50 protein-coding genes, 1 tRNA gene, 1 other RNA gene and 1 riboswitch are annotated in these 57,671 nt (G+C 37.6%); of the genes, 21 read left to right on the top strand and 31 right to left on the bottom strand.

Going from position 1 to position 57,671, the window contains the following annotated elements; translation table 11 throughout:
* Nucleotides 1-463: 463 nt before the first annotated feature.
* From moeB to rnr, 6 genes are read right to left on the bottom strand one after another with little or no spacing between them, the layout of a single operon-like run.
* Nucleotides 464-1,246, bottom strand: a complete 783-nt coding sequence (gene moeB / locus HXY53_05110; protein NWF75939.1) for a molybdopterin-synthase adenylyltransferase MoeB — start codon at nt 1,244-1,246, stop codon at nt 464-466.
* A gap of 13 nt (nt 1,247-1,259) precedes the next feature.
* On the bottom strand, nt 1,260-2,570 hold the full coding sequence (locus tag HXY53_05105) for a homoserine dehydrogenase (GenBank protein NWF75938.1): 1,311 nt from the start codon (nt 2,568-2,570) through the stop codon (nt 1,260-1,262).
* A 31-nt stretch (nt 2,571-2,601) separates the two neighbouring features.
* Nucleotides 2,602-3,783: an alanine transaminase gene (alaC, locus tag HXY53_05100; GenBank protein NWF75937.1), complete on the bottom strand. Its 1,182-nt coding sequence runs from the start codon at nt 3,781-3,783 to the stop codon at nt 2,602-2,604.
* Nucleotides 3,784-3,799: 16 nt separating this feature from the next.
* Nucleotides 3,800-4,678 (bottom strand): lipoyl synthase, encoded by an 879-nt coding sequence (lipA, locus tag HXY53_05095; protein ID NWF75936.1) that lies wholly within the window; start codon nt 4,676-4,678, stop codon nt 3,800-3,802.
* Between the two features lie 33 nt (nt 4,679-4,711).
* Nucleotides 4,712-5,479 (bottom strand): nucleoside triphosphate pyrophosphohydrolase, encoded by a 768-nt coding sequence (gene mazG, locus HXY53_05090; protein NWF75935.1) that lies wholly within the window; start codon nt 5,477-5,479, stop codon nt 4,712-4,714.
* 11 nt (nt 5,480-5,490) lie between these two features.
* The gene (gene rnr, locus HXY53_05085; GenBank protein ID NWF75934.1) at nt 5,491-7,599 is read right to left on the bottom strand and encodes a ribonuclease R; all 2,109 of its coding nucleotides are present in this window, start codon (nt 7,597-7,599) and stop codon (nt 5,491-5,493) included.
* A gap of 163 nt (nt 7,600-7,762) precedes the next feature.
* Here rnr and HXY53_05080 point away from each other — a divergent pair, with 163 nt between their 5' ends.
* Entirely contained in the window at nt 7,763-10,069 is a 2,307-nt protein-coding gene (locus tag HXY53_05080; protein ID NWF75933.1) for a tetratricopeptide repeat protein, read from the top strand.
* The gene (locus HXY53_05075) at nt 10,070-10,894 is read left to right on the top strand and encodes an AAA family ATPase (GenBank protein ID NWF75932.1); all 825 of its coding nucleotides are present in this window, start codon (nt 10,070-10,072) and stop codon (nt 10,892-10,894) included.
* Here HXY53_05075 and HXY53_05070 read toward each other — a convergent pair.
* The 14 genes from HXY53_05070 to ffs all read right to left on the bottom strand — a co-directional run bounded on the left by HXY53_05070 (nt 10,880) and on the right by ffs (nt 24,525).
* Nucleotides 10,880-11,503, bottom strand: a complete 624-nt coding sequence (locus tag HXY53_05070; GenBank protein NWF75931.1) for a hypothetical protein — start codon at nt 11,501-11,503, stop codon at nt 10,880-10,882. The two genes, HXY53_05075 and HXY53_05070, sit on opposite strands and share 15 nt — an antisense overlap.
* On the bottom strand, nt 11,469-12,833 hold the full coding sequence (radA, locus tag HXY53_05065; protein ID NWF75930.1) for a DNA repair protein RadA: 1,365 nt from the start codon (nt 12,831-12,833) through the stop codon (nt 11,469-11,471). Before radA ends, HXY53_05070 begins: the two co-directional genes overlap by 35 nt.
* Before the next feature lie 96 nt (nt 12,834-12,929).
* Entirely contained in the window at nt 12,930-13,691 is a 762-nt protein-coding gene (gene thiD / locus HXY53_05060; GenBank protein ID NWF75929.1) for a bifunctional hydroxymethylpyrimidine kinase/phosphomethylpyrimidine kinase, read from the bottom strand.
* Nucleotides 13,691-14,986 carry a phosphomethylpyrimidine synthase ThiC gene (thiC, locus tag HXY53_05055; protein NWF75928.1) on the bottom strand — a complete coding sequence of 432 codons (1,296 nt, stop codon included), beginning with the start codon at nt 14,984-14,986 and terminating at the stop codon, nt 13,691-13,693. Before thiC ends, thiD begins: the two co-directional genes overlap by 1 nt.
* On the bottom strand, nt 14,983-15,609 hold the full coding sequence (thiE, locus tag HXY53_05050; GenBank protein NWF75927.1) for a thiamine phosphate synthase: 627 nt from the start codon (nt 15,607-15,609) through the stop codon (nt 14,983-14,985). Before thiE ends, thiC begins: the two co-directional genes overlap by 4 nt.
* Nucleotides 15,610-15,650: 41 nt before the next feature.
* Nucleotides 15,651-15,761: riboswitch (TPP riboswitch) on the bottom strand.
* Nucleotides 15,762-15,789: 28 nt separating this feature from the next.
* A complete protein-coding gene (gene larB / locus HXY53_05045) occupies nt 15,790-16,527 on the bottom strand; it encodes a nickel pincer cofactor biosynthesis protein LarB (GenBank protein NWF75926.1) in 738 nt (245 codons plus the stop codon).
* Nucleotides 16,528-17,523 carry an NAD(P)-dependent glycerol-3-phosphate dehydrogenase gene (locus tag HXY53_05040; GenBank protein NWF75925.1) on the bottom strand — a complete coding sequence of 332 codons (996 nt, stop codon included), beginning with the start codon at nt 17,521-17,523 and terminating at the stop codon, nt 16,528-16,530. It abuts the gene before it with no gap.
* On the bottom strand, nt 17,520-19,220 hold the full coding sequence (locus tag HXY53_05035; GenBank protein ID NWF75924.1) for a glutamine--tRNA ligase/YqeY domain fusion protein: 1,701 nt from the start codon (nt 19,218-19,220) through the stop codon (nt 17,520-17,522). Before HXY53_05035 ends, HXY53_05040 begins: the two co-directional genes overlap by 4 nt.
* Entirely contained in the window at nt 19,213-20,649 is a 1,437-nt protein-coding gene (gltX, locus tag HXY53_05030; GenBank protein ID NWF75923.1) for a glutamate--tRNA ligase, read from the bottom strand. The genes HXY53_05035 and gltX overlap by 8 nt, the downstream gene beginning before the upstream one ends.
* A 55-nt stretch (nt 20,650-20,704) precedes the next feature.
* Entirely contained in the window at nt 20,705-22,087 is a 1,383-nt protein-coding gene (gene tilS / locus HXY53_05025) for a tRNA lysidine(34) synthetase TilS (protein NWF75922.1), read from the bottom strand.
* A 6-nt stretch (nt 22,088-22,093) separates the two neighbouring features.
* Nucleotides 22,094-22,399: an HNH endonuclease gene (locus HXY53_05020; protein ID NWF75921.1), complete on the bottom strand. Its 306-nt coding sequence runs from the start codon at nt 22,397-22,399 to the stop codon at nt 22,094-22,096.
* 6 nt (nt 22,400-22,405) lie between these two features.
* On the bottom strand, nt 22,406-22,741 hold the full coding sequence (locus HXY53_05015; protein ID NWF75920.1) for a YbaB/EbfC family nucleoid-associated protein: 336 nt from the start codon (nt 22,739-22,741) through the stop codon (nt 22,406-22,408).
* Nucleotides 22,742-22,799: 58 nt separating this feature from the next.
* Nucleotides 22,800-24,416: a DNA polymerase III subunit gamma/tau gene (dnaX, locus tag HXY53_05010; protein ID NWF75919.1), complete on the bottom strand. Its 1,617-nt coding sequence runs from the start codon at nt 24,414-24,416 to the stop codon at nt 22,800-22,802.
* Between the two features lie 11 nt (nt 24,417-24,427).
* Nucleotides 24,428-24,525, bottom strand: an RNA gene (ffs, locus tag HXY53_05005) — signal recognition particle sRNA small type.
* Nucleotides 24,526-24,871: 346 nt separating this feature from the next.
* Between ffs and HXY53_05000 the strand changes: the two genes are divergently transcribed.
* Complete coding sequence (locus HXY53_05000) at nt 24,872-26,215, top strand: MFS transporter (protein ID NWF75918.1); 1,344 nt, start codon at nt 24,872-24,874, stop codon at nt 26,213-26,215.
* Nucleotides 26,216-26,283: 68 nt separating this feature from the next.
* Here the strand turns inward: HXY53_05000 and HXY53_04995 are convergent, their stop codons facing one another.
* The 10 genes from HXY53_04995 to gatA all read right to left on the bottom strand — a co-directional run bounded on the left by HXY53_04995 (nt 26,284) and on the right by gatA (nt 33,830).
* On the bottom strand, nt 26,284-26,724 hold the full coding sequence (locus HXY53_04995; GenBank protein ID NWF75917.1) for a hypothetical protein: 441 nt from the start codon (nt 26,722-26,724) through the stop codon (nt 26,284-26,286).
* Nucleotides 26,725-26,739: 15 nt separating this feature from the next.
* Entirely contained in the window at nt 26,740-27,645 is a 906-nt protein-coding gene (locus tag HXY53_04990; GenBank protein NWF75916.1) for a TIGR01777 family protein, read from the bottom strand.
* Nucleotides 27,646-27,709: 64 nt separating this feature from the next.
* Complete coding sequence (locus HXY53_04985; GenBank protein ID NWF75915.1) at nt 27,710-27,901, bottom strand: hypothetical protein; 192 nt, start codon at nt 27,899-27,901, stop codon at nt 27,710-27,712.
* Complete coding sequence (locus HXY53_04980; GenBank protein NWF75914.1) at nt 27,889-28,305, bottom strand: DUF3617 domain-containing protein; 417 nt, start codon at nt 28,303-28,305, stop codon at nt 27,889-27,891. The genes HXY53_04985 and HXY53_04980 overlap by 13 nt, the downstream gene beginning before the upstream one ends.
* A 122-nt stretch (nt 28,306-28,427) precedes the next feature.
* On the bottom strand, nt 28,428-28,763 hold the full coding sequence (locus HXY53_04975) for a hypothetical protein (protein NWF75913.1): 336 nt from the start codon (nt 28,761-28,763) through the stop codon (nt 28,428-28,430).
* Nucleotides 28,764-28,999: 236 nt separating this feature from the next.
* A complete protein-coding gene (locus tag HXY53_04970; protein ID NWF75912.1) occupies nt 29,000-29,848 on the bottom strand; it encodes an OmpA family protein in 849 nt (282 codons plus the stop codon).
* Between the two features lie 147 nt (nt 29,849-29,995).
* Nucleotides 29,996-30,334: a hypothetical protein gene (locus HXY53_04965; GenBank protein ID NWF75911.1), complete on the bottom strand. Its 339-nt coding sequence runs from the start codon at nt 30,332-30,334 to the stop codon at nt 29,996-29,998.
* 445 nt (nt 30,335-30,779) lie between these two features.
* A tRNA-Ser gene (locus HXY53_04960) sits at nt 30,780-30,873 on the bottom strand.
* Between the two features lie 81 nt (nt 30,874-30,954).
* Nucleotides 30,955-32,379 (bottom strand): Asp-tRNA(Asn)/Glu-tRNA(Gln) amidotransferase subunit GatB, encoded by a 1,425-nt coding sequence (gene gatB / locus HXY53_04955; GenBank protein NWF75910.1) that lies wholly within the window; start codon nt 32,377-32,379, stop codon nt 30,955-30,957.
* Nucleotides 32,376-33,830, bottom strand: a complete 1,455-nt coding sequence (gatA, locus tag HXY53_04950) for an Asp-tRNA(Asn)/Glu-tRNA(Gln) amidotransferase subunit GatA (GenBank protein ID NWF75909.1) — start codon at nt 33,828-33,830, stop codon at nt 32,376-32,378. Before gatA ends, gatB begins: the two co-directional genes overlap by 4 nt.
* Before the next feature lie 199 nt (nt 33,831-34,029).
* Between gatA and HXY53_04945 the strand changes: the two genes are divergently transcribed.
* From HXY53_04945 to HXY53_04920, 6 genes are all read left to right on the top strand, one after another.
* Nucleotides 34,030-36,210, top strand: a complete 2,181-nt coding sequence (locus HXY53_04945; GenBank protein NWF75908.1) for a hypothetical protein — start codon at nt 34,030-34,032, stop codon at nt 36,208-36,210.
* Nucleotides 36,211-36,337: 127 nt separating this feature from the next.
* Entirely contained in the window at nt 36,338-37,108 is a 771-nt protein-coding gene (locus HXY53_04940; protein ID NWF75907.1) for an ABC transporter permease, read from the top strand.
* Complete coding sequence (locus HXY53_04935; GenBank protein ID NWF75906.1) at nt 37,109-38,713, top strand: ABC transporter ATP-binding protein; 1,605 nt, start codon at nt 37,109-37,111, stop codon at nt 38,711-38,713. It begins immediately after the preceding gene.
* Nucleotides 38,714-41,611, top strand: coding sequence for a glycosyltransferase (locus HXY53_04930; protein NWF75905.1), 2,898 nt, complete (start codon nt 38,714-38,716; stop codon nt 41,609-41,611).
* Nucleotides 41,592-42,875, top strand: a complete 1,284-nt coding sequence (locus HXY53_04925) for a glycosyltransferase family 4 protein (GenBank protein NWF75904.1) — start codon at nt 41,592-41,594, stop codon at nt 42,873-42,875. The genes HXY53_04930 and HXY53_04925 overlap by 20 nt, the downstream gene beginning before the upstream one ends.
* Before the next feature lie 141 nt (nt 42,876-43,016).
* Nucleotides 43,017-43,253: a hypothetical protein gene (locus HXY53_04920; GenBank protein ID NWF75903.1), complete on the top strand. Its 237-nt coding sequence runs from the start codon at nt 43,017-43,019 to the stop codon at nt 43,251-43,253.
* Here the strand turns inward: HXY53_04920 and HXY53_04915 are convergent.
* Nucleotides 43,250-44,374: a sulfotransferase domain-containing protein gene (locus HXY53_04915; GenBank protein NWF75902.1), complete on the bottom strand. Its 1,125-nt coding sequence runs from the start codon at nt 44,372-44,374 to the stop codon at nt 43,250-43,252. The two genes, HXY53_04920 and HXY53_04915, sit on opposite strands and share 4 nt — an antisense overlap.
* 71 nt (nt 44,375-44,445) lie before the next feature.
* Here HXY53_04915 and HXY53_04910 point away from each other — a divergent pair, with 71 nt between their 5' ends.
* The 12 genes from HXY53_04910 (at nt 44,446) to HXY53_04855 (ending at nt 57,282) form a co-directional block, all read left to right on the top strand.
* Nucleotides 44,446-46,980: a sulfatase-like hydrolase/transferase gene (locus HXY53_04910; GenBank protein NWF75901.1), complete on the top strand. Its 2,535-nt coding sequence runs from the start codon at nt 44,446-44,448 to the stop codon at nt 46,978-46,980.
* A gap of 71 nt (nt 46,981-47,051) precedes the next feature.
* Nucleotides 47,052-47,843: a glycosyltransferase family 2 protein gene (locus tag HXY53_04905; GenBank protein NWF75900.1), complete on the top strand. Its 792-nt coding sequence runs from the start codon at nt 47,052-47,054 to the stop codon at nt 47,841-47,843.
* Between the two features lie 95 nt (nt 47,844-47,938).
* Nucleotides 47,939-48,289 carry a nucleotidyltransferase domain-containing protein gene (locus HXY53_04900; protein ID NWF75899.1) on the top strand — a complete coding sequence of 117 codons (351 nt, stop codon included), beginning with the start codon at nt 47,939-47,941 and terminating at the stop codon, nt 48,287-48,289.
* Entirely contained in the window at nt 48,274-48,672 is a 399-nt protein-coding gene (locus HXY53_04895; protein ID NWF75898.1) for a HEPN domain-containing protein, read from the top strand. The genes HXY53_04900 and HXY53_04895 overlap by 16 nt, the downstream gene beginning before the upstream one ends.
* Nucleotides 48,673-48,776: 104 nt before the next feature.
* Nucleotides 48,777-49,100: a hypothetical protein gene (locus HXY53_04890; GenBank protein NWF75897.1), complete on the top strand. Its 324-nt coding sequence runs from the start codon at nt 48,777-48,779 to the stop codon at nt 49,098-49,100.
* Nucleotides 49,101-49,139: 39 nt separating this feature from the next.
* Nucleotides 49,140-49,532, top strand: a complete 393-nt coding sequence (locus HXY53_04885; protein NWF75896.1) for a hypothetical protein — start codon at nt 49,140-49,142, stop codon at nt 49,530-49,532.
* Between the two features lie 76 nt (nt 49,533-49,608).
* On the top strand, nt 49,609-51,177 hold the full coding sequence (locus tag HXY53_04880; protein ID NWF75895.1) for an NAD(P)/FAD-dependent oxidoreductase: 1,569 nt from the start codon (nt 49,609-49,611) through the stop codon (nt 51,175-51,177).
* The gene (locus HXY53_04875) at nt 51,164-52,837 is read left to right on the top strand and encodes a DUF2142 domain-containing protein (GenBank protein NWF75894.1); all 1,674 of its coding nucleotides are present in this window, start codon (nt 51,164-51,166) and stop codon (nt 52,835-52,837) included. The genes HXY53_04880 and HXY53_04875 overlap by 14 nt, the downstream gene beginning before the upstream one ends.
* Before the next feature lie 64 nt (nt 52,838-52,901).
* A complete protein-coding gene (locus HXY53_04870) occupies nt 52,902-53,693 on the top strand; it encodes a methyltransferase domain-containing protein (GenBank protein ID NWF75893.1) in 792 nt (263 codons plus the stop codon).
* Nucleotides 53,694-53,827: 134 nt separating this feature from the next.
* A complete protein-coding gene (locus HXY53_04865; protein ID NWF75892.1) occupies nt 53,828-54,652 on the top strand; it encodes a hypothetical protein in 825 nt (274 codons plus the stop codon).
* 266 nt (nt 54,653-54,918) lie between these two features.
* Complete coding sequence (locus tag HXY53_04860; protein ID NWF75891.1) at nt 54,919-55,587, top strand: hypothetical protein; 669 nt, start codon at nt 54,919-54,921, stop codon at nt 55,585-55,587.
* 21 nt (nt 55,588-55,608) lie between these two features.
* Entirely contained in the window at nt 55,609-57,282 is a 1,674-nt protein-coding gene (locus tag HXY53_04855; protein ID NWF75890.1) for a hypothetical protein, read from the top strand.
* The last annotated feature ends 389 nt before the right edge of the window (nt 57,283-57,671 follow it).

Below are 57,671 nucleotides of genomic sequence, written 5' to 3'. Positions count from 1 at the left end.
TGCCTGAGGCGGATTTACCCTCCTCAGGCGGGTCAACTCAATAATTTTATGAAAATAGCATATCTGGCAATAACTCAATTTATAAAACAAAATAAACTACCTTAGTATAAAAACATGGCTTTATTTTTATATTTTGGTGTAGTTGCATATTTTATCTCTGAGGCTTACGCTTCGACTTCAGCCCCCAAAAATTCTTCAGGGTATAAACCAGAGTTACACAATGTATTACAACAGAAGATACAGGACTGTTAGGCATTTATTACAGATAGGGAATTTGGGTATAAGAGTAAAGAAATAGCATTCTATCTTCAAAAAGACCCATCGGTAATCACCAGATATTTGAAAGAAGGAGAAACCTTTAAAGCGGATATGGAAAATGTTTTAAATATGCTAAATGAAAAGACAAATTGCAATAAACAAGTCCGACCCCATTCCACATTCCACAACATATGCATTTTTCGGGTTAGCTGTACTCAATCAACTTAGTTATTGTTGGTTTATCGCTGCAGACAGGGCAATTAGGGTTTTTCGGGATTTTTACTTTCCTGAATGAAGGTTTGAGTGCATTATATATGAGAAGCTCACCTTTGAGTAAAGTGCCAATTTGCAGGATTAGTTTAAGGACCTCTGCTGCCTGCAATGTCCCGATAACGCCCGGGATTGCTCCAAAAAGCCCGACTTCTGAGGGTGCGGGAAGGACACCGGGCGGAGGTGGTTCTTCGAAAAGACACCGGTAGCAAGGACCATCCCCCGGGACTACAACCGTCAACTGGCCTTCGAACTTGAAAATAGCTCCTGTAACCAGAGGTTTCTTAGACATAACGCAAGCGTCGTTTACAAGAAAACGGGTAGAAAAGTTATCACTGCAATCTACTACAATATCGTAATTTTTTATGTGCTCAAGGACATTCAGTTTTGTTAATCTGTCCCTGATTGCAACGATATGGACATCGGGATTGAGAGATTCGAATGTCTTTTTTGCAGAATCAACTTTTGGTTTGCCGAGTGTCTTTGTGCTGTGAGCTATCTGTCGCTGGAGATTGCTTAAATCAACGTTGTCATTATCAATGAATGCTATGGTTCCAACCCCTGCTGCTGAGAGGTAATAACCAACTGGTGAGCCGAGTCCCCCAGCACCAACTACGAAGACCTTTGCATTAGAAATCTTAATCTGCCCTTCTATCCCGACTTCGGGGAGCATTATATGTCGCAGGTAACGGAGGTGCTGTTCCTCACTAAATTTCATGAGCGCTTTTTTATTAGCCTGTTTCTTTGTCCTCAACCCTGATAAGTACTGTTTTACCCATAACAACAGGCAGGCGGTCTATTTCTTTTAGAGCCTTTCTGACATTTTTCTCTTTTGCTTCGTGAGTTAGTACAACGAGTGGAACGGCCTTACCAACTCTTCTGCCTTTCTGTATAACAGAAGCAATACTGATATTATTGTTTCCGAGAATTCCTGATATTTTTGAAAGCACACCGGGTTTATCAAGTGCAGTAAACCTGAAGTAATACATTGATGTTACTTCATCCATTTTTTTGATTCTTATTTTCCTTTTTGGCTTGGCTAATAAAGGTAATCTTTCTGTAACATTTTTCCTTATATCCTTTGCAATCCCAACTATATCACTTACAACTGCACCTCCTGTTGGGAGGTCTCCTGCACCTCTTCCATAATATAAAGTAGAACCTGTGGCATCTCCTTCTATGTATATTGCATTAAAAGAGCCATCCACTTTTGATATGAGATAATTTTCGGGGATCATCGTTGGATGAACCCTTAGTTCTATCAAGTTATCCTTGTCTTTTGCAATAGCGAGAAGTTTTATTTTATAACCAAGTTCTGAAGCAAATTTTATATCCTCCTGTGTAATTCTGGAAATTCCCTCGGCATATATATCTTTAAAATGAAAGGGTAACCCATAAGCAAGAAATGCGAGTATGGCAAGTTTATGTGCAGAATCGATTCCCTCTATGTCCAATGTTGGATCAGCTTCAGCATAACCGAGTTCCTGAGCCTCTTTGAGTGCATCTTCAAACTCGACGTTTTCATCTGTCATTTTTGTGAGTATGTAATTAGAAGTTCCATTTATGATGCCGTATATAGCCTTAAATCTATTTGCAACAAGACCTTCACGTATGACTTTTATAATTGGAATACCGCCAGCCACTGATGCTTCAAACCCGATCTCAATCCCGGCTTTTTGCGCAGCATTGAATATTTCATTGCCCTCTGTTGCCAGAAGCGCTTTGTTTGCAGTCACTATATGTTTGCCATTTCTTATTGCTGTAAGGATAAAGTCCTTTGCCGGTGATATCCCACCTATAAGTTCTGCAACAATGTCTATCTCTGGATCATTGAGCACAGAATGCACATTTTTTGTGATCATACCTTTTGGTAGTTTTATGCCTCTGTCTTTTTTTATATCACGCACAGCAACTCTTTTAACCTGTATATCAAAACCGAGTCTTTCCCTTAGAATATCCCTGTTCTCAAGGAGAATACGGACCGTGCCTTTACCTACTGTTCCAAACCCGATAATTCCAACAGAGATTATATTTTTTTTCAACGTTATCAACACTCCAATCTATTAAAAGTTGTCATAAATATTTCTTCAGGGTATGTTTAATACCTTTTGTTGCCTGCCTTATCCTGTGTTCATTTTCAACAAGCGCAAATCTCACAAAATTGTCACCTCCTTCTCCAAATCCGATTCCAGGGGAGACGGCAACTTTTGCTTCTCTAATAAGTAGCTTTGTAAATTCGAGAGATCCCATTTTCTTCAAAGGTTCGGGAATCTCTGCCCATACAAACATTGTTGCCTTTGGAGGAACAACATTCCACCCAGCTTTGTGCAAACCTTTTATAAGTTCATTTCGTCTTGATTCATATGTTTTTCGTATATTCTCAACGCAATCCTGTGGCCCACGCAATGCAATAATACTCGCAATCTGAATAGGCTGGAACATTCCATAATCGAGATAACTCTTTATCTTTGTGAGAGCTCCTACAATCTCCTGATTACCGACACAAAAGCCTACTCTCCAACCTGCCATAGAATAACTCTTTGTCATTGAAAAAAATTCAACTCCAATTTCCTTAGCGCCAGGAACTTGCAAAAAACTTGGTGCCTTATAACCGTCGAATACAAGATCTGCATATGCAAGGTCATGTATTACGATAAGATTATTTTCTTTTGCAAAATCAACTACTTTTTTAAAGAAACCAAGACCCTCCACAACCTGTGTCGTTGGATTATGAGGAAAATTTATAATAAGCATTTTTGGCCTTGGCCATGAAGACTTGTATGCCTTTTCCAACTCTTCGAAGAAATCAATTCCTTCCCCGATGGGTATGCTTCTCACTTCACCACCAGCTATGATTACACTGTAAGGATGTATTGGATATGCAGGAGCCGGTGTCAGAACTACATCTCCTGGACTTACAGTGGCAAGAACAAGATGTGAAAGTCCTTCTTTTGATCCAATTGTTACAACAGCCTCGAGTTCCGGGTCGAGAATAACATTATAACGTCTGGCATACCATTCGCAGATTGCATTCCTTAATTGTGTAATTCCCTTTGATGCAGAATACCTGTGATTTTTGGGATTTTGTGCAGCTTCGCAAAGTTTATCAATTATATGTTTAGGGGTTGCACCGTCAGGATTTCCCATCCCGAGGTCGATAATATCTTCACCACGGTGTCTCGCTTCAATTTTCAGCGCATTTACAATGCTGAAGACATAAGGTGGAAGTCTCTTGATTCTGTTAAAGTCGAACATATTTATTTACTCCATTTCAATTATTATACATCTCCTCTGCATTCATTGAACTCCTGACGAGAGGTGCAGAAGCAGCATATTTAAAACCGATTGAAATAGCTTCGAGCCGAAGCTTTTCGAAAACCTCAGGCTTTATATACTCAACAACAGGAATGTTTGCTTTTGAAGGTCTCATGTACTGACCTATTGTAATAAAATCACACCCAGAATATCTAAGATCCTTAAGCACATTTTTAACCTCAAGCAATGTTTCCCCCAGGCCGAGCATAATACCTGACTTTGTAAGTATGTGTGGTTTCTGTTTTTTTGCTTCTTTAAGTATATCAAGAGAACGTCTGTAATCCGCAGCAGGCCTGATTGAAGGATAAAGTCGAGGCACGGTTTCGATATTATGATTAAAAACATCAGGGTTTGAATCGAGCACTGTTTTGAGATGATTAATATTGCCCTGAAAATCAGGAGTGAGAACCTCAACCTTTACGCCGGGAAGATAATTTTTTACAGATGATACTGTTTTAGCAAAATGTCCTGCCCCCCCGTCAGGAAGGTCATCTCTTGTTACAGAGGTAATCACCACATATCTGAGCTTTATCTCCTGAGCAGCCTTCCCAATGTTTTCCGGTTCATCAGCATCCGGGGGCTCAGGAGGCGAAGATTTTATAGAGCAGAAACTACAGTTCCGGGTGCACTTAGAGCCGAGTATCATAAATGTCGCTGCAGGTTTGGTGAAGCATTCAGTAATATTAGGGCACCTCGCCTCTTCACAGACTGTATTAATACCATACTTTCGTAAAATCTTTTTTGTGTCATGAATTTGCCCGAGACGAATTTTTGATTTTATCCAGTATGGAGAGCATCTTCTATTTCTTTGTAAAACCTTTGTTTCATCAAACATAATGATTAAAAATAAAAGAAAACAATAACTTTGTCAAATTTCTTTTTCTTTTGCCTCGTCCCATAATTTATCCATTTCCTCAAGTGTCATATCTGAGATTTTCCTACCCTGTTCCGCTGCTTTCATCTCTATATAACGAAACCGGTGGATGAATTTGGTGATAGTTTTACGATGAGCATCTTCAGGATTCACTCCAATGAATCTTGATAAATTAACAAGCATAAAAATTATGTCACCAAGCTCATCTTCTATTTCTTGTTGTTTGCCAGATTTTATAGCATTTTTGAGTTCGTTTATTTCCTCATCAACTTTCTTTAAGACATCCTCAACCCTTTCCCAATCGAAACCTACCTTTGCAGCCCTTTTCTGAAGACGATATGCCCTCAGAAGAGAAGACATTGCCTTTGGAACTCCCTCAAGGATTGAATCCCGGAGTTTGCCCTCCTGTTTTTTTAAAACCTCCCATTGTTTTATAACCTCTTCGGGAGTTTTGCATTCAGTATCTCCGAAGACATGCGGATGCCTTATAACCATTTTTTTCACTATCTTTTCTAATACATCAGACATCTCAAACTCTTTATTCTCTTTTGCTAACTGACACTGGAACACGATTTGAAACAAAAGGTCGCCAAGTTCCTCTTTTATTTTTTCAGGGTCATCCTCTTCGATCGCTTCAATAAGTTCATAAGCTTCTTCTATTATGTAAGGTTTCAGGGATTCACGCGTCTGTTTCTTATCCCATGGACATCCTTTATCACTTCTGAGTTTTTCCATTATTGCTATGAGTTCTTTAAAATCCATATGTCTTTTTTTTATGAAGAGCAGATATCCAGTATTATCTCCCTTTCATCCATGTCTACCCTGTCAATCCTTACCCTTAATTCTTTTCCGATAGAAAATGAATGCTTTGTGTGTCTGCCTACGAGACTCATTGATTGCTCATTGTATTGATAGAAATCATCACTCATATATGATACATGAAGGAATCCTTCAACAAAAAATTTTTTTAATCTTACTTTCAATCCATAGGGAGTGACACTCACAACCTTTGCATCAAATTCTTCTCCAACCTTATCCTTCATAAGCCATACTCTCATTGCCTCTATAACCTCTCTCTCTGCTTTATCTGCAAGGCGTTCCATACGGGAAGACTGGAAAGAAATATCAGGTAAAAGTTTATTTAAATCCTGAATGCGTTTTTTCGAAAGATGTTTTTTATCTAACACCTCCCGTAAAATTCGATGAACAATAAGATCAGGATAACGCCTTATTGGTGAAGTAAAGTGTGTATAGCATTTTGATGCAAGACCAAAATGTCCAATGTTAATGTGTGAATACCTTGCCTGTTTAAGACTTCTTAAGATTAAATAATGTATTACTTCTTCCTCGGGTTTTCCTTTTATCCCTCTAAGTATATCAGGAAAATCTTTTGGTTTTAGAGGATGCTTTGATTTCCATATTGATCTAATAAACTTGAAGATATCCTTAAATTTTAGCGGATCTGGCTCTTCATGAATCCTGTATATCATTGGAATCTCAAGGCTTTTAAGATATTCTGATACAGCCTCGTTTGCAGCGATCATAAATTCTTCTATCATGATATGTGCAAAGTTTCGTTCAGCTCTTAAGATAGCCTCTGGCATACCCTGTATATCGAGAAGAACCTCTGGTTCAGGCAGGTCAAAATCAAGACTTCCCCTTTGAAGCCTGTTGTTTCTGAGCAAGCCACAGAGTTCTGCCATCAAATCAAAAGTGTGAAGAAGATAATCGTATTTCCTCCGTTCAGCAGGATCGTTATCAATAAGTATTTTTCTGACAGATGTATAAGTCATTCGTTCATTGCTGACTATAATACTTGGATAAAATTTTGAATCGAGTCTGTTCCCATTCCTGTCAAAATCCATTTCAATTGTGAAGGTTAATCGTTCTACTTTCGGTTTTAGACTGCAAATATCTTCAGATAATTCTTTTGGTAGCATTGGTAAAACCCTATCAGGAAAATATATGCTTGTTCCTCTTTCCCTTGCTTCTAAATCTAATGCAGAATTCCAGACTACATAGAAACTAACGTCAGCAATATGGACGTAAAGTTTGTATCCATGCATGGTGAGTTCGATAGAAACAGCATCGTCAAAGTCACGTGCGCGTTCGCCATCAATAGTCATAGTGGGAAGCAGTCTCAGGTCTTTTCTTTTTAATTCTGCTCCATATTTAAATCTTCGATTATTTTTAATGAGGAGTTCCGCTTCTTCAAGCACATTTTTAGGAAATCTTCTTGGTAGATTGAACTCATCAATAATAGCCTCTACATCTGCTTTTGGATTTTCAGGTTTTTCCAGAATTTTCACAATCCTGCCAGAGAGCGGTTTTCTATCTGTTGGATAATTGATTATTTCAGCAATTACCATATCGCCATTTTTGGCATTCCCTTTTTCTTTGTCGGGTATATGTATATCAAAATGAATAGATTTATCTTTGGGTTTAACATAAAAACCTGTTTTTGTAACCTCAAATTTTCCAGCAATTCTTGTATAAGCCCTTTCGAGTATTCTGATTATCTGACCCTCTCTTTTTTTCCAGTTTTCAATGCGAACAAGCACTCTGTCGTTACTCAATGCCCCGAGTTTTGACCTGGCTGGGATAAAAATATCCCTCTCTCCCGGTTTTTCAAGAATTACAAAACCATATCCATCTTTATGAGATTCAAAATAACCAGTTACAAGGTTCATTCCCTCAGATAGACCGTAAAGCCCTTTTCTTGTTCGAACAATATCTCCTTCGCGGACCAAAATATTCAAAATTCTTCTAAGGGCTCGTATTTCTGATCTGCTGAGTTTTAGAATAAAAGCAATCTCTCTAAAACTGAGAGGTTTTGTTATTGTCTCCTTGAAAAAATTGATTACAGATTCTTGAGTTACCATATCTTTTATTTTACGGTATTTCTATTCAAAAGTTTTTTAGTATAAGGGAATCCTATAATAAGCTAACAGAGAATTATCAAATTGTCAGCACCCATCACTCACAATGACGTTTTCTACCGGCAGATTTTAAAGATAACCAAATTATTGACAGGTTTTGTTAATTGTGATACTTTCAATAGTAAAGAAAATGTCTGAAAAAGCAGCCATAATTAAAGAAGCTCAAAAGTATCTTGCCCGTGGCCAGATAGATAAAGCTATTGCTGAATGGGAGAAACTTGTAAAAGAATTTCCTGATGGAAATACATATAATACCATCGGTGATCTTTATCTGAAAAAAAACGATAAAGATAACGCAATAGATTCTTATCATAAGGCTGCAAATTTTTTCAGACAAGAAGGATTTTCTTTAAAGGCATTAGCACTTTACAAAAAGATATTGAATATAAACCCATCGGATGCAATATCTCTTATTGCACTTGGAGAGTTAAATGAAGGCAAAGGACTTGTTACTGATGCTATAAAGTTTTATCTTGCAGCGGCTGATACACTTTCCAAAAAGGGACAAAAAGAAAAGCTGATTGAAATATACGAAAAGATACTTTCCCTATCTTCATCCAATATACCACTCAGGAGCAAGATTGCAGAAGTTTATATGAAAGAAAATCTTATAGCCGATGCTGCAAGACAGTATCTGACTATTGCGAGAATCTATTCTGAAAAGGGAGATACAGAAAATTCTTTAAATTATTATCAGAAGACACTTGATATTCAGCCTGTTAATAAAGATGCAATACTCGGTATAATTCAGATCTATGAAAAGATTGGTGAAAATGCCAAGGCTATTGAACAGATTAAGGAAGCTGTTAGTTTATTCCCACAGGATACAGAGATTCTTTTCAAGTCTGCTGAATTACATAGGGCTGCTGACCGTTTTGAAGAAGCCCGTGAATATTTAATAAACCTCCTTGAAGTAGAACCGGCAAATATTAAAGCCAAAAGACTAATTGCTGATACATATATTAGTGAAGGTAATAAAGAAAAGGCGTGGGAAGAATTTCTTCCAATACTTGACGAAATCCTTCTTGAAGAAAAATATGAAGATGCTATAAAAATTTTAGAGTATTTTAAAGATATAGATCCAATTGAGACAGGGAAACGGCTTGTTTCGCTCTATATCCAACTTGGTGATTATTTACAGATAGTACGTGAACTTACTTTTCTTGGAGATAAATATGATGAAATAGGAAAGCCGAGGGAAGCTCTTAATTGTTATAAAGAAGCATTAAAAATGGCACCTGATGATGAAGTGCTTAATTCTAAAATCATTGAGCTTGAAGGTGAAGTTATAAAACAGGAACAAATTACGATAGAAGCTGAAAAAACGCTTGATGAGGCGATAATAGAGGCTGATATATTTTTAAGATACGGACTTTATGAAAATGCAAAAGCGCTTCTCGAAGTATTTAAATTCAAAGAACCAGAAAATATAGAATTGCATTTAAAGTTAAAGTCTCTTTATATTGACACGCAAGATAAAGAACAGGCAATTGCAGAATGTCTTATCTTGTATGAACTCTATAAGAAAAGTGGAGAATTTGAAAAGAGCCAGCAGGTTATAAAAGAGGCTTTTGAAATAAATCCAGAAGACCCCCGACTTTCAGGTTTGACATTGCCAACACCAGCTGAGGAAGAAGTGGATGTTACAAAACCATCGGAAAAGCCTTCAATTGATGATTACAGCGAGGAAATCTCAGAAGCAGAATTTTATTCACGACAGGGGTTGCTCGATGAAGCGAGGGAAATTCTGGAAAGACTGCAGACAATTTTCCCAGATAATGAAGAAATAGCTCAGAAGCTTAATGCAATTGGACATGTAACAGAGGTCGAAAAAGTATCTGCTGAAACTGAGATGATTACAAAAGAGCAAATGTTTGCAGGAGAAGAAATTCTTGAAGCAGAAGAAATCGCGGAGCCAACTCTTGATAGTGATGTTATGGACATTTTTAACGAATTTAAAAAAGGACTTGAAAAAGAGCTCGAAGCAGAAGATTATGAGACCCATTACAATCTTGGTATTGCATATAAGGAGATGGGATTAATAGACGATGCTATCAGGGAATTCCAGATTTCCCGTAATGATCCGAAAAAGTTTGTCTCATCTTCAAATATGCTTGGCCTATGTTATATGGAGAAAGGACTATATTCGCTCGCAGTTGAGGTTCTCAAGAATGCTGTTGAGAAGATGGAAGATCGTGGAGAATCTTATTGGGCAATGAAATACGATCTTGCAGAAGCTTATGATAAAAATGGTAATATAAAAGAAGCCCTTGAAACTTTTACAGAAGTTTATGGATGGAATTCTAAATTCAGAGATGTTTCTGATAAGATAAGTCAGCTAAGTTCCAAACATGTAGAGGGGGATGAACACAAGAAGATTAAGGACAGGAAGGACAGGGTTTCTTATATATAAATGGATTACCTTGAATACTATGGTCTGAAAGAGCATCCGTTCTCAAATGTAGTTGACAGCAGGTTTTACTTTAATAGCCGTCAACATACAGATGCCCTCATAAAACTTAAATATGCAATAGATACAAGAAAAGGTCTTGCTGTTGTTATTGGTGGAATTGGGACTGGGAAGACAACTCTGGCAAGAAGATTACTTGAGGAACTGGATGAGAATATATATGAAGCAGCCTTACTTGTAGTTGTGCATTCCAGTGTAAGTTCAGAGTGGCTCTTTAGAAAATTTGCAGTACAACTTGGAGTTAAGGAGGTTGTTAACGATAAGATAGAACTGCTCAGCCAGATTTATAAAAGACTTACAGAGATTAACGAAGAAGGTAAGAAATCAATAGTAATGATAGATGAGGTGCAAATGTTGAATTCGAAGGAGATTATGGAAGAATTCAGGGGTCTTTTAAATATGGAATCACCTGATGGAAAGATGCTGAATTTTATATTTTTTGGTCTATCCGAACTTGAAGATGTCCTTGCTCTCGACGAGCCATTAAAACAGAGGGTGGCTGTAAAGATAAGACTGAAAGAGTTTTCAGAAGCTGATGCAAAAGATTACATCAGACATAGATTAAAGATTGCCGGATGTGATAATAATGTTTTTTCTGATGATGCAATAAAGCAGATTTACAAATATACGCATGGGGTTCCTCGTCTTATAAACACTGTTTGTGATAATGCACTTCTTGAAGGATATCTTGCGAAGCTGAACATTGTTGATGGATCTGTTATAAGAACAGTTGCAGTTGACCTTGGTTTAAACTCAGAGAAAAAATAAAATCTCCTCGATATCTAAAGTTACAACATATTGAATAAATTCTATTCGGATCTTTGAAGGATACCAAACTTCTTTGATTCTTTCAGGTTTTTCATAAAAGATACGGAGTTCCCTTCCGTCCATGAGGGTAATGGTCTGTTTTAAGGGTAATTTTGTTCCCTTATCCAGCCATACCTTTCTGAAAGTGTTTTTTAGCAGATAGGAATCACTTTGTTCAGTCATCTCGAAATCTGTCATATCCCACCAGAAAAGACAATCTCTGAACCCCTCGGTTAGTATTGTAGACTTATTCCTGTCAATCACGGGATTGCTTTTTACTTCATTGTTCATGGAGGTCATCTCGAATCTGAGGAAGCCTAAGTAATAAATGCGCAAAGTCATATCCCCATTCTTTGATATAGTCAGAAAACCATCTCCCTTATACTTTAATCCATCATTCTCAAAGGTGATGGAGAATATCGTTTCAATAGACGAAATATTTCTCTTTGAAGAAATAAGATCCTCCACATTTATAACCGTATATGCAGGTGATTCTACACGGTGAGGTGTGCAGGAGAAGAATACAAGAAAAATGCTAATTGAAAATAGCTTCAAGAGATTCTTCAACATTTCTGACTCCTCTGATTTCAAGCCCGAATCTGTCTTTTATTTTTTCCGCATTTCCTGATGGAATGACAGCCTTCTGAAAACCGATCTTTGATGCTTCTTTCATTCTTGCCTCTGCCTGGGAAACTGCTCTTATTTCTCCTGAAAGACCGACCTCACCGAAAAGGAAAAGTTTTGGATCTATCGGGGCATCTCTCAATGATGAGACAACCGTAGCAATAATGCCGAGATCAACAGCAGGTTCGACAATTTTTAATCCTCCCACAACATTTACGAATACATCCATGCCCCCGAGATGTATTCCTGCTCTTTTCTCAAGGACTGCAACGAGTAGATTTACCCTGTTGAAGTCAACTCCCATAGAGGTTCTTCTGGGCATTCCGAAATTTGTAAGAGATACGAGTGCCTGAATCTCGACCATAAGCGGTCTAGTACCTTCAATGCTTGCTACTACTGTTGAACCGGAGACGTGCAAAGGTCTTTCGAGGAGAAAAAGCTCTGAAGGGTTTTCGATTTCGAGGAGTCCGGCATCTGTCATCTCAAAAATTCCTATCTCGTTTACAGAACCAAAACGATTTTTTACCGCACGGAGTATCCTGTATGAATGGCTACTGTCTCCTTCAAAATAAAGGACTGTATCAACAATATGTTCGAGCACACGTGGTCCTGCAATAGCACCTTCTTTTGTTACATGACCAACAATGAATACCGGGATATTTGTCTTTTTTGAAAAGAACATCAGCTTTGATGCACATTCTCTTACCTGGCTTACAGAACCGGGTGCCGAGATGATCTCTTCTGTATATACAGTCTGTATAGAATCAATAACCAAAGCCTTCGGTTCAATTTTCAAAGATGTATGCAAAACAGCCTCAATAGAGGTTTCAGCAAGCAGGATGATATCATCTGAGTTAATTGACATTCTGTCAGCTCGGATCTTTATTTGATCTGGAGATTCTTCAGATGAGACATAAAGAACTTTGTCGCCTTTTTCTGATAAACCAGAGAGAGTTTGTAGTAAAAGGGTTGATTTTCCTATACCTGGATCGCCTCCAATTAGAATTACAGAACCTCCAACCACACCGCCTCCGAGAACTCTATCAAGTTCTCTTATACCAGTTGATGCCCTCTGGCCTTGTTGACTCCTGATTGAACTTAAAGATTGAGGGGCAGATTTCCCGAGATTAGGACTAATATCAGCATGCCGGGAACGTATCTCTTTTTTTTCTTCAGCAAAGCTGTTCCATTCTCCGCAATCCGGGCATTTGCCGAGCCATTTCGGGCTTGTATAACCACAAGACTGACACTGAAAAAAGGTTTTGGTTTTTGCCATTTGAACTATTGGTATTATACCAGATACAGGAGCACATGGACTTGCCCTGTCTTGCTTTCCGTCTGTCGAAATTTTATTTGGACAAGTTTGGTTACATTATATATTAAGAATCTCCATCCCTTTGCCGAGATGGTATGCCTTTTTTATTGCGTTGCAAACGAACTCTTTTGCTTTTTTTGCTGCTTCAAGTGAAGTGTAATCAAGGGCAAGGAGGGCAGTTATTGCAGCAGAAAATGCACATCCGGTGCCGTGGTATTCACCTTTCAGCTTTCTACTTTCTACAATGTGGAAAGCTCCATCATAATAAAGGTCAACCGCTGTCTCTTTAAAGTGACCACCCGTAATGATAATAACATCAGCCCCCATATCTTTAAGAACCCTCACAGCTTCTTCCATCCCTTTCCTATCTTCAATCATTATTCCGGTAAGAACGGATGCCTCATATATGTTAGGGGTTATAACCTTTGACAGAGGGAAGAGGGTTTTCTTAATTGCATCTATAGTTCCATTCTCAACAAGTGAAGTGCCGGATGAAGAGATAATTACCGGATCGATTACAAGGTTTTTAAGTGAATATTTATTTATCAAATCAGCTATAATCTTAACAGCATCAACGCTGTAAACCATTCCTATCTTGAGTGCATCTGGTTTTATATCAGACAGGAGTGTTACAAACTGTTTTTTAATCGCATTTTTATCAGCAGAAAAGATGGCTTCAATACCTTGTGTGTTTTGAGCGGTGATGGCAGCCACAACAGATAAACCGTGTATGCCAAATGCTCTGAATACTTTCAGGTCTGCCTGAATGCCTGCACCGCCTGTCGGGTCAGAGCCTGCTATGGTGAGTGCTGTTTTCATTACTTTTTTTCTTTCCCTTTCTTTAATGCTCTCTCCACTGTCCTAATTGCACAGAACTCGCCGCACATACTACATACATCCTGCTCCGAAGGCGGTGCCTCTGAACGCCATTTTCTTACCCTTTCAGGATCAAAGCTTAAAGAAGCCTGGCCTTCCCAGTCGAGATTCTTCCTGTATTCAGCCATTTTTTTGTCACGTTCGACTGCTGAAGGGATTCCTTTTGCAATGTCAGCAGCATGTGCAGCAATTTTCGAAGCTATAAGTCCTTCTTTGACATCTTCGATGTTCGGCAACCTTATGTGTTCAGCTGGTGTTACATAGCATAGGAAGTCAGCACCTGCAGCACCTGCAATCGCACCTCCTATGGCTGCAGCAATATGATCGTATCCCATTGCAACGTCTGTAACCAGAGGGCCGAGCACATAGAATGGTGCACCTTTGCAAATCTCTTTCTGGATTTTTATGTTCAATTCTACTTGATTCAGAGGTACATGCCCAGGCCCTTCTATAATTGTCTGAACTCCTACATCGAGTGCTCTATCCCGTAACTCACCAATGGTCAGAAGTTCTTCAATCTGACTTCTGTCTGTTGCATCTCCAAGGCAACCAGGACGTAACCCATCGCCAAGGCTTAACGTCAAATCATATTCTTTCGCAATATCGAGAAGTCTGTCGTAGTACTCATAGAGTGGATTTTCTTTATCGTTGTAGATAATCCATTCGAGAAGAAATGAACCACCACGGCTTACAACATCTAAAATCCGGCCTTCATTTTGTAATCTTTCTATAGCCTTTTTTGTTACTCCACAGTGAACAGTAATAAAGTCTACGCCTTCTTCAGCGTGTGCTTTGATAACAGTGAAAATATCATCAGCAGTCATTTTAGCTATTCTGCCGTATTTCTCCACAGCGATTATTGCTGCTTCATATATAGGAACTGTTCCGACAGTTAGGGGAGATTTTTTGAGGATCAGCCTTCTTATTTCTTTCATAGATCCTCCGGTTGAGAGATCCATTACAGCATCTGCCCCATATCTGACAAGAAGATCAAGTTTCTTTTCTTCATCTTCAAAGGAAACCCTATCTTTTGATGTTCCTATGTTTGCATTGACCTTTGTTTTCAATCCCCTACCAATTCCAATAGGTTTTATCTTGCGAATTGTGTTTACAGGTATGACAGTAAGTCCCGATGCAATATCAGAAGCAAGTTTTTCAGGCGAGATGGATTCAGAAGTTGATACTTCTTTCATCTCATCGGTGATAACTCCTTTTTTTGCTAATTCAATCCTTGTCATTTCAGCAACCTCATAAATTCTTGAGTTGTTTCGTGAATATTTTTAGATGCGAGGATTGCAGAGATTAATGCAATACCATCAGCACCTGCATCTATTACTTCTTTGACCTTATCAGGTTTTATACCGCCAATAGCTAATATCTTTATGGAAATGTGCATTTTCAAATCACGGATAATATCAACTCCAGTCGTATTTTTATATTCCGGTTTCGAAGTAGTTTGATAAATTGGGCCGAAGGTGATGAAATCAGCACCTGCTTTTTCTGCATTAATAGCTTCTTCAATATTATGAGTGGATACTCCAATTAAGAGATTATTTTTAGTAATCTTTTTAACTGCATCCACAGGAATACTGTTTTGACTGAGATGAATTCCATCAGCATTAACAGCAAGGGCAACATCTGCTCTGTCATTGATAAACAGTTTTGCTTCATATTCTCTTGTCAGATTTCTCAGCCATAGTGCCATTTCGAAGACTTCCTTTACTGTTAAATCTTTTTCCCTTAATTGAATCGCTTTCACGCCGGCTTTAAGAGCATCTTCGAGTGCTAAATATAATGAACACTGCGTCGAAAATAATTTTCTGTCAGTGATGAGATATAAATTGAAATCAATATTAGACATTTCAAAATCATCATAAAACAAAAAACCGTATCCCTGAAGGATACGGTAATTTTTCCCATTCCCTACGCCGGCATTATCCGTATCAGGTTCATGGGGTCTTTTTCGCCAATGACGAAAAACTCTCAGGCTTTGAGCCTCCCCCAGGGTTTATTTTTAATATAAATAAATTTTATAAAGTTGTCAACTTAATACATTTATTTTGTGTGCGTGACATCCAGCCCCGAAGCCGTTATCAATATTCATAACAGCAATCCCAGGAACACATGAGTTGAGCATAGCGAAGAGTGGAGTGAGTCCGCTGAAATTCGTTCCATATCCTACAGATGTTGGAACTGCTATAATTGGTTTATCAACAAGACCACCTACAACAGATGGCAAGGCTCCCTCCATGCCGGCAACAACAATAATTACACGTGCAGTGGTAAGTGTTTTTTTGATATCCATAAGTCTGTGGATTCCTGCTACACCGACATCATAAATAGTCTCTGTTTTACTACCAAGAAAAGAGGCAGTAACAGCAGCCTCTTCAGCAACAGGGATATCAGATGTCCCGGCAGAAATAACAAGCACATGACCCTTTTTCTTTTTATAACTGTTTGCTTCAATAACACCTGATAGAGGATGAAATATAGCATTCCTGATATTTAGTTTTGCATATATCTCTTTAGATGCTTTAGTAATTAACAATCTATTATTCTTTTTATAGATGGATCTGGCAATTTTGACTACGTCATCAACATGTTTTCCTTTTGCGAATACCACCTCAGGTATACCCTGCCTGAGCTGTCTGTGATGGTCAACCCGTGCAAAAGATATATCCTCAAATGGAAGGTGCTTTAATTTTTTGATTGCGGTATCAATGCTCATACTTCTGCTTTGTACCGATTTAAGTAATTTCTTTATTGTTATGATGTCCATTTATCCATAAAACTCAGATTTCAGTGAACGTTCCATTAAATCTTTTACAGCAAGAGAAGGTTCTTTATTTTGATAAAGAACTTTATATATCTGTTCAACGATTGGCATCTCAATGTTATACTTTTTTGAAAGTTCATATGCAGATTCTGCTGTTGTAACTCCTTCAGCAACACTTCTTGTCTGATTCAGAATTTCACCGAGTTTCATACCCTGCCCGAGTTTTAAACCAACTGTGTAATTCCTTGATAGAGGGCTTGTGCAAGTGAGTACAAGATCCCCTATGCCGCTTAATCCTGAGAATGTTTTTTCTTTTGCTCCCATTGCAATGCCAAGCCTTGTCATCTCAACAAGCCCTCTGGTTATAAGTGATGCCCTTGCATTGTTCCCGAGCCCGAGACTGTCAGCAATGCCTGCTGCTATTGCAAAAACATTTTTCAAAGCACCGCCGAGTTCAACGCCAAGTATATCATCGTGGGTATAGACTCTGAAATTGTTAATATTGAATATTTCTTGCAGAATGATTCCATCATTTTTATTTTCTGTAGCAATAGTTACAGCAGTGGGAAGTTTTTTAATTACCTCTTTTGCAAAACTAGGTCCTGAGAGAACAGCAATAGATTGATTTGTCATTTCTTTCAATATTAAAGAAACTGTCAGAAGAGTGCCTCTTTCTATTCCCTTAGATGCACTTATAATCAGTTTCTTTTCTGTAATATAAGGAACTGCTTCTTTAAATACTGAACGCGTATATTGTGCAGGCACGGCATTTAATAAATAGCGGGCGTTCTTCACAGCATCACTAATTTCATTTGTTATCTTTAACATATCGGGAATGGTTATCTCAGGTAAATATAAGCTGTTGACTCTTGTTCTATCGATAATTTCTGCAAGCTTTTTTTCATGAACCCATAGAGTTACATCGTATCCCTTTTGTGATAGTAAACATGCAAGGGTTGTCCCCCAACTTCCAGCTCCGATTACACTAATGTAACTCATGGTCTTTGATTATGAGCTTTCTCAATTTTTGCCCATGTATCACGCAATTTTACTGTCCTGTTGAAAACCAATTTACCTTTATCTGAATCCAGATCAACACAGAAATAGCCCTGTCTTTCGAATTGATAATAATATCCAGGCAGTGAGCTGGTAAGACTTGGTTCAACACGGCAGTTTTTGAGTATTGTGAGAGAGTTCGGATTTATGTATGATTTAAAATCCTGACCTTCTTCAACATAACTTGGATTTTCCTTTATAAAAAGGTGATCGTATAATCGAACTTCTGCTTCGATACTATGCGATGCTGAAACCCAGTGTAAGGTTGATTTTACCTTACGGCCGTCTGGCGCATTTCCTCCCCTTGTTTCAGCATCATAAGTGCAATGAAGTTCAATAATCTCTCCGGTCTTTTCATTTTTTATAACATTGATACATCGTATAAAATATGCATATCTTAATCTTACTTCACGGCCAGGAGCAAGCCGGTAGAATTGTTTTGGTGGGTCTTCACGAAAATCATCTTTTTCTATATATAGAATACGTGAAAAAGGTACCTTCCGGGTTCCCATTGTGAGGTCTTCTGGATTGTTAATAGCATCCAGTTCTTCGACAAGGTCTTCAGGATAGTTGACTATGACTATTTTCAGTGGGTTTAATACTGCCATAACACGCGGAGCACGTTTGTTAAGATCTTCACGCAAACAGTGTTCAAGCAGTGCAATATCTACTATGCTCTCTCTTTTGGCGACCCCTATGCGTTCACAGAATTCTCTGATTGATTCTGGTGTATAACCCCTTCTACGTAGGCCTGATATTGTGGGCATTCTCGGATCATCCCACCCGTTAACATATCCACCTTCAACTAACTCGATAAGTTTTCGCTTGCTTAGAACTGTGTAACTCAGGTTAAGACGGGCGAATTCTATCTGCTGGGGATGATATATCCCTAATTCATCAAGAAACCAGTCGTAGAGGGGCCGATGATCTTCAAATTCCAGGGTGCATATTGAATGAGTGATACCTTCAATCGAGTCTGAAATACAATGTGCAAAATCATACATAGGATAAATACACCATTTATCTCCTGTGCGATGATGTTCTGTTTTAAGTATTCGGTATATAACAGGATCTCGCATATTTATATTTCCAGATTTCATATCAATTTTTGCCCGCAGTGTACGTGAACCATCAGGGAATTCACCTTTTTTCATGCGTTCAAATAAATTAAGATTCTCCTCTACTGACCGATTACGATAGGGACTGTCTTTCCCGGGTTCAGTAAGTGTTCCACGATACTCTTTTATTTCCTCCACACTTAAATCACAGACATATGCCTTGCCTTTTTTTATCAATTGCACTGCATACTGATAAAATTGCTCGAAGTAATCCGATGCATAATAGAGTCTATCTTCCCAATCAAAACCAAGCCACTTGACATCTTTCTTAATCGACTCAACATATTCTAATTCTTCTTTTGTCGGGTTAGTATCGTCAAAACGTAGATTACAGAGGCCTTTGAATTCTTTTGCAAGTCCGAAATTAAGGCATATGGATTTTGCATGACCTATGTGTAGATAACCATTAGGCTCAGGCGGAAATCTTGTATGTAGTCGTCCACCATATTTGTTGTTCTTCAAGTCTTCTTTGATAATTTCGCTTATGAAGTTCGAAGAAAAAGTTTTATCATTATCATCCATGTGTCATGACCTCATTCTGAATTGTCTTTATTGCCTTCTCTAATCTTTTCAGTGTCTTTTCTTTTCCTACAATCTCAAGTACCTCAAATATTCCAGGACTTTCTGTTTTCCCTGTTATTGCAACTCTCACAGGCTGTGCTATATTCCCGAGTTTCACATTCTGCTTTTCAGTAATGGATATAAATATTTTTTCTATTTCATTAGCGTTAAAATGATCGAGTAACTTGAGAGCTTCATTAACTTCAATCAAATGAGAAAGGTATTTTTCATTTAGAAACTTCTTTTTTGCCTTTTCGTTATATTCAATATCTTCAAGAATATAAAATTTGAGTGATTGAGCGAGTTCTAATAGAGTCTTTGAACGTTCTTTTAGTGTTGCTATTGCTTTGAATAACTGGATTCTGTCAATATCATTTTCCTGCCCAATAATTTGTTCTTTAAGAAGAAAGGGAATTACTAATTCTGCCAGTTCTTCATTTGTTGTGTTAATCATATATTGACTGTTCAGCCATAGAAGTTTTTCTGGATTGAATACTGCTGATGATTTACCTACATTTTCGAAAGAAAAATATTTTATTAATTCTTCCCGCATGAAAATTTCTTGATCCCCGTGAGACCAGCCAAGACGGACAAGATAGTTAACCAGCGCATCAGGCAGATATCCCATTTCACGGTAAGAAAGGACAGATGTTGCACCATGTCTTTTACTCAGTCTGGTTTTATCAGCTCCAAGAATCATCGGAAGATGTGCAAATTGTGGCAGGGTATATCCGAGTGATTTATATATATGAATCTGTTTTGGGGTGTTGTTAACGTGATCATCCCCTCTAATCACATGAGTAATATTCATATCTACATCATCTACAACAACAGTGAAATTATAAGTAGGCGTTCCATCAGACCTCATTATTATCAGGTCATCAAGCTGGGAATTTTCAAAAACTATTTCACCTTTAATCAAATCTTTTACTACAGTCTGACCTTCCCCGGGCATTTTGAACCTGATTGCTGGATTTGTCCCGGGTCTTTTATGTATCGAACTATCACCTTTATCCCTACACCGGCCGTTATATTTCGGAGATTCACCCTTTTTTAGTGCTTCCTGTCTCCTCTGCTCAAGTTCTTCAGGTGAACAATAACAATAGTATGCCTTTCCATCTTTTATGAGTTTATCTGCATAATTTCTATAGATTTCGAATCTGTCGGTCTGTCTGAAAGGTCCTTCATCCCAATCAAGTTTAAGCCACTTCAATCCTTCAATAATCGAATGGATGTAATCCTCGGTTGACCTTGATCTGTCAGTATCTTCAATTCTTAAGAGAAAAACACCATTATTATGTTTTGCGAAAAGCCAGTTAAATAGTGCAGTTCTTGCCCCTCCTATATGAAGATGACCTGTTGGACTCGGTGCGAATCTTACTCTTACCATTCCTCTTTTTCACCAAACATTCTGATTATTATACCCCAAACATTACAAACCCTATTCATAATACCTTCTTGATTTCTAATTTTAAAAACCTTTTTGTTGTCTGAGATACCCTAAACCTTTCATCTCCTCTGAAGCCGGCTATCCATACAATGCTGTCTCCGGAAATAACAATTGGGATTGCATTTCGTTCATCCCTTGGTACCTTTTCATCCACAAAATAGTCCTGAAGCTTCTTTCTCTTACCAAATCCCATTGGATAAAAGTAATCACCTTTCTGCCTTGAACGAACGGTAAGATTTGTCCCGGTCTTATCCAGATCCAGAATGATCGATGTTTTCCCATCTACATGATTAGCCGCATTATCCATTATATTAGCTTTGATTACAAATTTATTTTCCCTTGAGACAACTTCACCAGGAACCTGGAGGGAAAGAGTCCCTAATTTATGAGGTTGTTTTGAGGTAAGGATAAGGATAGCGTAATCCTTTATAACTCTGAGTCCTTTTGGAAGATATATCCTGTCACCTGGTTTGCCGTTCCTTATGAGCTCGATAATGTCTTCAATATGAATGAAATTGACACCGCGAAGACCTTTTGTCTCATCTATGACTCTGCGTAAAACCCTTCGCATAATAGGCTTATCCATAATTTCGAATGGTGTAAGAAATAGCTCAACATGATCCTGGGTTTTTCTGCTGAAAAGTTTCATCATTGTTTTAGTAACAATGATCTCAAAATATTTTTCTTCTTCTCTGAAGATGGTGGCAGTTTTTGAAAGAGCTCTGCAAATATCAGGGTTCATGTTCTTCAGTATAGGTAAAACTGAAAGTCTTATTTTATTCCGTAAATAATCCTTTTTAAGGTTAGAAGAATCGATAATAAAATCAATTTTTCTTTCATCAAGAAATTGTTCAATCTCTTTTCGCTCAATCTCAATCAGTGGTCTTATGATACTACCTCTAACAGGCGGGATACCTGCAAGCCCTGTCGGTCCAGTGCCTCTGATGAGCCGTATTAAAACAGTCTCTGCCTGATCATCTGCATTATGACCGAGAGCAATTTTAGTTGCTTTTATATTATTCGCGGTTTCTTCATAAACCCTGTATCGCAATTGTCTGGCTGCTTCATGTCTATTAATACCTTCATCCTTTGCATAAGTGATAACATCAATCTGCGATTTCATAAAGGGTATATTGATTAGTTTGCACATTTTTTCGCAGAAAGTGATTTCTGATGGGATTTCTTCTGGCCTTAATCCATGGTCAATATACAGAGCATGTATATCAAGTTTAAACATTTCTTTCAAGTCATTGAGAACATGAAGTAAACATGAAGAGTCGGGCCCTCCTGAGAGCCCTACTAAGATTTTATCATTATTTTGAAGCATAGAGTATTTTCGGGCAGTAGCAATTACCTTATTGATCAAGTTGGGAAACAAGTTCTTTCAGCTCCATGTATTATCTATTAAACTATTAAGATACTCTTCCCATTCTGTTGGCAGGAGATATTTCTTCTTATTGTTACAGGCCTTACATGCAGGAACAAGATTTGTTCTTATAGATTTGCCTCCACGGATTATCGGAACGATATGATCCATTGTCAATTTATCTGGAGAAAACTTTTTGCCACAGAAATAGCAAATACCAGCAGCACATTTCCGCTTCCACCATTGAGATCTGCGCAGTTTTTGCGCTTTCAGTTTTTCTCTTTTTATATCTGCTTGAGTAATATCTGATAAAAAAGGCTCCATTAGTGTTTAGAAAAATTTGCCCAGATTACCTAAGCCTGGCAACTGTAAACCACCGGTGATTTTTGACATTTCACTGTTAACCATCTCCTGTGCCCTTCGAAGTGCTTCGTTAACAGCCGCCATAACAAGATCCTGAAGCATCTCAACATCATCTGGGTTCACAACGTCTTTTTCAATTTTAATAGAAACGATTTCCATTGCACCACTGGCGACTACCGTGACCATTCCACCTCCTGCAGTTGCTTCTACAGTCTTTTTCTTTGCTTCTTCTTGAATTTCAGCCATTCTGGTCTGAAGCTTCTGAGCTTCACGCATGATATCTCCGAGCATTTTCTTTGACATTATAACCTCCATTCAACCCCTTAATAACACTTATAATAGTGGAATCAAGAAGGGTTATCTATTCTTTCCCTTTTTCTGTTACTGGATAAACATCAACAATTTTTCCCTCAAAAAGTTCAAGCACCTTTTTGATAACAGGATCGTTTAGAACTTCCTCCTTAAAGTTTTTTTTATGAACAGTTTTTTTCTTGCTGATTTCCAGATCAATTTTGGCAGTACTGCCGAGTTCTTCTGATAGCATTTGTTCTATGCGGTTTGTATTCTTTTTAATGGAATCAGCGAAAATAGTATCTCCTCCATTCAATTCAAGAATAAGTCTGTTGCCATCTACTTTAATTTCTGCTTTCAAGAGTTTTGATGAAAGTGGTGGTTCAATCTTTTTAATTACCTTTTCCCAAGCTTCTTTTATGAGAAAGTCGTTCTTGATACTATTTACAGATTCATTTATTATTTTTGTTGAAGAACTATCTTTTTCTAAAGACAGAATATCTGCATCACATTTTTGAAGCTTATTACTTTGAGCATCTTTAAACTGAGCTTGTTTTATGTAATCATCAAAGTGTTCGATAATTTCTTTGATTGGCTTCATCTCGCTTAGGAAGCTTATTTTTAACATAGACATTTCAAAGGCAAATCTAGGGAATGATGCACTTCTTATGTCAACTTCAGCTTTAATTAATTCTGAAAGCATGAGTGTAAGCTGGTCTTCTGAAGTTACAGTTAGTATGTGTTTTACACTTTCTATTTCTTCAGGTGTAATATCAATGAGTTCATCTGGTTTTTTAGTAATACTTGCAACAAGCAAATCCCTGAAAAACTGAATAAGCTCTTTTATTAGTGACTTGATGTCCGTGCCTTTTTCTACAAGTTCTCCCGTGATTTTTATAATATCCTCTCTCCTTCCTTCAATTAAAGCGATTGAAAGTTGAGAAATCAGTCTGTAGTCTGTTACTCCAATCAAATCTTTGACATCATTTTCAGAAATATCAGCAGAGAATGACGAAAGTTGGTCAAGTATGGTCAATGCGTCTCTCAGACTTCCATCAGCAGCTCTGGCGATCATCTCAATAGCAGAATTTGATATTGAAATACCTTCAGCCTCAGAAATTTTTCTAATCCTGTCTTTTATTAGAGCGCCGGGTATTCTCCTGAAGAGTAGATGCTGACAGCGTGAAAGAACAGTCTGTGGTATTTTTCTTGGAGCAGTTGTAGCAAGAACAAAAACAATATGTGGAGGTGGTTCCTCAAGGGTTTTAAGAAGAGCATTAAATGCTGCATCAGATAACATATGTGTTTCATCGATTATGTAAACTTTATATCTTCCTTCTGAAGGGACATATTTTACCCTTTCTCTGAGATCTCTGATGTCGTTAACACTGTTGTTTGATGCACCATCTATTTCCATTACATCAACTGATGCTCCATCGGTTATCGAGATACAAGAAGAACAGGTGCCGCAGGGAAGCGAAGTAAGCCCCATACTACAGTTGAGAGCTTTTGCCAGTATTCTTGCAGTTGAGGTTTTTCCAACACCTCTTGGACCGGAGAATAGATAGGCATGTGCGATCTTCTGCTGATCTAATGAATTTTTAAGTACCCGAACAATGGGTTCCTGACCGATTAAGTCATCAAAACCCTGAGGTCTCCATTTTCTTGCAAGAACAAGATAGCTCATCTTTCTATACCCTGAGAACGGCTACCTCCGGCACCCAGTAAAGATGCTTACCGCTGCTTCCTCCCGGACCTGACGGGGTTCACATCCACCTGCTGCGAAGGGCCGTTCTCAGGCTACAGAAAGACACATAAATGTATTAGGAAAATAATTTATATTTTAACATATAGTGTTGATTTTATTATTTATGAACCCATATCTAATAGAAAATCGCAGCTATCCAAAATAAATATTTCGACATTATTCTGGACAACAGTGTTAGAAGATGTCATTTAAAGGTAAAATATAGTAACTTATTTAAGCTTAACTATAAAAGTGCCTTATCTCTGAGTCACAGCAAGAGATTTGGAAGAAGAATCTTACCTTTAAAAGAAAGATTCTTAACATCTTCAGAGGGTTCGAGATGATAAACTGTATAAGGCATTAACAAAATAATAGCTGGATTTAGGTTAGCTATAATGGTAAAACAAGAAAAAGATGATGGGCTTAAAAAAATATTTCGGATGTCAATCATCGCTGGAATCTTCAGTCAAATTTTCAATACACTCTCAGGAACAGGATCAGCATTCGTAATAAAATTTGCTATTATATTAAACGCATCTCCTCTTCACTTCTCTATTCTTGCTGCAATTGGACAAATTTCTCAGGTTTTTCAACCAATCGGGGCACTCATAACAATAAACCGTATAGAAAGAAAAAGTCTTGTGATTACCTTCAGATCAATAGGATATGGTATTGTTTTATTTTTTGGAATAGTCCCCTTTATATTTTCTAATGAAAATTCGATTATAGCTCTAATCATCCTATCCTTTTTCAGTGTTTCTTTGTTGTCAATAGCAGATAATACGTGGATTGGATGGATAGCAGATGTCATTCCTTTGAGATTAAGAGGTCGTTTTTTCTCGGTACTTTCTCAATATGTATTACTTACTTCTATTGGAGCAGGATTAATATTCGGCTTCTTAGTAGATAATTCAGGTATTTTCTCATATAACACTAAGCCCTTCGATGTTGAAAAAAAGCATATAGTTTTTGCAGCTATATTTTTTATAGGTGTTTTTGCTGCTTTTTGGGGTTTAAAAGTCCTTTCTCGAATGCCTGAGAAGAAAAAAAGAATTGAGGATAAATATTCTTCAGAGATGTTGTTCATCCCGTTTAAAGATGGCAATTTTAGAAAATTTCTCTTTTATAATTGCTGGTGGATGCTTGCTGTTGGAATTGGTGCTCCTTTCTGGCAACCATTCATGTTACAAAAACTTCATATGTCACTTTTTGAGGTGCAAATTTACAATAGTATAAATGTTATAGCAGCTTTGCTTGTCTTACGCCCATGGGGAAAGCTTATCGATGCCTATGGTAATAAGACTGCTATGCGACTAATAATTACACTCGGAGGATTTAACCCTATGGTATGGCTTTTTGTAAATTTTTATAATTATCATTTGTTATACATAGAGGCTATTACATCAGGTATAATGTGGGCAGGTGCTGGAGTGGTTGCGACAAATTTTGTTCTTTCAATAGCTCCGCATGAAAGTAGACAACTTTATGCAGGGATATCAGGAGCAGTTTCAGGTCTTGCTATGATGACAACTATGCTTATTTCAGGATTATTCCTTCCACAGCATTTAAAAATAGGCGACTTTTATTTAGAACCTGAGCAAGTTCTCTTTGCATTCACTGGAATAGCACGCTGGAGTACTCAAATACCCCTTTCATTGGTTCACGAATCAAAGTCAAAGCCTGTTACAAAAGTGATAACCTTCTTTATAAATACAATTAAGCCAAAATTCATTAGGTAAAATTTTTGCCAAGCTCTTGTGAAAGCAGATGAAGTATTCTGACCATGAAGAGAAAAGGCAACACTTTATCAAAGGAAAAGATACAAAGTCCACCATAATCCGATACCAAAAACAACATGAAGTACCATCTGCTCAAGCCAGGTTAGAGGTCCTAATTTTTTACCGAGAAATCCCTGTCCTGCTACAGGAAGGGCAATTAAAAGCATGGAAAGCCAGAGAATGAAAGTGTAGAGTGCGATCAATAAGATATTTAGCGGGTTAAGTTTAAAAAAACTTATAAGCACTGCATAGCCGATACCAAAGGATACACTGGTGAGCAGATGAACTGGAATCCCCGGAAGAACTGCTTTCCCCTCTCCGCTTTTTAGTCTCAGGATGTATTGAATAAAAGTGCCGTCAATAATAAAAAGGCTTGATTTGAATATACCGGCTCTGAAGCCTGCATGGGATATCAGCCCCATCAATATTCCTGCTGTTAATCCAGATATTATCCCTTCAAACAATAACATAAAAGCCTCAATAAATTATTTTTGTGCAAAGGCATCCTTAAGTGCTTCTTTGAGATTTCTATATGTAAATTCGAAATTTATATTATTCAGTTTGGCAGGTATAACTCGTTGACTGTTTGTAAGTTCATCGGCAAGTTCTTTCGCAAAGAGTTTGAACAGAGAAACAGGCAGAGGTACAAGAATAGATTTGCGGTATTGTCTCAGATGATCAATAAGTTCATGGAACCGCACAGGTTCAGGTGAACAGGCATTTACAGGGCCAGAAATTGATTCATTAGAAACCGCAGTTTCATAAATACGGATAATGTCCTCCATGTGTATCCATGGAAACCAGTTTTTACCAGAACCGAACCTTATAGTAACACCGAATTTCATCGATTTCATAAGTTTTTCGAGAAAGCCGCCTTTTCTGTCAAGAACAGGAGCTGTTCTTACCTGAACAGAACGGATACCTAATGACCCTGCACGAAGTGCTTCCCTTTCCCAGGCAACACATACATCTGCTAAAAACCCATTCCCGTTTGTAGCGGTCTCATCAACTTCAGACTCACCTTTATCGCCATAATATCCGGTTGCAGAGGCTGAGATAAAAACCTTGGGCTTATGTTCTAAGGAATAAATAAAATCTATTAAATGTTTATTGACAGTAACCCGGCTTTCCCATATCGCTTTTTTATATTCTTCTGTCCAGAGTTTCATGACATCTTTACCACTCAGATTTATAACTGCATCTGCATTCAGAAACCAACTCTTTTGAAAAAGATTAGGGTTTAGAAAGTCAACAATAAATGATTGTAATTTTGGAGAAGAGACCCTTGATTCATTCCTGTCAAGGATTGTTATCTCATGTCCCTTATCAATAAGATAACGTGCAAGACGCTGTCCAATAAAACCGCCGCCACCACAAATTACTATTTTCATTTGCTAATTATATCAAAGATTATCAAAGGATATCCTTTTACTCTTCAATTTTCCATCAGCCCATTCAGCAATACGGACAGCCCGGTATGAAAAGATATCCAGGAGTTGGTACTGTTTGTATCTGTTCTCTTAAGGCATCCAGTATTGCTTTACGTTCAAGGTTTCCTCTTTGTGGACTATAAGGATCTGAAGCGAAAGCAAAGCTTGTGATATTTGTAATAAATGATATAAGAATGAGAAAAATTATTTTGGACATTTTCCAATCCACTTTCCTTTTATACTCATGCTCATCTCCCCTTCTGGGTCTTTGAACTTTATTAATCCCTCGAAGGTATCTCCTTTGTATGTTGCCCTTCCGGTGCCTGTGGAAGTGCCTTCCTCATCTTTGCATTTTATAGTCCATGTAACTGTGTTTACCTTAACATTAAAGTTTACCACCTTGCATTCCTTGTCGTGTTCTTCTTTGTAAGGTATGTAATCATTTTCTGTTAAACAATGCTTATAAGTCTGACGAAGCATCTCCTTCGGGATACCCGGTTCTTCAATTGTAGTGGTTATTTCCCATAATCCCTCTTTCAGGTTAGGTCCTTGTGCTATGGCATTTCCTGAAAGCAGAAAGATAGAAATAACAAACACCAGAATAATAATCTTTTTAATCATCTAATTTCCCTCCTTTTGTTTGAGGTTTTTTTCTTAATCTCCCCCTTGATAAATCACCCCCTTTTAAAGTTTTGATAGTGTTTAACATTTTTTATACCTTATTTTTCCTTTATTATCGTGTATTATCGTGACTGGCAGTGTACCCCATATTGAGCACATGTTTGCCTGCAATGAGTGCTAGAGCGTCCTTGTTTAACACAGCTCCCGACGTATGTCCAACATGCTGAAGGATTATTAAATTGTTGACACCAGTTATAGTCTCTTTGACAGTCATCATATTGATATTCACCACAGTCATTTAACGGAACGATAGGGCCGCCGGGAACTGGTTGCATTGGCTCAGGCTTCGGTCTATCCATCATCACAGCCCATGCACTACCAATCGTAAGTATCAACGAGAAAGCAATTACAGTTGAAACTATAAAATAAAAAAACTTATTCTTTATTTTTGTCTTCATCTTTGCCCTCCTTGATTTATTTTTAAAATCAATAACGAATTACAAACTTCTTATGCTTTCATGGCTTTATCACCTCCCTCTCGTGCCTTGAGACTCTGTACCTGAAAGGGTATTTATTCAGCAGGATTATTACCTTATTTTCACTTCGGGCACTGCCCTATCCATTTCCCTTTGAGGTTTTGGGTTATCTCCATATCTACATCTTTAACTTTTATAACCCCTTCGAAGGTTTCTCCTTACTGCTTCACCAATTCTACACGCCTATTCTTAGCCCTGCCATCTTCAGTTTCGTTTGAGGCAACCGGTGCAAGAGAGCCTACTCCATAAGCCTTTAATCTGTCAGCAGATATTTTGTACCTTGTGACAAGTTCCTTCATCACAGCATCTGCCCTTGCCTTTGAAAGCTTCATATTGTAGTCAATGATGCCAACATTATCCGTATGCCCAACAACATAGAGCTTTAACCCTTTATTCTGCTGAAGAAGCTTTGCTATTTCTTTAATTGCTGGCTCAGACTCGGGTTTTATATCCGCCTTATCAAAATCAAAATAGATTCCATACACAGAGGCACTTCCTTTTGCCTGAATATCACTAAGCAGGCTTTTTGCATCCGCAACAACTTCCTGGGCCATCTCGGATTTTTCAACAATAGTAAGGTCATAGCTGTCCCCGTCCCCGTCACTGCTTGCATCAACAATCACCCAGTATGTCTTTCCGCCTTTAATTAGTTTCAGGTATGTGTCATACCAATGTAGATATTCATAGACAATTGCTCCACCGATGCTTTTAATGGCATTCTGATAGTTCCGTATAATTTGTAACGAGCTCGGTGCTTTATAGCCTTCTTTAATTCTATAATCAGTAAAGTGAATTTTCCCTTCAACCTTGATATCATTTCCTTTCTCATCCTTGAAATCAGCCTGGTCAAAATCCTTCTCTTTGCATTCAAAGATATAAAAATTTGGCATCCTTGTAAACATCGGATGATCTTTACAGCCCTTTTCATCCTCCTGGGCAAGGGTAATACCACTGAATACAAATACAAAAACTGTTACCAACAAAATTACTCTTCTATACCTATTCATAGCCAATACCTCCTTATTTTTAAAGCCCAAAAGAGCTAAAGAGCGTTGGCTGTGAGCCATCCTTTGGATTAGATTGTTAGCCACTTTTTAATAAAATCTAATTGTATTTTAATTGCTTTACCAATCTTTAACATATTTCTTCTGAAATTACGCCAGCACGTTTAAAAATCTCAACTTGCTTACAATTGCCAGTTGATCGGCCATGGCTTTGCTTTCTTTGCCGTTAAAAATGATAAGCGCCTTGCTGGGATACAAACGATCTGTCTTACTTGTTAGAGGAATAATTTGAACTCTATTGAGGAACTTAAAGGCTTCTTCTCTCTTTTTGTCTTTTGACATTTGGGAGTATGCCAATTCAAGATTTGGGCGAACTACATGCGGGCGAACCAATTTTTCAACAAATTGGCTGATCTTGCATGAACCAATGGCCTTATGGAGATCTTCATAAACTTCCTCATCTATGGTTATAGTTAACTTTTTTTGCATTGAAATCCGCATGGTATTTGGTACTGTGACAATTGTTACACTTTTTGTAATTTTAACATTTTTATTTATTTTGTCAAAATTAGTTGTTTTGGTTATATTTATTTCCTAAATATTTCGCATATAATACCACCACAGATTGATCAGAATGCCGCTCTACGGATTAGCCGACGACCATATCCAATTTTCCAGTTGTCTCACATATTGCCTGCGAACCAGATTTTTATGAATATACTTTATCCCAAATCCATTAATAAGGGTGTTATTTCTCTGTCAAAGATGTATTTATTTTATCGCAACACCTGCATTATTAAAATTGCATTTTTCGGGTTAAACAAAATTGATATAAAATTTGTGCTTGATAATTTGAAGGGAATATTTTTTCAGGGATGACAACTATTAAAACAGAGTTCGCTATGAATAATAAGAATTTGTTAAATAAGATTTATGGCGGAGAGAGTGGGATTTGAACCCACGGTGAAGCTTTTAAACTCCACACACGATTTCCAGTCGTGCCCCTTCGGCCTCTCGGGCATCTCTCCATAAAAAAAGTTATCAGTTGATAGTTAACAGTAAACAGTTCTAAAAATCAATTGACTATAATAGACCCAATCATGTTATTTCTAAAGCTTTTTCTTCAGAAGTTCATTCACCATCTGCGGATTTGCTTTTCCCTTTGTCTTTTTCATAACCTGCCCGACAAAAAATCCCAGAAGCTTTTCTTCTCCTGCCTTGAATCTTTCAACCTCTTTAGGATGTTTTGAAATAACCTCATCTACTGTCTTTTCTATTTCTCCAGAGTCACTGATTTGAACCAGCCCTTTTTCCTGTACTATTTCATCTGCTGTCTTGTTAGTCCTGTACATCTCCTCAAACACAGTCTTTGCGATCTTGCCACTTATTGTTCCCTGTTCGACAAGCTTCAGCATCTCGACGAGACGGAGCGGTTCGAGATGACATTCCTCAATCGTTTTGTTTTCTGCATTTAGTAGTTTCATAAGGTCGCCCATGATCCAGTTTGCAACCGCCTTTGGTTGCCCGCCGAGTTTTACTGTATTTTCAAACCAATCAGCAATAGCTTTTTCTGATACAAGTAGATTTGCATCATTTTCAGGAAGTCCGTAAATTGAGACAAATCTCTCTCTTCTGATATCAGGCAATTCAGGCAGAGAAGCCTTTATTTCATCAATCCATTTCTGATCAACCAAGATAGGAACAAGGTCTGGTTCAGGAAAATAGCGATAGTCATGTGCTTCTTCCTTCCCTCGCATAGATTCAGTTATACCTTTGCCCGAATCCCACAATCTCGTTTCCTGAATAATCTTTCCGTCTTCTTTTAAAACTTTTATCTGGCGCCTTATTTCATAATCCAGTGCCTTCTCGACAAATTTAAACGAATTAATATTCTTGATCTCAACTTTAACCCCAAATTCTTTCTCATCCACAGGCCTTATAGATACATTAGCATCACATCTGAGTGAACCCTGTTCCATATTTCCATCACAGACACCAAGATATCTCAGGATTGCACGGAGTTTCTTCATATATTCAACTGCTTCAACAGGGCTCCTGAGATCAGGCTCAGAGACTATTTCCATCAGAGGGACGCCAGCCCTGTTAAGATCTACAAAACTATACTGTCCAGTGCCTTCATGGATGTTTTTCCCTGCGTCTTCTTCCATATGGATTCTTGTAATGCCTATTTTTCTAATCTGACCTTCAACCATAATCTTAATATATCCATGTTCACATATCGGGAGTTCATATTGGCTTATCTGGTAGCCCTTCGGCAGATCTGGATAAAAATAATTCTTTCTTGCAAATCTGCTGTATGTAGATATAACGCAGTTTGTAGCAAGACCCGTTCTGATTGCAAACTCAAGAGCTTTTCTGTTTAAAACAGGAAGCACACCTGGCATTCCAATACAAACAGGACAGGTCTGAGTGTTCGGTTCAGCGCCAAATTTTGTTGAGCAGCCACAGAATATCTTTGTATCCGTTAGCATCTGTGCATGAACTTCAAGCCCTATTACTGCCTCGTAGTTCATAGAACAGGTCTCCTCTTATGCCAATCTGTTGATTGTTCGTATGCATATGCGATCTTTAAAACAGTTTCTTCATCAAAATGTTTTCCGATAATTTGCAAACCTATCGGCAGATTGTTTGATGTAAATCCACACGGCATTGAGATAGCAGGAACACCAGCAAGGTTGACTGAAATAGTGAATATATCAGAAAGATACATCTGTAGCGGATCATCTGTTTTCTCTCCGATCTTAAAGGCAGCGGTTGGAGTAGTTGGTGTTATAATCACATCTACTTCCTTGAGCGCATTCTCAAAGTCTTTTTTTATTAAAGTCCTTACTTGCTGTGCCTTTTTATAGTAAGCCTCATAATATCCTGAAGAAAGTGCATATGTGCCAAGCATAATCCTTCTTTTTACCTCAGAGCCGAAACCCTGAGATCTTGTATTAATATAAACATCTAAAAGGTCTTTTCCTTCAACCCTTAACCCATATTTAATCCCATCATATCTTGCGAGATTCGAAGATGCTTCAGAAGTTGCTAACACATAATATGTGGCAACTGCATAACCTGTATGCGGCATTGATATCTTAATCGGGATTGCCCCGAGAGATTCCATTTTTTTTATTGCTACACGTATTGATTGTTCTACTTCCCTATCCATGCCTTCAATAAAATATTCATCCGGGATACCGATCTTTATCCCTTTGATATCTCTGCCAAGAATTCCTGTAAAATCAGGGACTTTAATTGGTGCAGACGTAGAATCATATGGGTCATGACCGGAGATACAGTTCATTAAAATTGCAGCATCTCGCACGGTTTTTGTTAATGGTCCAATCTGATCGAGTGATGATGCAAAAGCAATAAGTCCGTATCTTGATACCCTTCCATAAGTTGGCTTTAAACCCACGACTCCGCATAAGGCTGCAGGCTGTCTGATTGAGCCGCCTGTATCCGAACCAATTGCGCCGATGCATTCGTCCGCTGCAACCGCAGCAGCAGACCCACCGCTTGAACCTCCTGGAATTCTTCCAGTGTCCCATGGGTTTTTTGTTGTATGGAAGCCGGAATTTTCTGTTGATGATCCCATTGCAAATTCATCCAGATTTGTCTTGCCTATAAGTATATAACCATCATCTATAAGTCTGGTCGTGACTGTGCTTTCGTAAGGTGGAACGAAATTGTAGAGAATTTTCGACGCACATGTTGTCCGAATACCTTTTGTGCAGATATTATCCTTAATTGCTAAGGGGATTCCAAGTAAATAAGATTCAGCATTGTTATCTATTCTATTCTGTGCATTAAAGGACATTTTCTTAGCATGGTCCATGGTCAAGGTAATATATGCCTTAATCTTATCTTCAACTGCATCTATTCTCTCATAAAGAGAATTAACGATTTCAGATGCTAAAATTTCCTTATTCTTTAATAGTTTTCTTGCTTCTGCAATCGTTAGTTCATAAAGCTTCAATTCGTAATCCTTCCTAAAAGTATTTAAGAAATAGTAAAATAATCATTATTTTATTTTTATCTAAAATAAGGAAAGTAAGAGTTATCTTAACACCCGTATATAGTGCATCTCAAGTCTTTTTTCATAGGACTGAGTTATTTAACTATATTGACTTATACATATAAATACTTTATCTTACGATATTTGAAGAGGAGGTTATTTGCTTAAGATAAAAAACAGTATTTTTCTGAGTGTTGTCTTAATATTGCTCAGCAGTTTTTTTCAAGAAAAAGGCTTATTGCTATATGCAGAAGAACCCAGGGATTTGCAACAGCCACAGAAAGAGCAGGTTGCACCTGAAAGTAATCCTCTGAATTTACAGATTCCGAGAAAATCACCAGTTACAAAAATACCTTTACAGCCTGGAAAAACACCAAAACAAACAGACACACAGGTTCAGCCACAGACTATACAAGATAAACAGATTAAGGAAACTTCAGAGCAACAGGAACCTCAGACTATATCCCAGACGCCTCAGGAACAAAAGCCGCAGGAAGTTCCACAACAAACAGAACAACAATTTCAGCCGCAGATTACGCAGGAACAACAACCTCAACAACTCCAAATGCAAACAGCACCTGAGCAATCCAAGCCTGTTCAGCCACAACAACCTGTTAAAAAGAGAAGTGATGTTAGTTTCAATTTCGATGATGCAGATGTCTTTTCAGTAATTCAGACAATCTTCGGAGATGTCCTCAGGGTGAATTATGTAATTGATCCGCAGGTAAAGGGAAGGGTTAATTTCAGATCTGTTGCACCTGTCCCTATAGACGACGTGCTACCTTTAATGGAGGTTATTTTGCGTTTGAACGGCGTTGGCGTTGTTGAAGAGGGTGGTCTTTACAGGATAATTCCAATCGGTGATATATCTAAAGAGCCTGCGCCGGTTGTGATAGGACGAGACGCCGATAAAGTGCAAATATATGGGAAAGCATTGCTTCAGGTTGTTCCGATATACTTTATACAATCCTCTGAGATGGTAAGGATTCTCACGCCGTTTTTATCCAAGAATGCGGTTATTGTTGATGTTCCGAAAAGCAATTACATTATTATTGTTGACACAGATGCTAATGTGAAAAGACTCCTTCAACTTGTAGAAGTGCTTGATAGTGAACAGCTAAAAAAGATAAAACCTGAAGTCTATGTTTATCCGGTTCAAAACAGTAAGGCAAAAGATATAGCCAATATGCTTCAACAAATTTTCTTAGGTGCAAAACCTTCACCTTCACCGGTAACTCCAGCAACTTCCCAGCCAACAACCGGTAAAACCACTACTACTCCTGCTCCTGTTACAACACCACAACCTCAGATTTATACGAGAACAGAAGGAGGGGAGGCACTGGTATCAGATGTTACGAGAATATTTGCGGATGAAGTTTCGAACACATTAGTGATTCTTGCAACTCCTGATGATTATGTGCTTATTGAAGAGACAATAAAGAAGATAGATTTTGTCCCGAGACAGGTTGTGATAGAGGGCTTGATTGCTCAAGTAACACTTACCGATAATCTGAGCCTCGGATTCTCGTGGTCATTAAAGACAGACCTTAATATTACTAATATTAAACCTTTTAATAACGATGTAAATCTGAGCGGGATTGTAACTCAAAACCCAACTGGCCTGGATGTTGATCCTGCTAATCTTTCCGGCACAGGCTTTACCTTTGTAGGCACAGATCCATCTGGTATTGTAAGGGCAGCAATAACAGCTCTGGCTAAAGAGGCAAGGGCAAAGGTTCTTGCAGCTCCTCATATCCTTGTATCAGACAATCGTGAAGCAAGGATACAGGTTGGACAACAGGTTCCTTTGGCAACCTCAGAAACGAGTATCACTGGCACAACTGATATACAAAGGACATACCAGTATCGGGATATAGGTATTATTCTGAAAGTAAAACCACAGGTAAACGAAAGTGGACTAATTTCTTTAGAACTAACTCAGGAAATTTCTTCTCTCGGTGATTCAATATCATTTGGAGAAGGGTCAACCCAACCTTCTCTGAATAAGACCGAGACAACAACCACCCTTGTTGCCCAGGATGGACAGACTATTATTATCGGAGGGCTTATCAGAGAAGATGTTACAAAATCAAAGGAAGGAATTCCTTTTCTTAGTAAGATTCCTATTCTCGGCTATCTTTTCGGCAGTTCATCAAATCTTACTACACGTGTGGAATTGATATTGTTACTTACTCCTCGTGTAGTTCAAACAAAGCAAGAGGCTGTTGATGTAACTTCTGATTTCATAGAGAGATACAAGAAAATCTCCAAAGATAAAAAAATCGACAAATACATGCAGGATGTTAAACAGGAAGAAGAAAAAGATAAAGAAAAGAAATAATAGAGAAACGAAGTCCTGAGATTAATTACTGTACTCAATACCTCATTAATTCATTTCCTTTCCTCATAAGGATAGAAGATGTTTGATACCCTAAAGTCATTATTTCATGTAAAATGTAATTACTAAAATGAAACAAAGCTCGTTTACGTATTATAAGGATTTAGTTATAGCACTTACTCAGAAAGAACTGAAGGTTAAGTATAAAAGAAGTTTTTTGGGGTATCTCTGGTCTATTGCAAACCCGCTTGCTCTCTCTCTGGTTTTCTTTATAGCATTTAAGATTTTCATGAAGATCCAGATCGAAAACTACACGCTTTTTCTTATATCAGGACTCTTCCCCTGGCAGTGGTTTTCAAACTCTGTAAACAGTTCAGCGATGACACTTGTAGGAAATGCTCCGCTGATCAAAAAAGTGAACTTCAGAAGGGAAGTGCTCGTTATTGCTACTGTTCTGAATGATATGCTTCACTTTATTCTCTCTATACCAATAATAATAATATTCGTATTCTTCTATGGAATAACACCGAGTTTGATGTGGTTAATTGGTATTCCTATTCTTTTAATAATACAATTTATAATAACGTTTGGTTTTGCTGTTGCCGTCTCCTCGATAAATCTTTTCTTTAGAGATATTGAAAGGATAGTGTTTATTATTACAACGCTCATGTTTTATATCACGCCTATTATATATGCGGAAAATATGGTTCCTGATAATTTCAAAGGACTGATATTACTGAATCCATTATCTATTCTCATGGTGAGCTGGCGGAACCTTTTCATGAGAGGAATAATTAATCCCGGAGATATCGCTATGGCATTTCTTTATTCTCTAATCGTTTTTGCCATCGGTTATTTCATTTTCAAAAGACTGAGGTGGAGATTTGCTGAGGTTTTATAGATGGATATTGCTGTAAAGTTTGAGAATGTCTACAAAGAATATCCTTTTTATCAGCATATCACCGCAGGATTTAAGTCTTTTCTGTTCAATCTCCCCAGAAGTATTGCATCTCTAAAAAAGACTAAGTTTATAGCATTAAAAGACGTATCTTTTGTAGTTTATAAAGGCGAAACTTTCGGCATAATCGGAAAAAACGGCTCCGGCAAGAGCACAATCCTTGGTCTTATTGCAGGTGTGATTAAACAGAACAGTGGTCTCCTTATAAAGAATGGGAAAATATCCTCTTTACTCGAACTTGGAGCTGGTTTTCATCCTGACCTCTCTGGTATTGAAAACATAATCCTTAATGGCATACTCATGGGAAACACAAGGGATACTATGCTTAAAGCAATGAATAGCATCATTGAATTTTCAGAGCTTGGGGAATTTATCTATCAGCCGTTGAGAACCTATTCATCGGGCATGTATGTCAGGCTCGGATTTTCTGTAGCTGTTCATGTAGAGCCTGAAATACTGCTCGTAGACGAAGCACTTGCTGTAGGAGATCTGAATTTTCAGGAGAAATGTCTGAGAAAGATTATGGAATTCAAAGACTCAGGGACTACGATTATCATCGTCAGTCATGATATGACGATGATAGAAAGGTTATGTGACAGGGCGGCATGGATTGAAGCCGGCAGCATAATGGAAATCGGTAGCCCAAGGCAGGTGATAACAAAATACATGGAGTTTTCAGGAATAAAGATAAATACGCAACAGATTGAAGAGCAACCAACAAGTATTGGAGAAGAGAATATAGAAAAACTTGTACCTGAAATCCCGGAGAATGCAGTCGAAAATCAGTCAGCAAAACGGCCTGTTTCGTGGTGGGATTCACCTCCTTTAATAAGTAATTTTGAGGAGATGATTACCGGAGATCCAGGGATACACTTCTATGATTTTCTGAGAAAACAGCAAATGATAAAATCTCTTGGAAAAGGTTTAAGTATTTGCAAGAGATTGAAAGGTATTGAGAATAATTTCATTTTATTCAATATATGCAGGTCATTTGATACTATTGACATCACAGTGACATCTACAGATATAACAAAGAGATTTTCTGCTATTAGAGAACAATATTATGATTTATTTCTCTGTATAGATGTATTAAGTGATATAGAAAATCTTGAAGCTTTTCTGTCTAAAATACATCATATTCTGAAGGGACAGGGTTTTATTATTGCTTTAGAATATATAGGGCCCCAGAATTTTCAATGGTCTGATAAGGAAATAAAAATAGCTGACATGATTTACCGGGCTATGTTGTATGGAACTGACATAGATATTCAGGAAAATTCATTACAAATTAGCACTGGAAAAACAGCAATAAATTCGTTGCATATAATGCCTTTAATTAAAAAATATTTTGATATTCTCACCATAAGATATTTGGGCGGTCCATTGCATGACCTTCTTTTTGATAAGATAGTAGACAGATTGAACCCAGAGAATGAGAGAGACTTAGCCCTTATAAACTCTATATTGCAATTTCAAGAAGTTCAGATAGAAAAAGGTATTTTCGAGCATACCTACGCACTAATAATTGCACAAAAGAGGCCTCACTGAATGACTGGAGATAATCCTTTAGTATCAATAATCGTAAGAACAAAAGACAGGCCAGAGCTCCTGAAAATTGTTTGCAAAAGCATTGCATTGCAGACTTACCGGCCTATAGAGGCAGTCATAGTAAATGATGGTGGGTGTGACCTTCCGATAGAAGAACTCAAAGGCATTCTGGGTAATGTTTCTTTGAATTATATAAAACTTGAGATGAATTACGGAAGGCCCTTTGCAGGTAATACAGGAATCAAACACGCCTCAGGCGAATATATATGTTTTCTGGATGATGATGATGAATATTACCCGGAACATGTCTCAACACTTGTGTCGGCTGTTACCGGTAGGAATGATAAAATTGCATACTCAGATGCAATGAAGATTGCAAGAAAGTTTGATTCCGAAACAGGAAACATAGAAGACACTGAATTGGGGGTTTTCAGTTCTTATGATTTTTCTTATATTGATTTAATAACAGAAAACTATATCCCTCTTACTACCCTTATATTCAGCAGGAAAATACTTCTTGATTCTGGTGGCTTTGACGAGGAATTCGAGCTGTATGAAGACTGGGATCTTTTGTTAAGGATTACTGAAAAGTCGACCCCTTCCCACATACAAAAAGTAACAGTGAAATATATTTTCTGGGATGAAGATTCCCAGATCTCACAGCGACCGTCTGAAAGAAAAAAATATTACGACAAAATATTCTATAAACATAGAGATAAGATCAACACAGATGTAATATTACACCTGAAGGAAAAACGTGATACAGTCGAGAAGGAATTTCTTAAAAGTCTCGAACATTACAGGGAATTGGAGAAAAAGTATAAAGACTATATAGAAGTTTCTGAAAATAGAATACGTGATGCAGAAAAGAAAATACACAATGCAGAAAAGAAGATCATTAATCTTTCAGATGAACTCGAACATCAGAAAGTTACCAATAAAATACTTCAGGATACTATCGCATCCCTCGAAGGCATGAAAAAATTCCTCGAGGAAAAAGTAGACCTCCTCGAAAGAGAGATACATATGATGGTTAATACCATTGGGTGGAGGGTCTTGACCAGAGTGAGGAGAATAAGGGATAGATTAATACCGCCCGGCTCAAATAGAAAGAAGGTATATGAAAAAATAATCTTTCCATTAAAGCGTAAAAGTTTTTTCAAGCCTATTAAACAAGTTGACAATGAATATTCGAAGTGGATTTCAATCCAAGAGCCTGATGCAGAAGAGCTTAAGTCTCAAAAGACTGAGTCCTTACATTTTTCCTTACGCCCCAGGATAAGCATTATCGCTCCGGTCTACAATACAGACAGAGATATGCTTATATTAATGTTAAATTCTGTTGTGTCTCAAACATATGATAACTGGGAGCTTTGTGTTGTAGATGGTAATTCGGATAGTCCTCATATAAAAGACATCCTGTCAGAATACTCAATAAAAGATGAAAGAATAAAAGTCACATTTCTTGAGAAAAACTACGGCATTGCAGGGAATTCAAACAGGGCACTACAGATGGCAACAGGGGAATTTATTACATTCCTCGACCATGACGATGAGCTTACTCCTTTCGCCCTTTTTGAAGTAGTGAAAGTTCTGAATAAGATGCCAGAGATTGATATTGTCTATTCGGATGAAGACAAGATTGATGAATCAGGAAAGCGATGCAAACCTTTTTTCAAGCCTGATTGGTCACCGGATTTACTAATGTCAGTAAATTATGTATGTCATCTGATGGTAATAAGAAAGAATATTTTAGACAGTATAGGCGGTTTTCGCGAAGGATATGATGGTGCTCAGGACTACGATCTTATACTCAGATGTATATCACAGACATCTCGTATTGTTCATGTGCCTAAAGTGTTGTATCACTGGAGAATGCATGCTGAATCCACTGCACAAAACATATATGTAAAAGATTATGCACATGAATCCGGGAAGAAGGCATTAAGGGAATATCTCTCGGGAAATAATATCAACGCCCATGTTGAAGACGGTGCCGGAATGACAAATTACAGGGTAAGATATTTATTAAGTAGTAATCCAAAGGTATCTGTGATAATACCTTTCAGGGATAAGCATAAGGTTCTGGAGAAGTGTATTAACAGCATTATACAGAAAAGTTCATATAAGAATTATGAGCTTATACTCATATCGAATAGCAGCAGCGAAAAAAAATTATTCGATTATCTTGACAGTATTAAAAAACTTCATGAGATAAAAATCTTTCACTACAATCAGACCTTCAATTATTCAGCAATCAATAATTTTGGTGTAAAACAATCAGATGGTGAGGTTTTATTATTTCTTAATAACGATACAGAAGTCATTACTGAAGACTGGCTTGAATCAATGCTTGAGCATGCCATGAGAAAAGAGGTCGGAGCGGTTGGATGTAAATTGTTATTTCCAGATAATTCTATTCAACATGCAGGAGTGGTTGTTGGATTGACAGGGTTTGCAGGACATGTTTTCAGTAAGATGTCTGACGATGCATACACTAATTTTGGCTCTGTGGATTTTGTTCGCAACTACCTTGCTGTCACAGGGGCTTGCATGATGATGAGGAGGGATGTATTCGAAGAATTAAGAGGCTTTGATGAGCGGTTTACTCTCTGCGGAAGTGATGTCGAAATATGCCTCAGATTGATTCAGAATGGATATAGGGTAATATATACACCCTTTGCAAAACTATATCATCATGAAGCCCTTACAAGAGGTGGCGATATCCCGATTAATGATTTTCGATTGTCATGGAATGTTTATGAAAAATATATAAATGGTGGAGATCCTTATTATAATCCTAATCTCACCCGTTTAAAGACTGATTGTTCATTAAAGGCAAATAATGAAGAAGCAGTCTTGAAAGAGATAATTGAACATGCAATGGGACAAGGTTAAAAGGGCATTAGACATTATCAAAAATGAAGGATATAACGGTTTTCTAAGAGTCCTTTATAAGCTTACAAAAAATCAGGACAAGCCAGCAAAAACCCTTGAAACGCTTAATCTCATAGCTGCACTTGATTTTTCGGTTCAAGAGCTTGAGCAGAATAGAAAGCTTATGTCTGAATTCGAGGAAAAAAAACCTGAAATAAAAAGCATCAACTGGTTCATTCCTTATTTCCTTCACGCATATTATGGAGGTATATATACTATCTTCAGATTTGCAGATTATTTTGCCAGAGAAAAGGGGTTAACAACGAGGTTGGTGCTTTATGATAATCCTTACATTGATGAAGAAGAAATCAGGAGTAAGATTAAAGAAACATTCCCGCAACTTGCAAAAGAGGAAATTTATATTTACAAGGGTCCGCATATCAATGTTGTTCCTTATGCGGATATTTCTGTGGCAACACTCTGGACATCTGCGTATCAGCTCATGAAGTTCAAAAATACTCTCGGAAAATTTTATTTCATGCAGGATTATGAGCCACTTTTTTATCCTGCAGGTTCATATTATGCTATGTCAGAGGCTACTTATAGATTTGGTTTTCACGGTATAGTGAATACGCCGGGTCTATATGATTTCGTTACTAAAACATATGGAATGCGTGCAGAATATTTCATCCCTGCTGTTGACCGTCACATATTTTTCCCAAAAGAAAATCCTCCTGATATATCAGTCAAAAAAACAGAGAAGATGAAGCTTTTTCTTTATGGAAGGCCACATCATGAAAGGAATGCATTTGAGCTGGCTATAGCCACTGCTCGGAAGATTAAGGAACATCTGAAGGAGAATATCGAGATTGTTTCCGCAGGAAGCGAATGGGATACAAAAGAATATGGGGTGGAAGAGGTTATTACCAATCTCGGACTTCTAAGTTACAGGGAAACGGCTGAACTCTACCGAAGCTGTGATTTTGGTCTTATCCTTATGTTTACAAAGCATCCTTCATATATCCCGCTGGAGTTGATGGCAAGCGGTTCAATTGTTATCACCAATCATAATTACGCAAACACATGGTTGCTGAAAGACAGGGTAAATTGCATTATTGTTGAGCCTTCGCCAACGTATATAACAGAAAAAATTCATGCCTTGATTGCTGATCAGACATTCCTCAAGACAATCAAAGAAAATGCCTTCCAGACAATTTCTGAATTTGACTGGGAATCACAGATGGAGAAGATTTACAGGTTCATTATGTGGAAGGATTGCGTATAAACCAAATCAAGTGATAAAGATGTGTGATTCTGAAGGAGCGAAGTGTATGGCGCTTATTGCTGGATTTGTTTCAGGAGCAATTCGCAGGTTTGAAAAAATAATAATTTTGTGTCAAAATTAATTCCAAAAATGATGAGAATAATGATAAAAATTTACATCGCCGTAGTGATAATTGTATCTCTCTTTTTTACAAGACCGGTTTATGCATATTTAGACCCGGGTTCAGGTAGTATGATCTGGCAGATGCTGCTGGGGGCATTGGCAAGTGTGGTGGTTTTCTTCAAGTTCTTCGGAAGAAAATTTCTTGCTTTGTTCGGTTACGCAAAGAAAGACACTAACAATCCTGATAAGTCAGATAGTAAAAAGAAAGTGGATTAATTAACCCTTGCGATATCCGGATAAAATTTTTCGACAGGATAAGAAGAGTTGTACAACCCCTGTTTGCAGAAGTTTAATATTTTTTTACGAGTTTCCTCCGAAACATCTTTGTTACTGTCAATTTTTCCACTCCTGAAATAACTACCGGCTACTGTAAATAGATTCGGTGGAACCATTTCAAAATATTCTTCGTTACTCTTCATATATTGAAAGCTTGATTTGTATATAATCTTTTGAATGTCTTCTGAGTCTAAATCTTCACCAAGAAATTCAGCGACACGCTGAATGATATTATTAGTATCATTTTTTATTTCTTCAAAATGCAGAAAAAGGATATTCTGCTTACTTTGTGCTGATTTCCACCAGCCTGATATATGTTCAGGCCAGGGTAACCACCACATACGATTACTACAAAACCAATCTGCAATTTCCGAATCAGGTGGGGTAAATGGTCCTGCTGTTAAATGGAAGTAATCTACTATGCTTCTGAAACAACTGACCGGATGCCGGGCTACATATATGTATTTTGCATTTTCTTCATAAGGACATAAAATGGTTGGCATATGGGTTTTTATGATCCTCTTAGAGCTTGAACCAATAAGCGGAGCATGCTCTATCGGAACGCTGTCCAGAGCCTCTATCCAGGGGCTTATGGCATAAAGATGAAGATGGCTATTATCATTAAATTCTCCATTGCCTCTGGTCAGTATCTGGTAAATGATCTGTTGCATCCATGTAGTGCCACATCTCATTTGTGTTACAACAAATATATCTTTTTCCGTTGGTTGATATTCAGAAGCCTTTTGAAAACTTTCCAGACTGCAACTATAGCTTGGACCATAGATTCCATTATATTCAATGGAAGCAATGTTCTGACTCTTTTTCAGTCTGCGCAATTTTGCTTCAATGAAAATAATGGGTTTTAGAAAGATTGCATGGGTCTTTATTTTTCTTTTGAATGCCCTTCTTGTTGCAAGAGGCTTTCCATAATAATTCATCCCTCGTCTGTTACCCAGCTCCCATGAAAAATACCATTTGAAGTACAGACTGCCGAGAATCAAAAGCGAAAAAAGTGTGATGAATACGTAGATGATAAATTTCAAGAAAATAATAACATCCACCCTTATCTCCCATTTGAGTTTTATTAAAAGTTTTTTTATTATAAGCAGATAAGTGCAAAAATGAAATGCAGATGAAAGATAGTTTACATATGAGACACTCCTCTTTTTTAATAAATGCCCTGCACGTCTTTGTTCTTTTCAGTTTTGCCATTGCACAACCAATTTATGACCTGCTTTCCCGGCATGCAGAGTTTTTAGTTGCCCATCAGGCAAAACCAATTGATGTAATTATTTTGATTATCTTTCTCAGCTTTGCAGTACCGTTTTTTTTTGTTGCGCTTGAAGCAATTGCAGGCTTAGCAGGAATGAAAGTGCGCAAAGGAATGCACGGGCTTATTATTCTGATTTTAATTACAGTATTTGCTATCCAGGGTTTAAAGCATATAAATCAATTATCAGGTGTGGTGGTTGTTCTAATTGCAGCGATACTTGGAATTGTAGCAATTTTCTCTTATTTCCGTTTTCAAGCAGTAAGATTCTTTCTCACAGTTCTGTCCCCGTCGATCCTGATTTTTCCCCTATTGCTTTTATTCAATTCGCCGGTTAATAAGATTGTTTTTGAGAAAAATAAACAATATAAAATCAATTCACCGGTCAATTCTGACACTCCTGTTATCATGGTGGTATTCGATGAATTTTCAACAATCTCTCTCATGGATGAAAAATATCAGATAGATCCAATTCGCTATCCGCATTTTGCAGAACTGGCAAAACAGTCATACTGGTTTCGCAATAATACCACTGTTGCCGAGATGACTGATTCAGCAGTCCCGGCCATACTCACTGGTTCTTATGTTGATCATTATCTCATCCCGACTGTTAATGAACATCCATGCAATATTTTTACCCTCCTGGGAGGTTCTTATGAAATAAAGGCGATTGAGTCTATGACCCTGCTCTGTCCTGATGAACTCTGCAAGAACAAGATGAATTCTATTCAGAGAATTAGATCGTTGGGGGTCGATTTATTAGTAGTAAGTCCTCACATAATCTTTCCGTCTGATTTGCTTTCCTGGCTTCCGCCTGTAACTCAAACATGGGGAGATTTTTTAGGAGATGCGAAAATTTTTGCGACTAAGAAAGAGTATGAAGGGTATGTTGAAAAGACAAAACCGAAGCATAAAGACCGTGTCAGGATTTTCAGAGAGTTTGTGAATTCAATTAGTGCAACAGATAAGCCAACATTATATTTTATACACAGTATTCTACCTCATGTGCCATGGGATTATTTTCCTTCTGGCAGACAGTACGCTGAAAGTGGATTTCATGTCCCCGGGCTGGATATAAAGATGGAACGATGGAGTAATAATGAAGCGCTGGTTTTACAGGGATATCAGCGTCACCTTTTACAAGCTGGTTTTACCGATAAATTGCTCGGAGAATTAATAACCCATCTTAAGGAAATTGGAATATTTGATAGATCGTTAATTGTAGTAACAGCAGATCATGGAGTAAGTTTCTGGCCCAATAAACAGAGACGTAATATAAAAAATGGATATCCCCCTGACATACTTCTTGCACCCTTATTGATTAAAGTCCCATATCAGAAGGAAGGTGTTATCAGTGACCGGAATGTGCAGTCAATAGATATTCTTCCGACTATAGCAGATGTGCTTGATATTCAGATGCCTTGTAAAGTTGACGGGCGATCAGCTCTTGATGAATCTCTGCCGGAAAGCACAGAAAAGATTATTTATAATCCCTTCTATGAGAAGTTTGTATTTGATGTTCCTTTGAAAGGTGTTGATTTGTCACTGCAACGTAAGCTTGCGATCTTTGGTTCTGGAACAACAAGGCCAGATGGAATATACAAATATGGTAAATATTGTGAACTTATAGGGAGAAACGTTAACGAAATTGGAATAATCGGAGATGCACCTTTTAAGGTTAAGATTGACGATGAGTTTCTTTTCGCCAATGTCTCAAAAAAGGCAAAATTTGTTCCAGCCTTTATCACAGGACAGATTGTGTCAGAAATGAGAAAAATTGGGCGTTTGCCACTCGTTATTGCCATAAATAATAGAATTGTAGCAGTATCAGAAATATATGAAGACGAAAAGCAAAAAAGGAAATTTTCATTTATTGTGCCTGAGACAGCTTTTATTGAAGGCAATAATGAAGTTGAAGTCTTAATGATTCAAAAAAATAAAGGGGGGGAAATACAACTTTTAAATACCAGACAAAAAAAATTGGTTGCCTATTCCCTTTCTTCTAATACTTTAACCTCCTCAAAAGGCACTTCTTTAAAGATAGTCCCAAATGCTATTCAAGGTGCTATTGATAATGTGGAATTGAAAAATGACGAGGTTATATTCTATGGCTGGGCTGCTGAAGTTAAACAGGCACAACTACCGGATGAGATTGTGATATTTGTGAATGGCAAATTTTTCTATTCTGGGAAATGTAATGCTAATAGGCCTGATGTAGTCGATTATTTTCATAATCAGGCATTGATGAAGTCAGGATTCTTTTATGTGTTTTCATCTATGATATTTGATAACATAGATAATGCAGATGTCCGTATTTTTGCTATCTCAAAGAAAGGTTTTGCATCTGAACTCGCAAGTTCCTTAGGCTATAAAGGGATAAAGAAATCCGCAAACTGAATCCAGCGATAAGGAGGAGCCATTGCGAGTGAAACGAGAAAGCATTCGGCACAGGATACTCGCTAAACATTATGACTGATAATTCAGAGCCTTTGGTTTCTCTCATCATACCTTCCTGGAATAATCGAGCACTCCTTATTGAATGCCTCATATCCATCTTTAAATCGGGCAGCAGGTTGAAGACGGAAATAATCGTTGTGGATGACGCTTCTTCAGACGGCACAGCAGAATATATAAGAAATAATTTTAAAGAAGTTAAGCTAATCAAAAACAGCCTTAATGAAGGGTTTGCAAGGTCAGTAAACAAAGGGGTTGAGGCATCAAATGGTGAAATGATTTTTCTCCTTAACAATGACGTTATCTTTATTGAAGACCCCATAGAAAAACTTGCAGAGTGCCTGAAAAGAAATAAAGATGCTGGAGCAGCAGCGCCACTGCTTTATTACCCTGATGGCAGGTTCCAGATTTCCTGCAGGAGATTCCCAACGCCGGCTGCTCTTATACTTGAGAAACTTCGTATTAACAAGTTAGGTCATTTCAAGAGATGGAAGCTGATCGAAGAGGAACATCTGAAAGGCGGTTATGTTCCTCAGCCAATGGCTTCAGCAATTTTAATTAAAAGGGAATGCTGGGATGCTGTGGGACCGTTTGACGAACGTTTCCCGATATTTTATAACGATGTAGACTGGTGTTATAGGGTTTACAAAAATACAGATTACAAGATATATCTTTGCACTGATGTCAGGATGATTCATCATGCAGGGGCAACAGTCGAGACTCTTAAGTTCAGGAAGAAATGGGAATTTTATAAAGGTTTGATAAATTTCTATCTGAAGCATTTTCCTTTTAAGACAGAGATGTAAAAATTTTTGCCTGAATCTATGGCCTTCGGTCATTTATGCAATATGAAGAAGTAACATTAGTTGACTAAAATGTCAGTCTGCTATAATCTTTAACCATGTATTCTGTAACTAAAGATATCCCTCTTAATTATAATGAGCAGCATGCCCTTAAAGGTATTATTAACGAGGTCACGTCTAAGTATCCCATAAAAAAAGTTATTTTATACGGTTCAAAAGCAAGGGGGGGGAGCCTTGAGGGCTCTGATATAGATATTCTGTTTATTACAGAAAATAATATAGACCGGTCAACAAGGTTTGTGATTAGTGACATTATCTATAACTATGAACTATCTAATGACGTCATAGTATCAGCAATTTTTGTTTCAGAGGCAGACTTCAGAGAAAGGCTTAGTACCTTTCTCATGAGAGTAAAAAAAGAGGGTATAGTGATATGGTCGAGAGAATAGGTAAGGAAGAAGGTAGACTACTCGCGCAGGATGAATTTATACGTGCAATGGATGAACTTAAGGCAGCTAAAGTTCTGCATGAGAGCGGCTTTTATTATAAAAGTATTGCATCTGCCTATTATGCTGTTTATCACTCTGCAAAGGCTGCTCTTCTTATGAAAGGTGTGGTACCTCAAAGCCATGAAGGTGTGGAAAGGATGTTCAGCCTTTATTATGTGAAGACAAAAGATGTGGAAATTGATATCGGAAAGATCATCGGAAGATTAATGAAACTAAGAGAAGAGGCGGATTATTACCCTGAAACATCATTTACCCCTGATGAGTCCAATGAAGCTATAGAAAAGGCTGAGATATTTGTCACGAAAATAAAAGATATTTTCTGATATAACGAAGATTGCATTCTTTTTATACAAGACTCTATAAAAATGGGCATATGTGAGTCTTTTTAACTCAGATAAGAAGAAAATGTTTACTGAAAGTTATAACAATGATCAGAAAAATAATCAGGTATTACAAAAATTATGGTTTTAGAAAGACCTTAGCACGATCTTTTTTAGAATTAAGCCATAAATTTGAAAGCGAAAAGGTTAACCCTGTATCTAACACTCAAGAAGTAACATCAATAAATATTCTTTCGCTTTTTAAAGAAAAGATAGGAGAAATTGAAAATCCACGTATTTTGGAGCTGGGTTCAAGGGTTGTTACAAGAGAGGCTTTGCGATATATGCTTGAACTTAACTTCCCGCATGAATATACCGGCCTTGATATCCATGAAGGTCCAAATGTTGATATTGTATGTGATGCACATTAATTAAGTTCTGTTTTCCCACGTGATCATTTTGATGTCGTAATGTCCAAAGCAGTTTTTGAACATCTGGCAATGCCATGGAAAGTAGTTTTAGAAATCAATAAAATCCTCAAGTCGAATGGGTTATTGTTTATTAATACCTTGCAGACTTTTCCACTACATGAAAAGCCATGGGATTTCTGGAGATTCTCTGATGAGGCATGGAAAATTCTTCTGAATAGATGGAATGGTTATGAAATTATGTATTCTAACATGGAGTTCCCGTGCAGGGTGATTCCTGAATTAAATATTCCTGATTGGGAAACTAACCATGAGGCTTATCTTCTCTCTAATGTACTGGCTAAGAAAACCGGCAATTACGATGAGAAACTCTTCAAATGGGACATAAGCATCAGAGATATTACTGACAGCATTTATCCAAAAGAGAAAATATAATAATTTCTACCCCCTTTGTTTTTCTGTGGAATTTTGGAGCAAGAAAGTTCATATTATTCCGTTAGAATAAGTGATTATGAGTCAGAGAACGGCCATTATAATCGGTGCGGGTCCTACTGGGCTGACAGCAGCGTATGAACTGCTTGAAAAGACTGATATAAAGCCCGTCATTTTTGAAATGAGCAGTGATATTGGTGGAATCTCAAAGACTGTTAACTATAAAGGCAACAGAATAGATATAGGCGGACACAGATTTTTTTCGAAATCCGACAGGGTTATGCAGTGGTGGCAGAATATCCTTCCTTTACAAGGAGTTCCGTCAAGAGATGATATCATCCTTAAAAGAAATATCCCGCTTTCTCAAAAAGGTCCTGATCCTGAAAAAACAGATCGAGTAATGCTCATTCGCAGACGTCTCTCACGAATATTTTTCTTGCGAAGATTTTTTAATTACCCTGTTTCTTTGTATTCCAATACTTTTTTAAATTTAGGAGTGGTTCGCATTATTAAAATTTTTCTGAGTTATGTCAGAATTCGGCTATTTCCAATCAAACACGAAAAATCTCTTGAAGATTTTTTTATCAACAGATTCGGTAAAGAGCTTTATCTTACTTTTTTCAAAGACTATACAGAGAAAGTATGGGGAGTCCCCTGCAACAGGATCAAGCCTGAATGGGGTGCTCAAAGAATAAAGGGTTTATCTGTCACAAAGGCAGTTCTCCATGCGGTCAGTCGCATCCTCTCAAAGGATTCTTCAATTGCTCAGAAAAAAACTGAGACCAGTCTTATTGAGCAGTTTATGTATCCGAAATTCGGGCCCGGACAGCTATGGAAAGAAGTCGCAAGGATCGTGAAACAAAAAGGAGGAGAAATATATCTCAAACATAGAATTATAGGTTTAAACTATCGTGACAGCAGAATAGTTGAGGCAGAGATAGAGGATTGTTCCACCGGTGAAGTGAAAACTGTAAAAGGGGATTATTTTTTTTCCTCAATGCCTGTTAAAGATTTAATACAGGCCTTTAATAAGAATGTTCCTGAAGAAGTTCGGCAGGTAGCAGATGGTTTGATATACCGTGATTTCATAACAGTTGGTTTGCTTTTGAGGAAACTTAAAATAAAGAATGAAACAAAAATAAAGACAATCAATAACATAATTCCTGATAACTGGATTTACGTTCAGGAACATGATGTAAAACTGAGCAGAATCCAGATATTTAATAACTGGAGCCCTTATATGGTTAAGGACGAAAATACTGTCTGGATTGGATTGGAATATTGTTGCACTGAAGGAGATGAACTATGGAATAAGCCAGATGATGATTTGAAAAAGTTTGCAATAGATGAATTGGCTAAAATCGAGATCATAGAAAAAGGAGATGTCCTTGATAGCACAATTATAAGAATGAAAAAGACCTATCCTGCATATTTTGGCTCATATGATAAATTTCATGTAATCAGGGAATTTGTAGATAGTTTCGAAAATCTATTTCTAATTGGAAGAAACGGAATGCACAGATATAACAACATGGATCATTCAATGCTTACGGCTATTGTAGCTGTGGAAAATATAATAAAGGGTGTTACAAAAAAAGATAATATCTGGGCAGTGAATGCAGAAGAAGAATATCATGAAGAAAGGTAAAGAATTAACTGCTCTAAGACCTGAGAAAGTTTTTTTGATTATTGGAATACTTTTCGGTCTTCTTTTTTTAGTCGTAACTCCACCATTTCAGGTTGGAGAGGAGCCAAGTCATTTTTTCCGTGCGTATCATGTCTCGGAATTTGCTATATTAGCCAGCAAATTTCATTACAATAAATTGCCCCCAGATGCAATATTCCGAATCAAGAAAGACGGGACATTCGTAAAACTTGAACCAGAAAAAGATGAAAACTCCGGCATAAGAAAAAAAGTATCTCAAGCCGTACCTCCCGCCGTAGCAGATAAGATAATGTATTTTACACATTGCGCAATCGATGAGGCCAAAGAACAGGTTTTTCAATTTCAGATAATTGACGATAATAAAACGCTTAAATACGAAGCATTGCTAAAAAAGATTAGTGGAGATGAAGTTCTTGCAGAAATACGTGATATAACCACCATCTATAAAGTAGGAGCATTTTTACCAGCATCGCTTACAGACACATATCTAAAAGTTACAAGTGATATTCCCTTTCATCCAGAACAGAAACAGGGATTGCAGATTCTGTTTACTATGTTTAATTATCCACTTGAACCTGAAAATAAGTCGTTTGCAAAATTTCATAATACAGCATTATATACTCCTTTGCCATATATACCTCAAGCTTTTGGAATTGAAGTTGGAAAAATATTAAATCTTTCCCCTCTGTTTCTTATGTATCTTGGAAGACTTGCTAATCTAACTGTATGGATTTTCATTATGTATATTGCAATAAGAATTTTACCTTCTTCAAAATGGCTTTTTCCTCTTCTTGCCTTCACTCCAATGTCACTTTCACAGGCAGCTTCAGTTTCAGCAGACAGCTTCACTAATGCGATGTCCTTCCTGCTGATTGCTGTTTTTCTCAAATATGCCCTGAATGATGGCAAGAGAATAGGTAAGATCAAAATCTTTATTTTATTACTCCTAACCATGTCTGTTACGCTTTCAAAATACGTTTATTTGCCACTTCTTTTTTTGTTCTTTCTCATTCCAGTGAGCAAGTTCAAATCAAAAAAACTCTATTATGTGACATTCATATCATTACTGTTAGTTAATAGTATTTTTCTGGGGCTCTGGTCTTTTTTTACTAAAGATATCTATGTCTCATATCCTTTTATTGCCTCAGTTAAACCAGAGCAACAGTTACTTTTTATTGTTAATAATCTCATAGAATTTTTCAGGATAATTATTCAAACTACTTTACTATCAGGCCAAGAATATCTCAAACATTTTATCGGAGTTTTAGGATGGCTTGATACCCCTTTGCCGGACTGGCTGATATGGTCATATTATTTCGTGCTCATAACGGTTGCTCTTCTTGATAGTCAAAATGACATACAGATAAATTTCAAAAACAGATTGGTTCTGTTTGCTGTTTTTACTTTAATAGGACTCCTCATATATACCGCTATGTACCTATCATGGACAGAGGTTGGCAGCAGTATCATCCGGGGAATACAGGGGCGGTATTTTATTCCGATAGCACCTCTTTTCTTTCTACTTTTTTATAATCGAAGGATTCGTTTGAATGAAAGAATATTAGGCTTAGCATCAGCGGTCTACATGATTTTTGTTCTGTCATGTTCTGTGTATGTGCTTCTGAGAAGATACTACTGGTAAGAAATGGTGAAATTCAAGACGTGTGAAAAAACTTGATATAATTATAATATAAATTATCAAAGACATGAGAAAGAATTTCTTTGGCACGAATTATCCTTCTGAGTATCATGACATCCTTGTCGAGATGTTTTCTATTAAAGAAGGTGAACTCGTCCTTGATGTTGGCGGAGGCCATAAGCCATTTAGCAGGGCAGACTTTATTCTGGAAAAGGACATCTTTAAAGGTAGCCAGAGAGACGGAAAACCCGTGCTCAGGGATAGGATTCACAATTATATTGCTGGAGATATTGTCTGTCTTCCTTTTAAAGATAAATCTTTTGATTTTGTATTCTGTTCACACGTCCTTGAACATGTAAATGACCTGGCACTTGCGTGTGCAGAACTTATGAGGGTTGCAAAGCGAGGATATATCGAAACTCCCCGGAAGTGGACCGAATTTTATGCAGGTCATCCTTCACATCGCTGGCTTGTGGATTTGATAGACGGTAAACTGCACTTTGAAAGAAGGAGGTTTATTGATTCTCCTTTCATGAATTTCATGTTGCCACAGGTCTGGATGAATCTTGATTTATTCGATTGTGCTCATACTGCTTTCCGGAATATTACATGTGTCCAGTTATACTGGGAAGAAAGTTTTGATTTTGTTATTCACGATGAAAAAAATGATGATGTTTTTAACTATGATGACCCTGTGCAGGCAGCTTTTTCACACTATAGTTTTGCAAAGAATGTATTAACATTTCGTGCACCACCGGAATATGGTATATATCATGCACAGAGAGCAGTTGAGCTTCAACCGGATGATGAACGATACAGGACATTGTTGGAGGAATATAAAAAGATGGGCTTACATTGAGATATTCCTATGGACACGCTAATCTGACCAGTTTTCCTTTGATTAAGAAAGTAATACATTATTGATAATTAAGGGTTTTAAGTCTTTTTGAGAAAAAACTTTTGACAATACTTAAAAAGAGGAAAGGAGATTAAATGAAACGTTTTCTATTAACAGCAGTATGCATCATCTTGATGGTTTTCCTTTATTCGGATATGCTTTGTGCTGGAGAGGTGAAGGATGAAGCATTAATGTCTGTTGTTAAAAAGGTGCTTGGCGAAAAGACAGAAATAATCAAGGTTGAACCACCGGAGGAGTCTCCTGTGAGCAACTGGAAGCAGATACGTATATGGTACAGGACTTCGGTTGGAGATATCCCTGTGCTTTTCTATAAGTCTGATGACGGCAAGTTATATTTTGCAGGGACGATTTTTAATCCTGAGGGTGAGAACCTAACGAGAAAGACCGTTGGTGAAATGATTCCGAGGAAGATACCGATTGAAGATATGAAACTGAATGATGAATACAGGATCGGGAAAACAGAGGCACCGGTAAAAATTGTTTTCTGGCTGGATGGGACAAATGTGTCTTTAGCTATATGGAAAGAGCTTTACGAAATATATACAAAAAATTCTGACAGGATAGTAATTTTTCTAAAATTTCTGCCAGCAACTACAAGAGATATAAACAGACTTTTTGCACTGAGCTGTTACAAAGGGGATAATATTGAAAAAGGTTTGACTGTTCTATCAGATGTGTCACCCTTATGGGGCGAGAACAGGGAAGGTGTGATAGATTTTTTAAAGTCTCAGGGTGTAGATTTAGAAAGATGTGAAGAAAGAGATGTCAAGGCTGATATGGAACTGGCTTCAACCCTGAAATTACCAAGGGGGCCGCTTGTGTTTGTGAATGGTATATTATTACTTACATCGCCGATTAAAGATGGAATTAGCCAATTATCTGGAGTAGAACTGAAGTAGTGTAGTATATTTTCATCATTTAAAGACTTTTTTAATACATAACAACAATCAAAATGGCTTAAATTAATGCTTGTCTTTTGGCTCGTATTTTGCTTATTATAGATTGAGTTTAAATAACTTATATTGAAAATAACATGCTGAGAGAAGATTAATCTCTTGATATTATCGAAATATGAAAAAATTTAATAATAAAAAAAGCTTGACATTAAATATTGCTTTATCTATAATTTTCTGAAATTTAACAGATAGATTTGAGGATGTTATTAATGAAAAGAATAATAAATTATACTATTATCATATTTATAATGGTGTCAATTTTTATGTTCAGTTTTGCAATTGCAAATATAGAAAAACCAGCAGAGACACAACAGCCAGCAGTAACTGAAAAGGCAATGGAGTCCAGTTCAGTGGAAACTGAAGAATCAACCGAAGTTCAAAAACCAGCGGAAACAGAAAAAGCAGAGGATACGAAACCAGCGGATACGCATAAGACAGACGAAACCAAAAAGCCTGAGCATGTTCATAAGCCTGTATGGCACGACATCAAAAAAGCTGCAAAGCCTATTGTGCCTGAGATACCTGAAGAGTACAAGCCACTTGTACAGGTTTTTGACGAATACTGGGGTGCTATAAAAAAAGGTGATTACGAAAATGCTTATAAATTAGAATCAGAGGACTACAGAAAGGTCCATGCGAAAGACCCCGAGATGTATAAAGAGAGGTTCGGTCGTTCGGTAAAGCTTTTGGGAATCAGAGCGCTCGGGGTGAAAAAAATTAATGAAAAGGAGGTGATAATCAGGGCGAGTGTGGGTTTCAAGACTGCACAGTTAGATACAGTAAGATTTTTTGCAGACAGGTGGATCAAAGAAAATGATACCTGGAGGCATCTTCCTGATACAAAAAAACCGGAAGAAAAAGCCTCAAAGCAGCACTAATAAAGAAAGGAGGATTTTTTAATGAAGAAAGCAAGGTTATTAGCAATTACACTTGCGATAACTGTCTTAATGCTCTGGTCTGCTACCGCAATGGCTTCTATGGATTTCCTGGCTGATAAAGTACTATATGGCTATTATGATATTAGAACCGAGGCACAAGGTGGTCCAGGGCTAACAGACAATTATTTCACATTAACCAACACAGCTAATGATTATGTCCAGTCTCACATTAGAGTGAGGACTGGCCAGACATCCATCGAGCTTCTCGACTTTGATGCAGTACTTTCTCCACATGACGTATTTACTTTTGACCTATATCAGGACCCGACAACAAACTCAACAGTCTGGGCATCCTGCGATCCAGGCACATTAACACTTTCCGGATTTGCACTGAACTTCGACAGGGATGGTGATGGCACGAATGACTGTTATGTCCTCGATTCATCAACATTTCCTAACATGACATCACTCATTATGACATGCGATACAACATTAACAGCAGATGAAGCCCTTGCCCAGACAAGGGAAGGATATGTGGAGGCAATACTGGAAGGTAATTTTGTATTAACCCCAACCTGCACAGAGACAATGATTTTATCAGGCGAATATCTCCTCTATGACTGGGTTGACGGAACATTACAAGTTGATGTAGACGGAGATACTATTAATGAAATTGACGTTGACGGCGGTATAGGTGACGTAAATATAGGTGACGCTGCTGACAACTGTCCATGGGATTATCCTGGCAATATTCTCTTTGGAAGGGTTTACTATGTTGATTATGATCCTGCCACAGTAACGATATCGAGGATGGCTTCTCAGAATGCAGTGCCTCTTATTTGGACAAGAGATGAAAATTCACCGCTTGTTTCTGCAAATTTAGCTATAGTCCATGCAATTAATTACTCAGCTGAAATAACAAGGGTTGATGCTATAGCCAATTTTCAGGAAGGTTGGGCATATGGTGCACCTGATACAACCGCACCTGTTACCGGTGCAGATGATATGAATTACTGCACATATGACAACTCTGTTGGCGTTATTAATAGGGTTGGCGCTGGAGCGACCTACGGGCCTACTCTTGCAGATATTGTTTGGCTACAGGATGGTCCCGCTGGTGTACTTATTGACTATGTTAGAGACGGGACTATTGAAGCAGCAGTTCTGAACGTAGATGTACAGAATGCAGGAACCTTTAGCCTTCTCAATGGTGCTATAAGCACTGTTGGAAGCCACTACTGGAATTATGGTTCTGGCACTCCAGGCATTCCTGTAACAACATTTGCATCAACATTCCCGCTCAAGCACTTTGTAGATGCAAGCATTCAGGTGACAGTTGATGCTATGTATAACAACGATGAAGAAGAGTGTGGTGTTGCAATCGGGAAATTCATATCTCCTGGGTTGCCGACAGCTCCACAATTGGTGCCTGAAGTAAATATCTCTGAACCCCTGACTTATTGCCCGACAACTCATATAGAAGGCTACATCGTATGGAACTATAATGTAACAGTTGACGAAGCCGGCGCATTGGGTCCTGCTGATGCTGACCATGACACAGTAGCTGAAACCAGAAACGGTGTTACCAACTACGCACCATGGGTTGAGGCATTCTCGATCAACTCAAATGATCTTCTATACTCAACCACACCAATGACCGTTCTCAGCTTCGGTACATCTCCAAGCTGGATCTAATATCTGAAATGAAGAAAAAGGCAGGGCTTTTGCCCTGCCTTTTTTATTTGTAATAAATAAAGCCTCCCCTATCTTTATGCTTTTTTCTAACCCTGATTATTCATAAACTATGGTTAATAAGACAGGACATAGTATTTTTGCTCATTCTCGGTTTTTGACCTCCGAGGGATTATGAATATCGGCAAAATAAATCCGCTTAACCCGAATAATGCAGACATTGCTCGAAAATTTCTTTAACTCGATGAATTTATTAAATTATTCAGATTCGCTCAATGAATAAAAATATTCGTAAAACCATTAGTTAAAGGTACACTAAGGTATCGAAAAATAAATTTTCTCACAACATCTGCATTATTCAATTGCATTTTTCGGGTTAAATACTATGTCCT

This window comes from Nitrospirota bacterium (genome assembly GCA_013388455.1).
Lineage (GTDB): Bacteria > Nitrospirota > Thermodesulfovibrionia > Thermodesulfovibrionales > SM23-35 > JACAFF01.
Note: the sequence above shows the minus strand (reverse complement) of the source record. Positions and strands in the feature narration are given on the sequence as shown.

Excerpts from the sequence above, each read along its gene's own strand:
- moeB (NWF75939.1), bottom strand. The coding sequence starts at position 1,246 with ATGAAATTTAGTGAGGAACAGCACCTCCGTTACCTGCGACATATAATG.
- alaC (NWF75937.1), bottom strand. The coding sequence starts at position 3,783 with ATGTTCGACTTTAACAGAATCAAGAGACTTCCACCTTATGTCTTCAGC.
- lipA (NWF75936.1), bottom strand. The coding sequence starts at position 4,678 with ATGTTTGATGAAACAAAGGTTTTACAAAGAAATAGAAGATGCTCTCCA.
- mazG (NWF75935.1), bottom strand. The coding sequence starts at position 5,479 with ATGGATTTTAAAGAACTCATAGCAATAATGGAAAAACTCAGAAGTGAT.
- rnr (NWF75934.1), bottom strand. The coding sequence starts at position 7,599 with ATGGTAACTCAAGAATCTGTAATCAATTTTTTCAAGGAGACAATAACA.
- HXY53_05075 (NWF75932.1), top strand. The coding sequence starts at position 10,070 with ATGGATTACCTTGAATACTATGGTCTGAAAGAGCATCCGTTCTCAAAT.
- HXY53_05070 (NWF75931.1), bottom strand. The coding sequence starts at position 11,503 with ATGTTGAAGAATCTCTTGAAGCTATTTTCAATTAGCATTTTTCTTGTA.
- radA (NWF75930.1), bottom strand. The coding sequence starts at position 12,833 with ATGGCAAAAACCAAAACCTTTTTTCAGTGTCAGTCTTGTGGTTATACA.
- thiD (NWF75929.1), bottom strand. The coding sequence starts at position 13,691 with ATGAAAACAGCACTCACCATAGCAGGCTCTGACCCGACAGGCGGTGCA.
- thiC (NWF75928.1), bottom strand. The coding sequence starts at position 14,986 with ATGACAAGGATTGAATTAGCAAAAAAAGGAGTTATCACCGATGAGATG.
- thiE (NWF75927.1), bottom strand. The coding sequence starts at position 15,609 with ATGTCTAATATTGATTTCAATTTATATCTCATCACTGACAGAAAATTA.
- larB (NWF75926.1), bottom strand. The coding sequence starts at position 16,527 with ATGGACATCATAACAATAAAGAAATTACTTAAATCGGTACAAAGCAGA.
- HXY53_05040 (NWF75925.1), bottom strand. The coding sequence starts at position 17,523 with ATGAGTTACATTAGTGTAATCGGAGCTGGAAGTTGGGGGACAACCCTT.
- HXY53_05035 (NWF75924.1), bottom strand. The coding sequence starts at position 19,220 with ATGGATGATAATGATAAAACTTTTTCTTCGAACTTCATAAGCGAAATT.
- gltX (NWF75923.1), bottom strand. The coding sequence starts at position 20,649 with ATGGTAAGAGTAAGATTCGCACCGAGTCCAACAGGTCATCTTCATATA.
- HXY53_05020 (NWF75921.1), bottom strand. The coding sequence starts at position 22,399 with ATGGAGCCTTTTTTATCAGATATTACTCAAGCAGATATAAAAAGAGAA.
- HXY53_05015 (NWF75920.1), bottom strand. The coding sequence starts at position 22,741 with ATGTCAAAGAAAATGCTCGGAGATATCATGCGTGAAGCTCAGAAGCTT.
- dnaX (NWF75919.1), bottom strand. The coding sequence starts at position 24,416 with ATGAGCTATCTTGTTCTTGCAAGAAAATGGAGACCTCAGGGTTTTGAT.
- HXY53_05000 (NWF75918.1), top strand. The coding sequence starts at position 24,872 with ATGGTAAAACAAGAAAAAGATGATGGGCTTAAAAAAATATTTCGGATG.
- HXY53_04995 (NWF75917.1), bottom strand. The coding sequence starts at position 26,724 with ATGTTATTGTTTGAAGGGATAATATCTGGATTAACAGCAGGAATATTG.
- HXY53_04990 (NWF75916.1), bottom strand. The coding sequence starts at position 27,645 with ATGAAAATAGTAATTTGTGGTGGCGGCGGTTTTATTGGACAGCGTCTT.
- HXY53_04985 (NWF75915.1), bottom strand. The coding sequence starts at position 27,901 with ATGTCCAAAATAATTTTTCTCATTCTTATATCATTTATTACAAATATC.
- HXY53_04980 (NWF75914.1), bottom strand. The coding sequence starts at position 28,305 with ATGATTAAAAAGATTATTATTCTGGTGTTTGTTATTTCTATCTTTCTG.
- HXY53_04975 (NWF75913.1), bottom strand. The coding sequence starts at position 28,763 with ATGAAGACAAAAATAAAGAATAAGTTTTTTTATTTTATAGTTTCAACT.
- HXY53_04970 (NWF75912.1), bottom strand. The coding sequence starts at position 29,848 with ATGAATAGGTATAGAAGAGTAATTTTGTTGGTAACAGTTTTTGTATTT.
- HXY53_04965 (NWF75911.1), bottom strand. The coding sequence starts at position 30,334 with ATGCAAAAAAAGTTAACTATAACCATAGATGAGGAAGTTTATGAAGAT.
- gatB (NWF75910.1), bottom strand. The coding sequence starts at position 32,379 with ATGAACTACGAGGCAGTAATAGGGCTTGAAGTTCATGCACAGATGCTA.
- HXY53_04940 (NWF75907.1), top strand. The coding sequence starts at position 36,338 with ATGAAACAAAGCTCGTTTACGTATTATAAGGATTTAGTTATAGCACTT.
- HXY53_04935 (NWF75906.1), top strand. The coding sequence starts at position 37,109 with ATGGATATTGCTGTAAAGTTTGAGAATGTCTACAAAGAATATCCTTTT.
- HXY53_04930 (NWF75905.1), top strand. The coding sequence starts at position 38,714 with ATGACTGGAGATAATCCTTTAGTATCAATAATCGTAAGAACAAAAGAC.
- HXY53_04925 (NWF75904.1), top strand. The coding sequence starts at position 41,592 with ATGCAATGGGACAAGGTTAAAAGGGCATTAGACATTATCAAAAATGAA.
- HXY53_04920 (NWF75903.1), top strand. The coding sequence starts at position 43,017 with ATGATAAAAATTTACATCGCCGTAGTGATAATTGTATCTCTCTTTTTT.
- HXY53_04910 (NWF75901.1), top strand. The coding sequence starts at position 44,446 with ATGAAAGATAGTTTACATATGAGACACTCCTCTTTTTTAATAAATGCC.
- HXY53_04905 (NWF75900.1), top strand. The coding sequence starts at position 47,052 with ATGACTGATAATTCAGAGCCTTTGGTTTCTCTCATCATACCTTCCTGG.
- HXY53_04900 (NWF75899.1), top strand. The coding sequence starts at position 47,939 with ATGTATTCTGTAACTAAAGATATCCCTCTTAATTATAATGAGCAGCAT.
- HXY53_04895 (NWF75898.1), top strand. The coding sequence starts at position 48,274 with ATGGTCGAGAGAATAGGTAAGGAAGAAGGTAGACTACTCGCGCAGGAT.
- HXY53_04890 (NWF75897.1), top strand. The coding sequence starts at position 48,777 with ATGATCAGAAAAATAATCAGGTATTACAAAAATTATGGTTTTAGAAAG.
- HXY53_04885 (NWF75896.1), top strand. The coding sequence starts at position 49,140 with ATGTCCAAAGCAGTTTTTGAACATCTGGCAATGCCATGGAAAGTAGTT.
- HXY53_04880 (NWF75895.1), top strand. The coding sequence starts at position 49,609 with ATGAGTCAGAGAACGGCCATTATAATCGGTGCGGGTCCTACTGGGCTG.
- HXY53_04875 (NWF75894.1), top strand. The coding sequence starts at position 51,164 with ATGAAGAAAGGTAAAGAATTAACTGCTCTAAGACCTGAGAAAGTTTTT.
- HXY53_04870 (NWF75893.1), top strand. The coding sequence starts at position 52,902 with ATGAGAAAGAATTTCTTTGGCACGAATTATCCTTCTGAGTATCATGAC.
- HXY53_04865 (NWF75892.1), top strand. The coding sequence starts at position 53,828 with ATGAAACGTTTTCTATTAACAGCAGTATGCATCATCTTGATGGTTTTC.
- HXY53_04860 (NWF75891.1), top strand. The coding sequence starts at position 54,919 with ATGAAAAGAATAATAAATTATACTATTATCATATTTATAATGGTGTCA.
- HXY53_04855 (NWF75890.1), top strand. The coding sequence starts at position 55,609 with ATGAAGAAAGCAAGGTTATTAGCAATTACACTTGCGATAACTGTCTTA.